The organism is Chryseobacterium sp. YR221, from assembly GCF_900176315.1.
In the GTDB taxonomy this organism is placed as follows: Bacteria; Bacteroidota; Bacteroidia; order Flavobacteriales; family Weeksellaceae; genus Chryseobacterium; species Chryseobacterium rhizosphaerae.
Window position 1 is genome coordinate 692057 of the sequence record NZ_FWXM01000003.1, and the last position, 43295, is coordinate 735351.

The 43295-nt window shown below is 36.8% G+C and carries 29 protein-coding genes (1 of these 29 cut by a window edge); 10 read left to right on the forward strand and 19 right to left on the reverse strand.

Translation table 11 applies throughout. From position 1 onward, the window contains the following. The 3 genes from B8967_RS12225 to B8967_RS12235 form a co-directional block, all read right to left on the reverse strand. A protein-coding gene (locus B8967_RS12225) for a GNAT family N-acetyltransferase (protein WP_047487267.1) crosses the window boundary here: on the reverse strand, positions 1 to 115 show its beginning. Its footprint begins 344 nt before the window's first position; 115 of the gene's 459 nt are visible here — the first part of the coding sequence; it begins with the start codon at positions 113 to 115; its stop codon lies beyond the left edge, outside the window. Next, positions 115 to 1119: an AAA family ATPase gene (locus B8967_RS12230; protein ID WP_047487886.1), complete on the reverse strand. Its 1005-nt coding sequence runs from the start codon at positions 1117 to 1119 to the stop codon at positions 115 to 117. The genes B8967_RS12225 and B8967_RS12230 overlap by 1 nt, the downstream gene beginning before the upstream one ends. Positions 1120 to 1418: 299 nt before the next feature. Beyond that, a complete protein-coding gene (locus tag B8967_RS12235; RefSeq protein WP_143330511.1) occupies positions 1419 to 2738 on the reverse strand; it encodes a hypothetical protein in 1320 nt (439 codons plus the stop codon). Between the two features lie 210 nt (positions 2739 to 2948). Between B8967_RS12235 and B8967_RS12240 the strand changes: the two genes are divergently transcribed. The 7 genes from B8967_RS12240 (at position 2949) to B8967_RS12270 (ending at position 11366) form a co-directional block, all read left to right on the forward strand. Then, positions 2949 to 4286, forward strand: a complete 1338-nt coding sequence (locus tag B8967_RS12240) for a peptide-N-glycosidase F-related protein (protein ID WP_084086278.1) — start codon at positions 2949 to 2951, stop codon at positions 4284 to 4286. 292 nt (positions 4287 to 4578) lie between these two features. Further along, positions 4579 to 5049, forward strand: coding sequence for a DinB family protein (locus B8967_RS12245; RefSeq protein WP_047487264.1), 471 nt, complete (start codon positions 4579 to 4581; stop codon positions 5047 to 5049). A gap of 210 nt (positions 5050 to 5259) precedes the next feature. Then, the gene (gene rlmB / locus B8967_RS12250; protein WP_081988957.1) at positions 5260 to 6012 is read left to right on the forward strand and encodes a 23S rRNA (guanosine(2251)-2'-O)-methyltransferase RlmB; all 753 of its coding nucleotides are present in this window, start codon (positions 5260 to 5262) and stop codon (positions 6010 to 6012) included. 36 nt (positions 6013 to 6048) lie between these two features. Further along, positions 6049 to 7098, forward strand: coding sequence for a DUF6263 family protein (locus B8967_RS12255; protein ID WP_047487259.1), 1050 nt, complete (start codon positions 6049 to 6051; stop codon positions 7096 to 7098). A 116-nt stretch (positions 7099 to 7214) separates the two neighbouring features. Beyond that, positions 7215 to 7448 carry a hypothetical protein gene (locus B8967_RS12260; RefSeq protein ID WP_047487258.1) on the forward strand — a complete coding sequence of 78 codons (234 nt, stop codon included), beginning with the start codon at positions 7215 to 7217 and terminating at the stop codon, positions 7446 to 7448. A gap of 30 nt (positions 7449 to 7478) precedes the next feature. Then, entirely contained in the window at positions 7479 to 10019 is a 2541-nt protein-coding gene (locus B8967_RS12265) for a YfhO family protein (protein ID WP_084086279.1), read from the forward strand. 60 nt (positions 10020 to 10079) lie between these two features. Next, the gene (locus B8967_RS12270) at positions 10080 to 11366 is read left to right on the forward strand and encodes a glycosyltransferase family protein (RefSeq protein ID WP_084086280.1); all 1287 of its coding nucleotides are present in this window, start codon (positions 10080 to 10082) and stop codon (positions 11364 to 11366) included. A 67-nt stretch (positions 11367 to 11433) separates the two neighbouring features. Here B8967_RS12270 and B8967_RS12275 read toward each other — a convergent pair whose 3' ends face one another. Further along, on the reverse strand, positions 11434 to 12075 hold the full coding sequence (locus B8967_RS12275; RefSeq protein ID WP_047487248.1) for a hypothetical protein: 642 nt from the start codon (positions 12073 to 12075) through the stop codon (positions 11434 to 11436). Positions 12076 to 12495: 420 nt separating this feature from the next. Between B8967_RS12275 and B8967_RS12280 the strand changes: the two genes are divergently transcribed. Beyond that, complete coding sequence (locus tag B8967_RS12280) at positions 12496 to 13470, forward strand: YpdA family putative bacillithiol disulfide reductase (RefSeq protein ID WP_084086281.1); 975 nt, start codon at positions 12496 to 12498, stop codon at positions 13468 to 13470. A gap of 87 nt (positions 13471 to 13557) precedes the next feature. Here B8967_RS12280 and B8967_RS12285 read toward each other — a convergent pair whose 3' ends face one another. The 7 genes from B8967_RS12285 to B8967_RS12315 form a co-directional block, all read right to left on the reverse strand. Beyond that, positions 13558 to 14739 carry an MFS transporter gene (locus B8967_RS12285; RefSeq protein WP_084086282.1) on the reverse strand — a complete coding sequence of 394 codons (1182 nt, stop codon included), beginning with the start codon at positions 14737 to 14739 and terminating at the stop codon, positions 13558 to 13560. Positions 14740 to 15047: 308 nt separating this feature from the next. Further along, complete coding sequence (locus B8967_RS12290; protein WP_084086283.1) at positions 15048 to 15761, reverse strand: 3-ketoacyl-ACP reductase; 714 nt, start codon at positions 15759 to 15761, stop codon at positions 15048 to 15050. Between the two features lie 221 nt (positions 15762 to 15982). After that, positions 15983 to 17548 carry a calcineurin-like phosphoesterase C-terminal domain-containing protein gene (locus B8967_RS12295; protein WP_143330516.1) on the reverse strand — a complete coding sequence of 522 codons (1566 nt, stop codon included), beginning with the start codon at positions 17546 to 17548 and terminating at the stop codon, positions 15983 to 15985. 75 nt (positions 17549 to 17623) lie between these two features. Beyond that, on the reverse strand, positions 17624 to 19069 hold the full coding sequence (locus B8967_RS12300; protein WP_084086314.1) for a SusD/RagB family nutrient-binding outer membrane lipoprotein: 1446 nt from the start codon (positions 19067 to 19069) through the stop codon (positions 17624 to 17626). A 10-nt stretch (positions 19070 to 19079) separates the two neighbouring features. Further along, positions 19080 to 22052: a SusC/RagA family TonB-linked outer membrane protein gene (locus B8967_RS12305; RefSeq protein WP_084086284.1), complete on the reverse strand. Its 2973-nt coding sequence runs from the start codon at positions 22050 to 22052 to the stop codon at positions 19080 to 19082. A 458-nt stretch (positions 22053 to 22510) separates the two neighbouring features. After that, complete coding sequence (locus B8967_RS12310; RefSeq protein ID WP_047487230.1) at positions 22511 to 23257, reverse strand: glycerophosphodiester phosphodiesterase family protein; 747 nt, start codon at positions 23255 to 23257, stop codon at positions 22511 to 22513. Between the two features lie 152 nt (positions 23258 to 23409). Further along, positions 23410 to 26502, reverse strand: a complete 3093-nt coding sequence (locus B8967_RS12315; protein WP_084086285.1) for a TonB-dependent receptor — start codon at positions 26500 to 26502, stop codon at positions 23410 to 23412. 240 nt (positions 26503 to 26742) lie between these two features. Here B8967_RS12315 and ligA point away from each other — a divergent pair, with 240 nt between their 5' ends. Together ligA and B8967_RS12325 are read left to right on the forward strand one after the other, a co-directional pair. Beyond that, entirely contained in the window at positions 26743 to 28749 is a 2007-nt protein-coding gene (gene ligA / locus B8967_RS12320) for an NAD-dependent DNA ligase LigA (protein WP_084086286.1), read from the forward strand. A 202-nt stretch (positions 28750 to 28951) separates the two neighbouring features. Next, complete coding sequence (locus tag B8967_RS12325) at positions 28952 to 31429, forward strand: DUF7619 domain-containing protein (protein ID WP_084086287.1); 2478 nt, start codon at positions 28952 to 28954, stop codon at positions 31427 to 31429. A gap of 71 nt (positions 31430 to 31500) precedes the next feature. On the opposite strand, the gene B8967_RS12330 is transcribed toward B8967_RS12325, so the two are convergent. The 8 genes from B8967_RS12330 to B8967_RS12365 form a co-directional block, all read right to left on the reverse strand. Beyond that, complete coding sequence (locus tag B8967_RS12330) at positions 31501 to 31965, reverse strand: hypothetical protein (RefSeq protein ID WP_084086288.1); 465 nt, start codon at positions 31963 to 31965, stop codon at positions 31501 to 31503. Between the two features lie 178 nt (positions 31966 to 32143). Then, the gene (locus B8967_RS12335) at positions 32144 to 33859 is read right to left on the reverse strand and encodes a HAMP domain-containing sensor histidine kinase (RefSeq protein ID WP_084086289.1); all 1716 of its coding nucleotides are present in this window, start codon (positions 33857 to 33859) and stop codon (positions 32144 to 32146) included. Between the two features lie 7 nt (positions 33860 to 33866). Then, a complete protein-coding gene (locus B8967_RS12340) occupies positions 33867 to 34976 on the reverse strand; it encodes a histidine kinase (RefSeq protein ID WP_084086290.1) in 1110 nt (369 codons plus the stop codon). 293 nt (positions 34977 to 35269) lie between these two features. After that, a complete protein-coding gene (locus B8967_RS12345; protein ID WP_084086291.1) occupies positions 35270 to 36331 on the reverse strand; it encodes a porin in 1062 nt (353 codons plus the stop codon). 36 nt (positions 36332 to 36367) lie between these two features. Beyond that, positions 36368 to 36925: a potassium-transporting ATPase subunit KdpC gene (gene kdpC / locus B8967_RS12350; protein WP_084086292.1), complete on the reverse strand. Its 558-nt coding sequence runs from the start codon at positions 36923 to 36925 to the stop codon at positions 36368 to 36370. Positions 36926 to 36935: 10 nt separating this feature from the next. Beyond that, positions 36936 to 38975 (reverse strand): potassium-transporting ATPase subunit KdpB, encoded by a 2040-nt coding sequence (gene kdpB, locus B8967_RS12355; RefSeq protein WP_084086293.1) that lies wholly within the window; start codon positions 38973 to 38975, stop codon positions 36936 to 36938. Between the two features lie 182 nt (positions 38976 to 39157). Beyond that, positions 39158 to 40852: a potassium-transporting ATPase subunit KdpA gene (gene kdpA / locus B8967_RS12360; protein ID WP_084086294.1), complete on the reverse strand. Its 1695-nt coding sequence runs from the start codon at positions 40850 to 40852 to the stop codon at positions 39158 to 39160. A gap of 440 nt (positions 40853 to 41292) precedes the next feature. Further along, positions 41293 to 42618, reverse strand: coding sequence for a sigma-54-dependent transcriptional regulator (locus B8967_RS12365; protein ID WP_084086295.1), 1326 nt, complete (start codon positions 42616 to 42618; stop codon positions 41293 to 41295). Between the last annotated feature and the right edge of the window lie 677 nt (positions 42619 to 43295).

The window sequence follows — 43295 nt, forward strand, 5'->3', positions numbered from 1 at the left end:
CTAGCGTTACCGTTACTTCATGTAATGCTTTTTCGTATTCAGCAAGCTCCTTAATCAGGGCAAGCATTGATTTACAGTCTTCTTGAACTGCTTTTCTGATTACAACATCACTCATTATGGCGCCTGGATTTTTGCTAAAATTCTGTTGATGATCTCTTCTGTTGAAATTTCTTCTGCCTCCGCTTCAAAAGTTAAGCCCATTCTGTGTCTCAGCACATCTTTGGCCAATGCTTTTACATCTTCAGGAATAACAAAAGCTCTACCTTTTAAGAATGCATAAGCTCGTGAAGCAATCGCAAGGTTAATGGATGCTCTTGGAGAAGCTCCGAAGCTGATATAATTTTTAAGTTCGGAAAGTCCGTAATTTTCCGGATAACGTGTCGCAAACACCATATCCAGGATATATTTTTCAATTTTCTCATCCAGATAAATCTGGTTGATCAATTCTTTAGCATCTACGATATCCTGAAGAGAAATTACCGGATTTACAGTAGGCTGATGCGAAGTGGAAACCATCCTCATTACTTTCCTTTCATCTTCAAAAGACGGGTAATCTATGGTACACTTCAGCATAAAACGGTCACTCTGTGCTTCCGGCAACAGGTAAGTTCCTTCCTGATCAATCGGGTTTTGAGTAGCCAATACCAAAAATGGTTTAGGAAGCTTCATGGTTTCATCACCAATAGTGACCTGCTTTTCCTGCATCACTTCCAGCAGGGCAGACTGCACCTTTGCCGGTGCACGGTTGATCTCATCCGCTAGTACAAAATTCGCGAATACAGGACCTCTTTTTATTGAAAAATCATTGTCTTTGATATTATAGATCATTGTTCCTACCACATCTGCAGGAAGCAGATCCGGAGTAAACTGAATCCTTGAGAACTCGCCATGAACAGCATCCGCCAACGTTTTTATCGCTAAAGTTTTGGCCAGTCCCGGAACTCCTTCAAGAAGTACGTGACCATTTCCCAAAAGCCCTACCAAAAGGCGGTCTATCATGTATTCCTGCCCAATAATAACTTTGTTGATTTCCTGTCTCAGAAGAGAAAATAAATAGTTTTTTTCTTTTACTTTTTCCGTCAACTGACGGATATCTTCTGCTTGAAATGTATCTGACATAGCTTGATTTAAAATAGGTGGTAAATTTCTGATAAATACTTGCATTAATCAACACAATCAATGCCATTATTGAGTTAAAGTTTGTTAAATATTCCGGGCTTGACAAGGGATTCAAGATAATACAAACTGAGTTTCTTATACATACAGCCCATTCACATAGAAGCTTCTCCGGATGTATCTGGGATTTTTCTGCTATGAAAACAGCATTTTGTCAGTATCCTATAAAAAATGTTGTGATATTTTTACCACAACATTTTTATTATATCAAATTACAAATCTGTTACAAATTTTTCATCGTATCAAAGCTTTGTAATGGTAATGGTAAATACATCTTCGGGCTTATCCTCAGAATCTTCGTAAGATCCCACATTTATATAATATTCTGTTCCTGCCGTGGTAGTAATGGTAATAGTTTCCGAACTACCGCCACCGCCGTTATCTTTTGTACCCACACAAGTCAAGCTGTTACACGATCCTTTATATACTCCTATTTTGGGATCGAAAGAAATGGTTGCAGGAGCCACTTTAATGGTATACTGGCCACCCTCTCCCGTAAATTTAAACCAGAGTCCATCATTCATTCCATCGTTGGGGCATGCCATTATAAATCCGGCATTATTGGTAGAAGACATTCCGTCATTCTGTGTATATGAATAAGGAAAAACAGATGCCAGCAAAGCTCCGAAACAGGCATCATTTACCGGTATTGGAGGAATGGTTTTAAAAACATTATCCGTACAGCCGGAAGATTCACCATTGGCAGAAACAGCTGTTACTTTTAAATAATAACTGGTATCTCTCGTAAGAACAATTGATGGTGAAAGATTAAAGTTAGCAGCAGTCACAGCCTGCTGGTTAATAATATCTGTACCTCCGGGACTCGTCCCTAAAGAAACTTTATAAGAAGTAGCTCCTATAACAGGCTGCCAGCTAATAGTAGGAGATAAAGAAATAAACTGAGCATTGTTTGCCGGATAAAGCACGAAAGGGCAGCCGGGAGTAGACTTAGCCGTTAATCCTGAAATTGTTATTGCTGACTTATAATTAACTCTTATCCCACCAGGTGGAGAAGCCGGATCAACAACTGCCCGATCTCCTTTATAATAAAGGGTAGAATTTGGAATATATGGATACACACGAAAAACTTCGTCAAAATTATTAATATCAATGCTTGGAGCATTTTCTCTTGCTGCCACCACTAAATTATCTGTATTATTATAGGCAAATGGTGTAGTAAAAGCAATCTCCACTTTACTATTATTCTTCGTTACCGTACCTGCAAATACCTGAGTAAGTTGTGAAGAGGGAATCCAGTCTGTACCGGAAGTAAATGCTGTTTTCGGAGTATGCCCAAGATAAACGGTCCAGTCTGAAGAATCAGCAATACTGGATGATGGGTCTAAATAAAAGGTAAGACCTGTAATAGTTCCTGCTGCAGTCGCATTTATTTCATGTTTAAGATAAATCTGCTGCACATAGGAATAGGAAAAAAAGCTACTGACAGGCGCCGTGCCTACATTGGTGCTTCCGATATTTAAATTGATCTGAGCTTTAAACATCAAGACTGTCAATAATAAAAATAAAAGTAAATTTTTCTTCATCATTAATAAAATTACCATTGAATACGATGCTAATTTAATAATAAAATTTCAACATTAATGATAAATATAATTATTTAATAAAATTCATTTACACCTTTCATTGAAAACACCTTTTATTACTTATTTTTTACACTATTAACAACAAAAAGCTATTTAATTTAAAAATCAATCTAACCAAATGTGTTTTTAAGTACATATTTTAATACATTTGTAACAAATACCAATCACATGTATAAAAAGCTATTTTTTGTCAGTCTTTTGTTTGCAAGTTTTTTTAAATCACAAACCACTACAGTAACCAATGTGATTTCTCAGGCAGTGTTTTATGACGGCTATGCCGCTACAGTATCCGCTCCTGTTCCCAACGGGTTGATCAGACTGAACAATGCCAGATATACAAGAAAGCTTACAGATGCCGAAATGGACTCTTTTAAAGCAAAGATTGCAATGAGAGTCACCATAGGCGCATTATGTGATAACTATGACCGTCTGGGTGAGGTCTTTTTAGCATTAGTACCCAAAAACCAAGCTACTTACACGATAAACGATGCTAATGTAAAAAGGATTGAAGCAGGGAGATACATCACCCCTTTTATGAATATGAATCGTTCCCCTATGGAAGTTCCCTACACTTACGATGTAAGCAATCTGTACAGTATATTTCATGACGCCACCCTACGCAGCACCTATGATATATATATGGAACTGGATGTTTTTGGTGTGCCTTACGCAGCAAACAATGAAGTTCCGGGATGCTCCGGCAGGAATGATGTATTTACAGGAACTCTTACTTTCTTTTCAACCGATACAGGGGCTACTGCGACGGACTACAACACCATTGCTCCTATCCTGAGCTATAATAGACTTAATAATTACAACAGTACAGATACTGCCGGTGAAACGGTTAGAATTGTAAATTTTAATTTACCTGATCCGGTTACCAACGCCCGTTTCTTTGTGATCTCTACCCCACATGGTGCCAACAGCGGCGGTGAAGAATATATAAGAAGACAAAATTACACCTATGTAGACGATGTACAGGTACTCACCTATACCCCCGGAGGAATTTCGTGTGAACCCTACAGAGTATACAACACTCAAGGTAACGGAATCTATGGTGCTACTCCAAAAACACTTGCAGAATGGACTTCCTGGAACAACTGGTGTCCGGGCAACGCCGTTCCTATACGTGGATTCAGCTTAGCTAATATGACCGCAGGAAATCACACCCTTAAACATACCATCCCTACGGCTGTTTTCAATCAACAGCAGGGAGATGTATACCTATCTGTCTATATGCAGGGTAAGAGCAATGCTACATTGAATGTTAAGGACATTAAAACAATCGATGTCAGCATATACCCCAATCCCACTTCTGATTTTGTAACCATCAAATCAGAGACTGCTGTGGCCTCTGTTACAGTCTTCAGTATGGATGGAAAAAAATTATCTGAAACCTACAGAGAAAACAAGGTAGATCTTTCCGGATACAGCACAGGAGTTTACTTTTTGAATATTGTACTGAAAGACGGAACAGCTTTTAAACATAAGATCATTAAGAAATAAAATGAATAGTATCCCTTCAAGGTATTTAAATTCAACCCTACAAAAGCCTCTTTGGAAAATATCCTGAAGAGGTTTTTTATGACTATCTGGTTTTACATTTCAAAAAGCCCTGTGATTTAAAAAAGGAAAATTAAAAGGCTTAAAACGCTGTTATTATAGAAAAAAGCGCAAGAATATATTGATAATTAGCTCTTTTTTTGAATAGTTAAAAAACTTTAACTCTAATCCCTTATTTAAAAAATTGTCATTTCCAGTTTATTAAACTATTTTTGGAGATTAAAAAAACTGCAAAATGAACTATCATTTTCAAGCACACAGACAGGTAAGAAGAAACCTTCTGGACATCCTGCAGAATACTTCTCATGAGGATCTTCTGTTGATTCCGGATGGCTTCAACAACAATATATATTGGAATATTGCACATACAGTTGCCACACAGCAGCTGCTGCATTATTATCTGAGTGGAAACCCTTTCCGTATTGATAAGTACTGGATTGAAACTTATAAAAAGGGGACTTTGCCTAATCTCAATGTTCAGAAATCAGAAGTGGAAGATTTGGAATTCCTGCTTACTGAAACTTCAAAGATCTTAATGAAAGATTATGACAGTGATTTCTTTTCAGATTACACGCCCTATACAACCAGTTTCGGAATGGATTTAAAAAGTATTCAGGATGCCATTATCTTTAATAACATGCATGAAAGCTTACATTACGGATATGCAATGGCTCAGAAAAGAGCTATTTTGGGCGAAAAATATTAAACAATTACCCTCTGATGAATAAGAGCCGTCACAGCTCTTATTTTAGGCAAAAAAATAAAACTGATGAGCCTTCAGAAGGGTTAATGAGTAAAAATCAGGGAATTCATCCGGAGGAAAATAAAATTCATGTAAGCCCGGATGTTGTTTTACTACAAAACTGTAGAAGAGCCTCCCTACCTTGATTAGATTTAACAATAGAAAAAATAAATTTTGACAAACGACAACAAAAAAGACGATTTTATTTTCGGACTTCGTCCTGTAATAGAAGCTATTGAAGCAGGAAAAACCATTGACAAGATCTTTGTGCAGAATGCACTTCAGGGTCCTATTTATGCTGAATTGAAAGCTGCTTTAGCAAAAAATAAAATCCGTCCCAATTATGTTCCGGTTGAAAAACTGAACCGCTTTACGAGAAAAAACCACCAGGGTGTGGTTGCTTTTATTTCGGATGTTCCGTTTTATAAAGTAGAAGATATTGTCCCTCAATTATTTGAAGAAGGAAAAACACCTTTCTTATTGATTCTGGACAGACTTACCGATGTAAGAAACTTTGGTGCCATCTGCAGAACTGCAGAATGTGTGGGTATCGATGCGATCATTATTCCGGAAAAAGGAGCTGCCCCAATCAATTCTGATGCGATAAAAACTTCTGCAGGAGCCATTTATAATATTAAAATTTGTAAAGAAAATAATCTTGCCCATGCCGTAGACTTTTTACAGCAAAGCGGGATCACGGTATTTGCGGCGAGTGAAAAAGCGCAAAAGTTAATTTATGATGTTAACTTCTCAGAACCTTGTGCTATTGTAATGGGAAATGAGGAAACCGGAATTTCTAAAGAAGTACTTCATCATTCGGATGAAAAAATAAAACTTCCTATTGAAGGAAAAACACAATCTCTAAATGTTTCTGTCGCATGTGGTGCTATTCTGTATGAAGCGGTAAGACAGAAAATTTTGAAATAATTCAGTTCAATAACACAACATTAAAAAAATTAGAAAATGAAAAATATAGCAGCATTAGCGCTTATCTCATCTATAGCTCTTGTATCGTGTAAAAAAGAAACAGCCACTGTAACGAAAGTAGATCCTAAAACAGGGAAAACAGTTACTGTAGAAGTTCCTGCTGATTCTGTAGCTAAAGTAGCGGAGAACCCGGCGATCAGAGATTCTGCAGGGATCATCAAGCAAACTTTTAAGCTTGAAAAAGGAAAAACATATCCTCTTACAACCTATCAGAGAGATGTAAAGACCATGACAGATCCTACTGGAAAATCTATTACGGCAACCAGCGAATCTACGGATGAAATGAACTTTACAGTCAATGATATCAAAGGAAATGTGTATGATATGACCCTTAATCTTGTTGCTAAAAGAAGTTCTCAATCTGCACAGGGAAAAACTATTGTTGTAGATACCAAGCTTCCGATTCCTAAAGAAGATGATCTTAAGATGATCTGGAATATCAACAGAGCGCTTACCGGAAACAAGCTTGCTATGAAAATGGATACAAAAGGTAATGTGATATCCATCACAGGTTTTGATGCTGTATACAACAAAGTATCTACTTCTGTAGGAACTCTTATCAAAGATGCGAATCAGAAAGCAAGCGTTGTAGCAAGTCTTAAAGAAACTTTCAATGAAAAAGTACTGAAAGAACAGTTCAATAAAAACCTGACCATTATTCCTAAAAAAGGAGTGAAGATCGGTGAAAAATGGACCACTTCTGAAAATGCTGATGCAAGCGGAACAGTTAAAGTAACTTCAAACTATGTTTTAAAAAGCTTAGGAAACGGAAGTGCTGAAATTGGTGTTACCGGAGGTATTCCTAAGAAAACAGAAAAGAAAGCTCAGGGACCCATTACTCATAGTTTAAGCAGCGAACTGGTACAGACGGGTACTATTAAATTTGATGAAAGTACTGGATGGATTACCAACCAGAACATCAATGTGGAAACTACACAGATAGAATCTATTACAGACGGGAAACAGACTCAATCTATGAAAAGTGTTTCAAAATCTTCTGTAATGGTAAACCCTTCAGCAAAATAATTGAAGTAAAAGAGTTTGAGAGTTGAAGAGTCTGAGAATTTGAAAATTTTATTTTGATCATTAAAATAAGTATCGACAAACAACTTTGAACTTTAGAATCTTAAATACATTTTATTATGAAGTACATTCTTGAGCTGGTACTCTCTGCTATTATTATTTTCTTTGTCTGGAATATTCTGAAAAGGATATTTTTTAAGACGTTTTACGGTTATAGATTCAACAATAACAGTAATCAGAATAACAGGCAGCAGGATATCCATGGCTCTAACAAAGAGAATAAGCAAAACCTTAAGTGGGATGCGGAAACCGTAGACTACGAAGAGGTGAAACAGAATAATGATAAAAGGTAAAAATTCCAAGAAAAAAAGATAATAACCAGCATGGCGAAAAATAAAAACTTAATTTATATTGCTATTTCATTAGTTGTATTTATAGTTTTAGCATTTTTATATTCCACTCCTGTCTTTACGGGAAAACAGCTTTTCCAGCATGACATCGTACAGTACAGAGGAGGAGCAAAAGAACTGCTCGACTATAGAGCCAACACAGGAAATGAAACCTACTGGAGTGACTCCATGTTTGGAGGAATGCCCACTTATCAGATGGGTAGCCAGTTTAAAGGTGACATCATCAAGAAAATTGACAGCAATCTGAATTTCCTGCCAAGGCCGGTTAATTATCTGTTTCTGCTTTTTGCAGGCTTTTTCCTTCTGGGAATGGTAGTGGTCAGAAACTGGAAATATGCTCTGCTAGGGGCTACTTTCTTTGGCCTTTCTACCTATTTTTATATTATCATTGCTGCAGGGCATAATGGTAAAGTAAATACCATTGAATATTTCGCACCACTTTTAGCTGGAATCCTATTGGTTTATATCCGGAAACAATACATCTGGGGATTCATTGTAACAACCCTTTTTATGGGACTTCAGATTGCAGCGAACCACCCACAGATGACATATTATCTGTTCATTGCGTTAGGATTTTTATTCCTTTCTGAACTGATCAGAGTGATCCTGAAGAAAACACAGATGAAGCATTTTCTTATTTCTTCGGGAATTATTGCTGTATCATGTATCATTGGAGTTGGAATGAATTCTCAAAGAATCCTTGCCAATTCTGAATATGTAAAAGAAACGGTTCGTGGAAAGCAGATTTTAACGAATGACAGCCATACTTCAGGAAAATCCGGAATGGATAAGGAAAGCATGCTGATGTGGAGCTACGGTAAACTGGAAACGTTAAATCTTTTCATTCCAAGGTTGATGGGTGGTGGAAGCCAGGAACCGGAAGCTAAGGAAATGATGAGCAAAGTTCAGGAGCTTGTTCAGGAAAATGTAAGCTCACAAGCTGAAATGGACAGAATATCGAAAGGTTTCAGTGGAATGACATACTGGGGTGACCAACCGGGAACTTCGGGACCGGCATATCAGGGAGCTATTGTATGTTTTCTTGCTCTTTTAGGATTTTTCATTGCCCGAAAAAAATACCGTTACTGGATTTTAGGAGCTTCCATACTTACCGTTTTACTGGCTTGGGGAAGTAACTTTATGCCATTATCGGATTTCTTTATTGACTATGTTCCGTTTTACAATAAATTCAGAGCACCTTCTTCAATCCTTGTTGTTGTAGAATTGTTATTCCCACTGATTGCCATCCTTGGACTGTACAGATTCTTCACCGATGAAAAGCTTACTGAAGAATATAAGCAAAAAACACTTCTTTATGTAAGTGGAGGAACATTAGGATTCGTATTAATTCTTTTAGTCTTCGGAAAATCATTATTAGGATTCGCGACAGAAGGTGAGAAAACGTATTTCCCTCCTTTCCTACTCGATTATCTTGTGGATGAAAGATATAAACTGTTCAGAACAGATGCTATCAAAGCGTTTATCTATGTAGCTATTACTGCAGCTGTTTTATTTTTCAGTTTAAAGAAAAAGCTGAATCAGAATATTGCTTTGGTGGTAATTGGACTGGTAAGTTTATTCGACTTATGGACTGTGAACAAGCGTTATCTGAATGATGAAAATTATGTAGACAAAGTCTTTGCTGAAAACCCTTTCCAGACGGAAACTTCAGACCTATTGGCTGAAAAAGTTCAGGCAAACCCGAGCTTATCCTCTATTCTGGATAATGTAAATATCAACAAGACGCTGGAAACAATTGCTGAAAAAGATAAAAGCCATTATAGAATTTATAACCAGACTTTAGGTGTAACAAGTGAGACAAATACTTCTTATTTTAAAGCATCTATTGGGGGTTATCATGCAGTAAAATTAAGAAGGTATGACGATATTCTGAATGAATACCTGTCAAATATAGACAGTGTAAAGACTCCTAAAATTCTGAATATGCTTAATGCTAAGTATATGATTTTTGGAGGTCCTACAGAACCTCAGGCGGTACCTAATCCAAATGCCAACGGAAATGCATGGTTTGTCAGTGACCTGAAATTTGCAGATACTCCTAATGAAGAAATCAAATCTATTGGGGATATTGACAATAAAAAAACAGCTGTTATTGCCACTTCAGACAAATCTTATTTCGACAATAAACCTGTTCAGCCAGATTCTACAGCATTTATCAATCTTACAAAATACCAGCCTAATGAACTGGAGTTTAAATCTCAATCCAGGACACCACAATTGGCTGTGTTCTCTGAAGTTTACTATCCCCACGGCTGGAAAGTTCTGGTTGATGAAAAAGAAGTTCCTTATATCAAAGCAGATTATTTACTTCGTGCCGTACACGTTCCGGCAGGAAACCATCATATCAGAATGGTGTTTGAGCCTGAAGTAATTGAAAAAGGAAAATGGATTTCCCTTATTTGTTTCGGACTATTTATAGCCCTGACAGCTTTTGGAATTTTCTGGATGAATAAAAATAAGAAAAAGGAAACATTAACTGAACCACAAGCTTAATTCAATATTTCGGCATACGTTCTGAATAAACAAGCCGTCATAAAGAATCATAAAATCAAAATGGAACAGAAGAAAATATTGATTATCACCTATTACTGGCCTCCTGCGGGAGGTCCTGGTGTTCAAAGATGGCTTAAGTTCGCAAAATATCTACCCGATTTTGGCTGGAAACCTGTGATCTACACTCCGGAAAATCCCAATTATCCGTTGATAGATGAAACGTTGATGAAGGATATTCCGAACGATATTGAAATGGTCAGAACAAAGATCTGGGAACCTTATCAGCTGGCAGAAAAGCTTAATAAAAGCAATAAAAAATTCAAAGCCGGGCAATTTGATGTAGGTGAAAACCAAAGCTGGAAATCCAGACTCTCCATTTGGGTAAGGGGGAATTTTTTTATTCCGGATGCCCGAGTTTTTTGGGTAAAGCCTTCTATTCAATTTTTAGAAAAGTATTTAAAAGAAAATAAAATAGATGTGGTAGTCACTTCCGGCCCACCCCATTCATTACATCTCATCGGGCTAGGCCTTAAACATAAGCTTCCCCATATCAAATGGATTGCCGATTTTCGTGACCCGTGGACGGAAATCTCGTACTATAAGCATTTAAAACTGACCAAGAGTTCAGATAAGAAGCACCGCCAGTTAGAAAGTACTGTATTTAAAAATGCAGATATTACCCTTGCCACAAGCTATACGGATGCCGAGAACTTTCGGAAAGCAGGAGCTAATGCTGTTTGCATCACTAATGGTTTTGATGAGACTGATACCCATGAAACTCCAAAAGGTCAAAAGAGTAAAACATTTACGTTGAGCTATATTGGGGTTTTGGAGCAATTGCGGAATCCCGAAAATCTTTGGAAAGCATTAGATGAACTGGTGAAAGAAAACATAGAGTTTTCAAAGAATTTCTCACTGAAATTGGTGGGAAGAATTGATGATAAGATCTTAGCTTCTCTTGAAAATTCCAGTTTGAAAAACCATATTTTGAATCTGGGTTATCTTTCCCATGGCAAAGCTGTTGAAGAAATGCAGAATTCTGACCTGCTTCTTATCACCAATTTTCCTAACGAATCTTCAAAAGGAATTATTCCCGGAAAGATATTTGAATATCTGGCATCGGGAAAACAGATACTATCATTTGGTCCAGATAAAGCCGATGTAGAAAAAATTTTAGAAGACACCCATGCCGGGAAGCATTTTAGCTATACCCATTCTGAAACAGTGAAGCAGTTTGTCCTGGAAAAATTTGAGCTTTGGAAAAGCGGAGATCATAGTGAAAACACTCAGCAGATTGAACAGTTTTCCAGAAAAAATCTTACTCAACAACTGGCTGAAATTTTATAAAAAAAGCTGGAGGCTGTAAGAGAGAAGATCATTAACTTTTCCTTCCTGCATCCAGCTTTTCTCTATCTTATATTGTCCACTGATCATTGATCACTGCTATCAGATAATATTTTCCCTGAAATTCTTCAAATACAAAACGAACGGTTTTCCAGTCCATTTCACTATTCTTTTCTGTTCCTTTGATATAATTTTCTGTAAAATTAGCTGTAGGATAGCTTTCTTTAAGGTTGTTCAGAGAGTTCCCTCCACCGATGAATTTATCTACAGAATATTGGGAAGCTGTAAAATCTTTAGAAAAAACCCATTTACCCAAATAATCATTAATAGTTGCCTTGTATGGGTCTCCTGAACCATCCTGTGCTCCCCATGTAAACAATGTTTTTGTAGGCTGAAACTGTTCGAAATCAGCTTTGGAGAAATGTTTATCCCCTTTCAGATCAACATGAGCGTACATTGAAAACCGGATTCCTTTTTGAGGATGAATTAATGAAGCAAATGTTTTATAGTCTTTAGCTTTTAAAGCCTGCAGCACCTCATCATTTACTTTCTTCAAAGAAGCTTCTCTTTCTTCTTTTGTAGGAAGTTTTCCAATACTGTCTGCTTTTGCCTGTGCAATAGAATCAACAACATTCGGAACCGGTTTTCCGGCTTCTTTTTTACAGGCGATTACTACAGTCAGTACCAATAGAGAAATGAGTAGTTTTTTCATATTTTTAATTTTAGTGATGGTTAAAAACACCAAAACTGATGCCATAACCGGGAAGGAATTGGGTATGGAGTACAGGAGTGGTAAAATGATGTATAGTGTGGGATGTATAATGTATAATGTCGGATGTATAATGTATAATGTATAATGTATAATGTATAATGTATAATGTATAATGTATGACGTCTTAACTCTTAACTCTTAACTCTTTTCTATTAAGTTTGGGCTAAAGCCAATAGATTGTTTTGTATTCTTATAAAGAACGGGCTAAAGCCCGTCCCTATTGAATATCCATATCACGGGTAAATTGACTTTACAACCAGAAGACAATCATTGACCGTTCACTCTCAACTCATAACTCCTCTCATATCTTTGTTCTAAAAACATCCATACAATCTGCTAATTACATCGTACCTTTGTACTATGGAAATTTTGGACATTCTTATCATCGGAGCGGGCCCTATCGGTTTAAACTGTGCTATTGAAGCTCAAAAAAATAACCTCAGCTACCTGATTATTGAAAAAGGAACAATTGTTAATTCACTGTATCATTATCCTTTGTATATGCGTTTTTTTTCAACCGCTGAAAAACTTGAAATTGACGGAACTCCTTTTATCTCTCCTGCTCCCAAACCCGGAAGACAGGAAGCATTGGAATATTATCAGGGAATTGCCCGACAGAAGGATCTGAATATTCACCTCTATGAAAAAGTAGTAAAAGTGTTCAAAATTGATGATGTCTTTGAAATTGAAACTACAAAAGGAAACTACTTTGCTAAAAATGTGGTAATTGCCACAGGGTTCTATGACATTCCGAATCTGATGAACATTCCAGGGGAAAACCTGCCGAAAGTTAAACACTATTACACCGAGCCCTATCCTTACGCCAGACAAAAAGTAGTGATAATAGGTTCCAGTAATTCTGCAGTAGATGCAGCTCTTGAAACGTATAGAAAAGGAGCTGAAGTAACGATGATTATCCGGCATTCTGAAATTTCCAAAAGTGTAAAATATTGGGTAAAACCGGATATTGAAAATAGAATTTCAGAAGGCAGTATCACAGCCCATTTCAATGCAGAGATCCTTGAAGTTAAAGAACAGTCTGTTATTTTCAAAGATCATGACCATCAGATTCATGAGATTGAGAATGATTTTGTTCTGGCTATGACAGGCTATCTTCCGGACTTTGAATTTTTAAGAAATTCTGGCATAGAGCTGAATGGAGACTGTCTGAACCCCCAATATAATATGGAGACCATGGAAACCAATATCTCTAATCTGTACCTTGCAGGTGTGGTTTGCGGAGGGAAAGACACCCACCTCTGGTTCATTGAAAATTCAAGAGTACATGCTGAAATGATTTTGAATAACATTATCTCCAAACTTGAAAACAGATAAATTATTGATCTTACATAGAGTAAATTAACCCCCGGTTGAATAGTTTTCAGCCGGGGGTTAATCATTAAAGGAAGATAAGATCAGATTTTAAACTAAATCTTTTTCTGTTTTCCTGTTATCTTTTAGCATCCATGGAACAATATAATAAAAACCTATGGCAATCAGTATAGCCAATACACCGGTTCCGATCCACAGGGTATTAAAACCCAGTTTATCCGCAATCAATGTTCCTATATAAGGTGTAATAATAAAAGCTATTGAAAAAGACATTCCGTTCAGTCCCATATAAGCGCCTTTGTTGTTTTCACCTGAACGAAGTGCCGTAATGGTCGACATAAAAGGCAGGGTCCATATTTCCCCTATACAAAGCAAGGTCATGGAAACCAGCAATGCCACCATACTATAGTCGAAGGCCAGCATAGCATAGGAAAATCCACATAAGAAAGTTCCTATCAGCATTGTAAATCCTAACGTAAAATATTTCTCAGCCAGCTGTACAAAACCCATTTCAAGCAATACGATCAGGAAGCCACTGTAGCCCAGAATAAATCCTATATTCTGCTGGCTCAAATGAGCTGTATCCTTATAGAAAATAGTCAATGTACTGAATAACTGGAAAAAGCAGATAGAAAACAGCATACAGAATATACAATACACCATAAATTTACGGTCTCTATACGGAGAATTTTCTTTTTTAATGATTATAGCTTCTTTCACATTTCTTGCTTTCTTCTTTGCTAATCTTGTACGTTTTCTAAAGAACCAGATATACATTAATCCGGCCAGTAAAGCAGCTAAAGCATTACTGAAAAATAAAAACTCATAAGATATAGCAGATAGAATACCTCCTAATGCAGGGCCTATAGAGAATCCTAGATTAACAGCCATTCTGTTTAATGAGAAAGCTCTGGTAATATTTTCCGGCTTAGCGTATTTTGTAATAGCCACCGAGTTGGCAGGCCGGAAAGTTTCGCTTACAATACTCTGCATTAAAATAATTCCTGCTAACCCTTCTTCTGTAGTAAAAAGAGGGATTAAACAAAATAAAGGTACACTCAAAAGTAAGCTTAAGCTCTGCACCTTGTATTCACCAATTTTATCGGTGATCATTCCACCAAACCATGAACCTATCACTGAACCTATTCCAAAAAAGCTAAGGACAATTCCGGAGTTTTCAATGCTAAAATGTAAATGGTTTGTCATATAAACTCCTAAAAAAGGAAGTACCATAGAACCCGCCCTGTTGATTAGCATTACCAACGCCAGCATCCAACTCTCTTGCGAGAGTCCTTTGAAAGAACTCGTGTATAAGTTAATTAATTTCACAATAATATTTGGGGAAAAATTTAAAATGCAAAGTTAGAGAAAATAGCCCAAATCCCTCTGTTGGGAAAGAATAAATTTCAGCTTTCCACCTGTTTTTAAAGACTTTAGAATAAGTCATCAAAAAGATAGTAAAATAAAAAAGCCGGAAGAAAACTCTTCCGACTCTGACAAGTAAAACCTGTATTTATTTCGAATTCAATAATTTAAAAGCTGCATAAAGCCTGTTATGCTGACTTTAAATTTTGAATCTGTTATGGATTTGTAGAGAAAATGGAACCATTCGCAATTAATGCACGTCTGTTCATTTTTAGAATATCTCTTACCCATTCTGCAAAATCTTCAGGCTGTAAAACCGTTTCCGGGTTACCGTCTGTAAGCCCACCCTGAATACTCATATCAGAAGCAATAGTACTTGGAGTCAATGTAATCACACGGATATTCTGTTTTCTCCATTCTGCCATCATTGATTGGGATAGGGAAACTACTGCTGCTTTGGAAGCTGCATAGGCAGACATATTAGGTCCTCCTTTTAAACCTGCTGTAGAGGCTACGTTTACAATATCACCTTCTCCTTTAGCTTTCATAAACGGGTGAACGGCTTTAGCCGCATAGTATACCCCGAATAGATTGGTTTTGATCACCTGCTCCCAGGTTTCAGAAGACATATCTTCAATACTTCCGAAATCCCCGATTCCCGCATTATTGATCAATATATCTACTCCACCAAGTGTTTCAGCTAAAGTTTCGATTCCTGCTTTTACAGAGGCTTCATCATCAATATTAAATACGGCATAGGCTGCATGCACTCCCAGTTTTTTGATTTCGTCAACTGTATTTTTTAAATTTTCCTCGTTTCTTCCTGTAATGGCAACGTTTACTCCTTCATGAGCTAAAGCCAGCGCTACAGCCTTTCCTAATCCTCTTCCACCACCGGTTACGATGGCATTTTTTCCGTTTATGTTCATTGTAATAATACTTTTCGTTGTACAAAGTTACAAAAGAACATTTTTACGGGATGGGAAGAATATAGATTTAATGTTTTTTTAACGGCCCCTATTTTTTCCATATGAGTTCTCATTCCGGGGGATCTTAACAAATAACTTTAAAACAAAGGGACAAACTTGGTAAAACAAAGCCGGTTCATGACAAACCGGCTTCAAAATCTAAAAAAAGTAAAATAATAAGCTTAAGGAATCTGAATTGAGTTCTGTACTTCAAATTCTTCTGAAGCGGAGAATTGATTTCCATACATATCAACAGCTCTTACCTCAACTTTGTGTTTTCCCAAAGCTAATTTTTTAGGAAAACCTGCTTCCCATATATGTTTTGACATTTCAGGGTTAGAAGGTCTTCTTCCCGGAAGGATTTTCTCTGTAGTATCCCATTTAAAAACCGAAAGAGCAAAATTCGGATCTATTGTTTCATCATACTCCATGGCTTCCCAGGATCCGTTGTCTATTCTGTACTCTACTTTATCTTTTTTACCTCCCATGAAAAAGTTGGCCAGAACTTTTGCAGAGGTTTTGGAAGGATAAGGAATGACCTTTGGAACATATAGTTTTATTTGATAATCTTCCGGTTTTCCAGCCGTTTTGTACTTAACTTTATATTGATTGTCCGTAAAGCTGATGAAAGAATACCCTTTAGCTGTTCCATCTCTCATTGTTGAAGTTGGAAGACCCGCTTCGTCAGCCGTACCCGAATACCAGTCACCACAAGTGGTTCCCACGTTATATTCATGCAGTTCTTTTATCCCGTTCCAGCCTGCTTTTTTACCATAGAAAATTTGTTGCTGAATATGGGTATGTGCCGATAAAAGCAATACATTCTGAAAAGGATTTAAAAAATCAAATAATTTCTGGCGGTCAGCATTTCTAAAGTTATCTTCATTTGTATGCTCCAACGGAATATGGAAAGATACCACCACAAGTTTATTCTTATCAACCCACTTCAAATCATTTTCGATAAACTGAAGCTGATCTTCACGGAATCCTCCCCAATATCCTTTTCCATCTCTCGGGTCCGGATAAAGAATATCATCCAAAATAATAAAATGAACATTACCATAGTTGAATGAATAGTTGGCAGGACCAAAATTGGATTCGAATGTTTCATCCGATAAGTGGTCTTCTTTTGCATCATAATTCATATCATGATTTCCCATGACATTGTACCAGGGCAATCCTACTTCTTTCATTACATCTGCATAAGGTTTTTGAAGGCTTAAATTATCTCCTACCAAATCTCCCAGGCTAATCCCCAGCACTGCATTTTTCTTGGTGTTTTTAACTTCATTTACAATTCCTCTTTTAAAATAATCAAGCTCCTTTTCCGTATAAGGTTGTGGATCTCCAAAAACAAGAATATCAAAGTTTTTATCTTCATTCTGCCTGTACAGTGGAAAATTCAGTTCTTTAGGAAGATCTCCGGTAGGAGCTACTCCTTTATATTTAAAATCAGCAGGGGAACCTTGGGGCTTATGATGGTAATAAAACTGAGGCAGATTATTGCTGTTTAAAGCAGTTTGATACCCTGAAGGTTTGATGACAAAAATAGTCTGCCCTTCCTGAACAGGTAAGCTATATCTCCCGTTTTTATCCGTAAGGGCTACCTGTACTCCATTGGATACAGCTACTCCCTCTACTCCTTTTTCACGATTTTCTTTCTTTTGATTTTTATTGCTGTCCTCGTATATATAACCGGAGACAGAAGTCTGGGAAAACGCCATTGCCGAAATCAGCATACATGGCATTATAAATTTCATCTTAGCACTCATTTCTTTATTCTTTATTCTTTATTCTTTATTCTTTATTCTTTATTAATCTTTTTATTTATTCCACCACATTTTCACATTGATATGATCTCCTCCCATCTGCTGAACAGCAGCCAAATAATTAGCAGGATTCAATACTTTAGGATTGGGCGGATACATTAATCTTTGGGGTAAATCTCCATTATTTAACAGACCTCCATTGTTGGGAAGTACCGGAAATCCTGTTCTTCTTTTTTCAAACCATTGCTGCTGATCTACAAAGAAAAGAGCGATATACTTCTGAAGTATAATTTTTTTCAGGTCTGCTTCATAAGCTACATTTTGATTATCAAAATAGTTGGCCGGTACTACAGCGCCCCACTGTTCAATAGAAGCTTTCACTCCGTTTTCGTAAAAAGTTTTAGCACTTCCCTGAATGATTCCTTTTAGGGCAAGCTCTGCCAAGGTAAACTGAAGTTCTGCATAAGGATAAACAAAAATCTTCAGCGGAGCTTTTGCCAGGTTTTGATTAAGATTTGACGGCTGAAAAGTAAAAACCGTTCCGAAAGGATATCCTGAAGGAGCACCCACATATCCTATATTATTGTTTTTCAAATCTTTTGCCTGGGTAAAGAACATCGGTATACGTGGGTCATTATTTTTCTGTAAAGCCTGTACAAAGAAATCTGACGCTGCTCTTCCTGTGGTAAAATCCTGAGGCCTTGCAATAGGTGGCAATAATGGAGAGATTCCTGAAATATCAAGCTTAGTAGCATCTGCATTATTTTGAAAAATGGGATATACCGTTGGATTGTTTACAATTTCCTGAATTCTTTCTTTCACATTTACTTCTCCATCTCTGCTTAGTATTCTTAATAAAAGTCTTAGAGAAAGCGAGTTACATAGCTTTTTCCAATTGGCTATTCCACTATTATCAGTATCTGCTTTATAAAACAGATCTGCCCCGGTAAGAGGTTTAGTGGTGATAAATAAAGCATTAGCTGCTTTCAGATCATCCAAAAGACGGACATAAATATCTTTCTGTCTATCAAATTTAGGTTGAGAAATACCATTATCCAGTTGTGAAGCTTCGGAAAAAGGAACATCACCATAGGTATCGGTAAGATTGGAATAAATCCATGCATTGAGTACCATAGAAATAGCCTGGTAATTTTTATCTCCTTCAGAAATGGCTGCTTTTTTAAGGTCATCAACCTGTTTCAGCCATCTGTATGAATTGTTCCAGAATCCTGTTCCTGTATTTTCTGTAATATAATAACGGCTTAATGAATTGCCTTCGTTGGGGAAATCCAGAGAAACCTGCATGATATCAAAATTAAAATCATTAGCCCTGTTATATCCTACGGAAGCCATATTATACTGTATGGGAGCCAGCAGGGTGTTTGCAACAGGTACATTGATTCTACTTGTATCTTTATTAATTTCATCCAGGCTTCTGTCACATGACACGGCACATCCTACAAGGCTAAGAAATGAACATATATAGAGTATCTTTTTCATTTTAAAAATTTTAGAATTTAACATTTAACTGAATTCCGACTGTTCTGGCTGAAGGCAGCTGCCCCATTTCAACTCCCGGTGTAATGGTAGAATCGTCAAGGGTAGCTGCTTCCGGATCAAATAATGGAAATTTCGTCCACATCCAAAGATTTCTTCCAAATAAAGCAAGGCTAATATCTGTGACTTTTAATGGTTCTGTAATAGATTTGGGAAAAGAATAAGAAATTCTGGCATCTCTTAGCTTAATGAATGAAGTGTCAAATGAATTGGTTTCCACGTTGGCCCTTCTATAATAATCTCCATAATAAGAAGAAACAGGAACTCCTTTTGTATTCGGAGAAAAGCTTCCGTCCGGATTTTGAACAACTCCATCCCCTACAATCAGCCCACCCGGATTATCTCTTCCTACAAGAGTATGGGTAAGTTTCCCCTGTTCGGACATTTTATGATGTGATTGTGAGTAAGCGATCCCTTTATACTGTCCGTCAAAAGAGAAACTAACGGTAATATTTTTATATTTAAATTCGTTCTGAAGTCCGGCTCTCCACTTTGGATAAGCATTTCCTATTTTCTTCATTTCCGTTGGCTTTGCCGTTAACCCATCTGTACCGTAAATCACTTGTCCATCCGGAGAATACATCAGACCGTAACCATACATATCACCTAGTGAACCTCCCACTACAGCATTATAATACACAACTCCTCCAACGCTTGCCATCGTGTAAGGTACTCCGTTGAACTCTTCCGGAAGAGAAAGAATCTTGTTGCGGTTCATTGACCAGTTGGCATTTACATTCCAGGAGAAGTTTTTATTTTTAATAGGTGAAGTGCTTAATGACATTTCAATTCCTCTGTTTCTCAGTTCTCCGGAATTGATAATTCTTTTATTATATCCGGTTTCATACAGTACAGGAATAATAATGGTCTGATCTTTAGAATTATTCTGATAGGCTGTAAAATTAAAAGTCAGTCTGTTTTTCAAAATTGTAAAATCCATCCCTCCTTCTATATTCGTAATCATTTCCGGTCTCAAATCAGGATTCGGATACAATAAGGGAGATTCTACAGATCCAGTGAATACACTATTTTCATAGTATTTTTCAAGCATATAATTGTAGGTATCATTTCCTACTTTTGACCATGACAGTCTAAGTTTCCAGAAATTTAAATTATCAGATTTCAGTTTAAAAATATCAGATAGGATAAAAGAGGATGACAATGACGGATAAAAATAAGATCTGTTATGATCCGGAAGGGTACTGCTCCAGTCGTTTCTGGCTGTTACATCCAGGAAAATCATATCCTTATAACTGAAATTTGCCAATGCATATAAACTGTTTACCTGATTATCATTAGGTTTTGGAAGTCTGCTTTCTAAAGATGTCGCATTGGATAGCTGGTACAATCCTGCTTTATTAAGTCCATTAGCCCGGTAATCATTCATGGTATATTCATGATATTTAATGTTACCTCCGGCAGAAGCTGTCACACCTACATCTCCAAATTTGTTTTTATAGGTAAAGAGAATATCATTGTTAAGATCCAAATACCTGATGTATTGCTCCCTGTAATACCCTTTCAGATAATTGGCAGAACTCCAGGGTCTTCTTTGGGTACGGAGTTCATTACTCCATTCCAATCCTGTTTTATAGGCAATATCAAAGTTTTTGGCCAGCTGATAATTTAGATTAACGTTACCTGTAATAATCTTTTTATTTGTACTGTTTAGATTTTCATAGGCAATCAGATAAGGGTTATCAATATAGGAACTGAAAGGGTGAATCTGATCTACCTGCTCCTGGCCTTTTTTCCAGATAGGTCTATACCACTCGAGATCTACATTGGGATTTTGGAAAATCATAAAATAAGAAATCGACTGGTTATTATATCCGGTAGCAGGAAGGTTATCACTTTTAGTCTGGCTGAAGTTGATTTTAGTTCCTATTTTCAGCCTGCTGCTCAATTTATGATCTAAGGATACAGCAGCATTCAATCTGTTGAAGCCTGTATTAGGCATCATCCATTCATTTTTCAGATAAGAAAGTGAAGTTCTGAAGGATGTGGATTCATTGGAATGTTCTACTGACAAGCTGTTTGAGTAAGTAGACCCTACCTGCCAGAAATTTTTAATATTGTCTTTATAAGGTCTCCATAGTTTTCTTTCCAAGCTTTGCCCTTCTACCGTGGGATCGTACTGAAAGTAATATTGTCCGTCAAATTTCGGTCCGAAGGCACTACTGGTAGAACCTGTATTTATTCCGTCAGCAGAAGCTCCATAAGAATAATAATAATTTCCATTTTTATCTTTTTGCTGAGTTCCCTGTCCGTATTCATATTGATAATCCGGCCATTTAAGAACAGTATCATAGCTTGAATATGAATTTAAGGTAATCTGAACTTTTCCTTTTTTAGTTTTTCCAGATTTTGTGGTAATCATAATAGCTCCTCTTGAGCCCCTTGAACCATAGAGTGCAGAAGCAGTAGGTCCCTTCAGAATTGATACAGATTCAATATCATCAGGATTAATACTGTTGAAACTGTCCCCATAGTCAATAGGTAAATCTCCTCCTGAGCCGGCTCCATAGGCAGAAGTTCCGGTTCCGGTCTTTCTCCCGCTCAGGGGAACCCCGTCAACAACAATCAGTGCGTCGTTATTTCCCATATTCATGGAAATGTCTCCACGAAGGGTAATACGGGCTGTTCCAAGAGGTCCTGCTCCAGCGGTCTGAACTTTCAAGCCTGCTACTTTACCTTCCAGAGCTTCTGCCCAGTTGTTGTTTTGAGTTTGTAATATTTCTTCAGATTTAACAGTCTGGGTAGAATACCCTAATGACTTGTCGTGCCTTTTGATTCCCAAAGCAGTTACCACTACCTCATCAAGTCCTTTAATAGTGTCTTTTTTAGATTTCTGCTGAGCTGCCAGGTTCACACTGATTAGTCCTAACAGCGACAAAACCAACAGCTTTTGTGTCTCTTTACGCATATCCTTTTTGTTTGTGCAAAATTAAAAGGACATTATGATTAAGATTTTAACAACACTTTAACATTTATTAAAAAAATATTGAATGAAATGTTAAATTTCTATTAACAGATTCACACAATAGACTAACTAACAGTATATTAAGTAATTAATTATTTTTAATATCATTTACCGATATCATTTGTGTATCTTTATTGTCTTTCTTTGAGAAAATAAAACACCATATACAACTGTATACCAATTGGTTAAATTCAAAACCAGAGTACTTTATTTTGAACACCGTGTTCTTCATTCTGTGAACCCATCTCTCAGACTAGAATAATATATATTACCGGATATGCGCCTGCTTTATTTGTAACAAAAAAGACTGCCTCTTTTGGAAGAGACAGTCTTTACACATTGGCAATATTTATTTTGCTCTCAATCATTACAGAAATGAATGATGATAAGCCCGATAATAATTATTTATTTTTCAGTTGTTCAGGGATATTAGTGGTAACAAATCCAATTCCCTGTTTTTTCAATTCTTCATAAACAGCCGCATCGTTTACCGTCCAGGAATTTGTAATAAGACCTAATGTCTTAGCTTCAGAAATCCATGTAGGGTTTTTCTGGAAAACACTGTAATGATAATCCATACCGTCAAGTCCTTCTTTCTTGATCTGCTCCGGTGACAATTCTCCATTCAGATACTGCACTTTAAATGTCGGCTCAAGTTTTTTAATTTCCTTACAGATATTCAAACTGAAAGAAATAAATTCACTTTGAGATTCCAGTTTCATATCCTTGATCATTTTGATCGTCTTTTGGGTGATCTCATTCTCTATTTCTGGAGTTTTATCCGGTTTGATCTCTACAATTAACTTTACAGACGGATCCTTTTTACCCTGCTTCAGATAGTCTTTTAAGGTAGGGAATTTTTCTCCATTAGATAGTTTTACTTTTTCCAATTCCTTGAAAGAAGTCTCGGAGATTTCCATTTTATCGTGGTGCTCGTCATGGTTGATCACCAACACTCCATCTTTTGTCATTCTCACATCAAATTCCGATCCATACACTTTAAGCTTTTGAGCATTCTCTAAAGATTTAATTGAGTTTTCCGTTGTAGGAGGTTGTGCCTGGAAATACCCTCTGTGTGCTATAATCTGAGTTTGTGCTTTCATCAATACTGTACTTAAAACTGCTAACCCTAAGATAAAATTTTTCATAATATAAATTGATAATTAAAACCAAGTCCGAAGACTTTTGGATAAAGATAATTATTTTAAAAAGCTTTAAACCACAAAAGACATAGAAGTTTTCGTTTGTTTCTGATCACTTATCTATTTTTAAGCCTTTTGTGGTTCATATTATTTTCTTGTTAGAAACTATATTTTGCTCCAATCTGAATCTGATACGGATTTCCTGATAAAGGAGCTAACCCACTGGTATTTTTAGCATATTCAAACTGTTTGGTAGTCTGGTTGAATCCGGTAATTCTATACAGAGACATATTTCCGTAAGACTTATTAACCCCCCATTCTTTATTAAGCAAGTTTGCGACATTGAAAATATCTACAGAAAGCTCAAATGCTCCCACTTTTTCAAATTTTATTTTCTTCGCAATACGTACGTCCCAAACTCCATAGAATCCATTTTTACCTCCGTTACGTTCTGCAATGTTATTATTATAATCAGTAATATAATCTTTTAATGCCTTGCCTACTTCAGGATCACTCAAAAGAGGCTGGGTAAGATTCGGGAAGATATAAGCCAGATCATTGGAATCTACAAAGTCTCCATTGATATTTCCTCCTGCTGTTACAGAGAAACGCGTCCCTCCGATTCCTGAATATCTGATTCCTAACGTAAATCCTGCAATGGTAGGTGAGTTTCCATAAATAACTACTTTATTACGGAATTGGTTGTCTGAATATGTCATTCTCAAATCTCTCGGATCTCCTTGAACCATCGTAGACAATGTTGCAGAGTTCGCTACGTTTCCGTTGTATGATGTATTATCTTTGATATCAGACCAGGTATAACTTGCTGTAATTTCCCCATCTTTCCAATAACGGTAGCTGGTATCTACCACAAATGAGAACTGATTCACTTTACCGTCACTCACCAATTCCAATACTCTTCCGAAATTATTATTGATTCTTCCGGCCTTCCAGTCTATTTTTGCTCCGTCTATTGCTGAAGTAGGAACAAACACACCTCTTCCCCCTTCATTAGCCAATGTAAAATATGGGTTCGTTACCATATTTCTATCATAATAGTAGTAATTATTTCTACCTAACGCCATGTAAGCGGCCAATCCTGCTCTGAATCTTTCATTAAAGAAGTGGGTATAGGAGATATTGGCTTTATAAACGATTGGAATTTTGGCATCTTTTCCTGTATAATTGATGGTTGGAATCTGATACTGCGCCAGGGAAGGAACACTAGCGTAGTCTGATCTGTAGCTGTTAAAGTCTGGAGTAAGACCAATTGCTGAAGGATTTACATCTACCGTTGCCAGGTGCTTTCCGTCAAACACAAGGTTGTTGATGATCATATAATTATTGATGTCTGAAGAGAATATCCCGGCTCCGAATTTTAAGAAGTCTTTATTCTGCTCATTGATATTCCAGTCAAACTGGAATCTTGGCTGGATCACAAATGATTTGATTTTATTATCCGTTCTGATCCCCATTTCATCAAATAATTTTTGGTTGAATTCCGCTTTCGGATAACCACTGTAATCTAACCTCAAACCAGCCATCAAATCAAGACCTTTGGCTATTTTGGTCTGAAACTGCCCATAAACTCCGATATTCCAGATATTGGATCTTACAGAAGGGTCATCCATTAAAGGTACTTCCCTGTAGAATCTGTATGCATTAAGGGTTTCAAAATTGTAAAGGTTACTTGGGTTTTTAACATTATCTTCTCTGAAGTGGAATCTTCCGTTCACCTCACTTCCATATACAGATTTTGAAGTGGTATACATCAAATCTGCACCGAAGGTATATTTTACTTTATCGGTGTTGTAATACAAGTTATCAACAACCTGAAATACATTATTTCTAAAGCTTTCCTGAGCAAAACGGTGACCTCCGATCTGAATATTGGTAGCCCCTATTCCCGGGGAAACGATATTTTCAACAATAGCTCTTGGAACCGGCTTCCCTAATTCCGTATTCTGGTAACTGTCCTGGAACGTGTAGAGATATTGAGCTTTCAACTCATTCGTTAAATTAGGCTTCAGATTTGATCTTAAGGTTAATAATAAACTGTTGTCAAGGTTTTTATCATTTCCGTAAGATTCAAAGAAGTTGATATTGGTATTATCACCAAGTCCGTTTTTATTAAGGTCATAGGTGAAGTTGTTTCTTAACGTCAATAAGTGCTTTTCATTGATCTGCCAGTCTAAACGCAAAAATGCAGCATCTGAATTTCTCACTTTATCAAAGCTTCCAAACTGAGGAGTATTCCCTACCCCATATTTTGCTCTTGAAATATCCAGAAACTTATTCAGCGTTTCTGTAGTGGTATTGAATCTTTTCTCATCTTCCTGAGATCTGATATCTGCAATAATCAACGGTCTGGAATCCAGCTGGTGATCCCAGGCTACGAAGAAATGTAATTTATTTTTAATGACCGGTCCACCCAATGAAAAACCAAACTGAGAAGTAGAGAAATCATTCTGTCTCTTATTTCCTCTGATATCATAAGGGCTGGAAAGCCAATTGGTTCTTAAGTATTCCCAGGCACTTCCTGAAAATTTGTTGGTTCCTGATTTCGTAACAGCACTTACTGTTCCACCACCACTCCTTCCCAACGTTACATCATATTGGTTGGTAGTAATTTTAAATTCACGTACCGCTTCAATAGAAATGGAAAAAGGGGCACCACTTCGGCTGGTCGTAGAACCTGCAGAGGTCGGGTTTTTAGCTGTCATCCCATCAATAGTGAAATTGGTGGAAGAACCCAGCTGCCCGGATAAATTTCCTCCCTTTCCACTTAAAGGTGATAGTTCTGTAAGGTTCGTGAAGTTTCTCCCGTTTACCGGAAGCATGCTCATATTCTTGGCAGAAATTGCTGTAGCTGCACCAAGGTTTCCTATTTTATTTTTAAGGTTTCCGGTAATCACTACTTCTTCTATACGCTTCTCTCCGCCCATATCCATGTTTACAGTAACCTGATCTCCAAAGTTGACATTATAGCCTTCCTTTTTATCCTCGTTTACAATAACGGTGTATGGACCACCAAGAGGAATCTCTTTAAAGATATATTCTCCTTTTGAATTGGTTTCTGTTTCCGTTCTGAATCCTGTAGATTCATTAACGATCGTTACTTTCACTTTTTCCTGAACCGTACTTCCCGGCCCGGTTACTTTCCCTACAATAGAAGCCTGTGTAGTCTGTGCATACGCCAGTGTCCCAAACCCTAAAAACAATAATCCCAGTACAATCTTTACTTTTTTCATTACCTCAAATTAGATGTGCAAAGGTATTTTGACTTTGAGAGCCTTCTGTTTAAGAGAGTTTTAACATTTTTTTAATTAAATAGAAACGTTATGTTAATTTATTATAAACAACCAATTTATTCCGTAGATAACCAGCCTATTAAAAGGCATTACGTAATATTAACTTTCCTGTAATATTTAATTGTGTTATTTTCTAAATGGAATTAGTTTAGTTATTTTTGCTCAAAAGATAGAAACGCAATGTCCGAAAACATTCAACAAAAAATAGAACAGCTCCGCAAAGAGCTTCATCAGCATAATGAAAACTATTATCTTCTGGATACCCCTACCATTTCAGATTATGACTTTGATATGCTTCTTCAGCAGCTCCAGGAGCTGGAAGCAAAGCACCCTGAGTTTTATGATGAAAACTCCCCTTCTGTAAGAGTAGGTGGTGGAGTTACAAAGGTTTTTCCAACGATCCAGCATAAATTCAGAATGTATTCTCTGGATAATTCTTATGATTTTGATGATCTTGAAGATTGGGAGAAAAGAATTATTAAGACCATTAATGATCCTGTGGAGTTTGTTGCTGAATTAAAATATGACGGAGCCTCTATTTCCATTCTTTATGAAAACGGAAAACTGATGCAGGCAGTAACCCGCGGTGACGGTTTCCAGGGAGATGAAATTACCCCGAATGTCCGTACCATTTCAGATATTCCACTGACGTTGAAAGGCGATTTCCCTCCTCACTTCTTTATGCGTGGAGAAATTTACCTGACCAGAAAGAATTTCGATAAACTCAATAAACTGCGTGATGAGGAAGGACTTGATCCGTTTATGAACCCTAGAAATACAGCCAGCGGAAGTTTAAAAATGCAGGACAGTGCCGAAGTAAGAAAGCGTGGTTTATCTTCTGTACTCTATCAGTTCATCGCTGAAGATATTCCGGCAGAAACCCATTGGGAACTGCTTCAAAAAGCCCAGGGCTGGGGATTCAAAACATCTCAGCAGGCTAAATTATGCACCACTCTTGATGAGGTAAAAGATTTTATCACTTTCTGGGATACGGAGCGCCATAACCTGCCTTTTGAAATTGACGGTATTGTTTTAAAAGTAAATTCTCTGCAGCAGCAAAGACAGCTTGGATATACTGCAAAATCTCCCCGTTGGGCCATGGCCTATAAATTCAAGGCTGAAAAAGTGGAAACTGAGCTTCAAAGCGTTTCATACCAGGTAGGAAGAACGGGTGCTATTACGCCGGTTGCCAATCTTAAACCTGTTTTACTGGCAGGAACTATTGTAAAGAGAGCTTCTCTTCACAATGAAGATATTATCAAAAAACTGGACCTTCATGAGCATGACTTTGTGTATGTAGAAAAAGGCGGTGAAATCATTCCGAAGATCGTTGCGGTAAATACTGAGAAAAGAACTGAAGAAAGTAAAGAAATAGAATATATCAAACATTGTCCGGAATGTGGTACTGAATTGGTAAAAATTGAAGATCAGGCGATCCATTTCTGCCCGAATGAACTTCACTGCCCTCCGCAGGTGGTAGGAAGAATGATCCACTATGTTTCCCGAAAAGCTTTAAATATTGAAAACCTGGGAAGTGAGACCATTGAACAGCTTTACAGAGAAAAGTTAATTGAAAACCCGGCTGATTTCTATGTTTTAACGAAAGAACAGCTTCTTCCCTTGGAAAGAATGGCAGAAAAATCAGCGCAGAATATCATCACAGGTGTTGAAAAATCCAAAGAAATACCTTTTGAAAAAGTATTATACGGAATAGGAATCAAACACGTAGGAGAAACAGTAGCCAAGAAACTGGTGAAGAATTTCACTACTATAGAAGATTTGAAAAATGCCACCGTAGAAGAGCTTTGTCAGGTAGAAGATATTGGAGCTAAAATTGCTGTAAGCATTGTAGAGTTTTTCAAAAATTCCGAAAACATCCTGATGATAGAACGTTTAAAATCTTATGGTGTACAGCTTGAAAAAGGGGAAAGTACCAATGAGGTTCTGTCCAATGTGTTAGAAGGAAAAGCTTTCCTTTTCACCGGAAAACTATCTTTGTTTACCAGAGAACAGGCCGAAGAAATGGTGGAAAAACATGGTGGAAAAAATATTTCTGCCGTTTCTAAAAACCTAAACTTCCTGGTGGTAGGTGAAAAAGCAGGAAGCAAACTGAAAAAAGCACAGGATATAGGAACAATTACCATTCTGGATGAACAGGAGTTCCTTGATTTGATTGAGAAACAGTAAAAAATAATAGCATAAAAAATAGTTAAAGCCGTGAATTTTCACGGCTTTTTTGCATCACACTCAAAGAATAAAATAACATATAAATCAATAATAAAAGTAAAAATTAAACTTTAAAACAATTAAATGTAATTAATTTAACAATATTTGCATTTAATAGTAAATATTTTTCATACATTTATAAAAACTAAAACATCACTAAACCATGAAAAACATTTACGTATTTGTGCTGTTCCTGGCACACTTATCTGTGAGTGCACAGATTGTCAATATTCCGGATCCTTATTTTAAAGCAAAACTTCTCTCCGCAAGCCCTTCCAATCAGATTGCCCAGGGTACCGGTAGTGGAAATGTTTCTATTGATACCAACAACGATGGAGAGATTCAGCTTTCCGAAGCAGCGGCTATCACTTCAATATCCATTTACAGCCCTAATGGAGGCTCTTTTCAGATTCAGTCTATAGAAGGGGTGAAATCCTTTGTCAATCTGAAATATCTTACCGTTTCTGATTCCCCAGGTCTTCTTTCGGTAGATGTAAGCGGTATGCCAAAACTGGCGCTGGTCTCTTTTGATAACAATACATCAATGTCTGCTACTAATTTTTCAAACTGTAATCTTCTCAATAACATCAGTGTCAGAAATGCCAATATTGTAAATCTTGATATTTCTAACCTGCCTAATTTTGGTACTTTAGACTGTAAAGATGGAAAAGTGGAAACTATTAATTTCACAGGAAGTACCACGATACACACGCTTCTATGTTCCAATAATAACATCAGTTCTATTGATGTAAGTCCATTGGTTAATCTTGCAAGTTTACATATTTATGAAAATCTACTCACTACTCTTAATCTGAACAACCTTACGAAACTTCAGACGCTCAACTGTAATGGTAACAATCTCACTTCATTGTCTTTACAGAACACTCCAAAACTTAAGTATATTGAAGCGATGAATAATAATCTATCCACTATAGATTTAAGCCAGGCTCCTGTCCTGGGCACCCTTTATCTTTCTTCCAATCAACTCACCAGTATTGATCTTTCTACCTCCCCGCAACTCCATATTCTTTCTTTGGGTAATAATCTTCTGACGACGATCGATATTTCACACAACCCTCTTTTGTCTTCTCCATCTCTCAACAATAACAATCTACAGACCATGTTTTTAAAAAACGGATTAAACGGTGGTGGTGGATACTATCCTAACAATCCCAATTTAAGTTATATCTGCTGCGATGAAGGGGAAATAACTTCTGTTCTCAATGCTAATACCCAATTTGGATACAACAATGTAGTCGTGAATTCTTACTGTTCTTTCACCCCGGGTGGTACCGTATATACCGTTAAAGGAAATACCAAATATGATATCAATGGCAATGGTTGTGACCCTACTGATCTTAATAAAGCATTCCAGAAATTCACGGTAACAGGAATCAGCAATGCAGGAAGTCTTATCTCTGATCACTCAGGAAACTACTCTATCCCACTAAATTCCGGTCCGAAAACCATCACTCCAATCGTAGAAAATCCTACCTATTTCACTATTTCACCAGCAAGCTTAGCGGTTAATTTCCCTCTTCAGACCAGTCCATTGACTCAGAACTTCTGTATGTCAGCCAACGGCACTCATCCTGATCTTGAGGTGGTGATTGTTCCAGTACAGGCTGCAGTACCAGGATTTGATGCAGGATATAAAATTGTTTTTAAAAATAAAGGTACAACAGCACAATCAGGAACAATGGTTTTCAATTTTGATGATAACCTGATGAATTTCCTGAACGCGACCGTTACTCCTAATTCACAATCTACAGGAACCCTGACCTGGAATTTCACCAATCTGCTTCCATTTGAAACGAAAGAAATTAAAGCGGTATTCACCTTAAATACACCTACACAAACGCCACCATTAAATAATGGAGATGTTATTCATTACACAGTACAGATCAACGGTGCTCCGGATGATACTCCTGCAGATAATAGTTTTACGCTGAACCAAAACGTAGTCAATTCATTTGACCCTAATGACAAAACATGTCTTGAAGGACCTTCAATTGCTCAAACTCAGGTAGGTGATTATGTACATTATCTGATCAGGTTTGAAAATATGGGAACAGCAAATGCCAGAAATATTGTAGTAAAAGATATCATTGATACTTCAAAATTTGATATCTCCAGCCTGATTCCGATTACAGGAAGCCACAACTTTACCACAAGAATAACCCAACCTAATATTGTTGAATTTATCTTTGAAAATATCCAGCTACCTTTTGACGATCTGAACAATGACGGATATGTTTCATTCAAAATTAAAACAAAATCTACATTGACCGCAGGGGAAAATTTCAGTAATACAGCCAATATTTATTTTGATTATAATCATCCGATTATTACCAATACCTACACAACAGCTGTTGAAAATAAGAATACGCTGGCAACAAACGAAATAAAAGGGAAGAATACAACCTTAAACATCTACCCAAATCCGGTAAAAGAAGTCTTATCTATTCAGTCCAAAGATGAAGTTATTAAAGCTGAAATCTATGATACAGCCGGAAGAATTATGCTTTCTATGGGAGTGAAAGGAAATTCAGTAAATCTCTCAGAGCTTCCTAAAGGAAACTATATGATTAAAATATATACCAAAGAGCAAACATTCGTTCAGAAATTAATCAAAGACTAACGAAGACTTACCTCTATAAAAATAAAGGCTGCGAAATCACTTTCGCAGCCTTTGTATTTTAATATATCATTTTATTTGAAAACAAGAACGCTGTAAGGGCCATTCTGATTTTCTTTAGGCAAAATAAACCTGATGTGCTGTTTACCTTTCTGATAATCAACATAAGGCTCTTTGGTAATAATTTTTCCTTTTCCAGTCTCTTTATAACCAGCATTTAATACAGCTGAAAGGTATTTATGATAATCTCTCTGTTCCGGAAATTCACATTCTATCCTGTCCTGAGATTTGTCTTTAGTATATACAAATTTCCCGATTTTAAATGTATGGTCAGGACTTTCATATTCATTCAGGGTGAAATCTGAACTTTCGGTTTTGTCATTAAAGCTGAAATTGATCTTCTTCATTTCATTTTTAAATTCAGGCATACCAAGCTTATTGAATTCTGCAATTTTTTCTAATGTGAAAGCCTGAGCAGATACCTGAATACCTAGTACGATAAAAAACAGCAATGTTAATAGAGATAGAGTTTTTTTCATTGTATGATAAAAGTTTATAAGTTTAAAAGAATAGTCTTCAAGTTTTTGATAAAGTTATGAATTTTTCTTTAATACGTTTTGGAAAAGTATAATTTGTTCCTGATTGAGATTCTTCAAATAAATTTTACGTTCCTTTATTGAGATTCAAAACGTAAAGCAGAATATTATATTGTATATTTTAAGAAACAGGCAGTCTGAAATAAAATGTACTTCCATTATTCGGGGAGCTGTTTACTCCAATTTCTCCATTCTGTTTTTCAATAAAATTCTTTGAAATGGCCAATCCAAGTCCTGTTCCGTTCTGATGTTCACCCGGAACCTGAAAATAACGGTCAAAGATCTGACGGTGGTATTTTTCATCAATACCACTTCCCGTATCAGTAATACTGAACTGAATAAAAGAATCCACTTTTTCTACCAAAATCTTTATATTTTCATCCTGAAACGAGTGTTTCACAGCATTGGTAAGGAAGTTATTCATTACCCAAACCGTTTTATCAAAATCCGCAGCAACAAAATCTGTGTCTTCCAGAAGATATTCCGTATTCACTGAAATATTTTTCTGTTCTGCCAGTTTTTCTACATTTTTCACCGCCGACTGTACAATCTCTTTAGGAGAGCATTTTTCAACAGTCAAACGGATATTTCCGGATTCAACCTGCGAAAGATTAAGCAGTTCACTGGTGATATCAAGTAAGCGTTGCCCATCTTCATTGATACTTTTCAGCAATTCTTTCTGCTGGTCATTCAGCTCTCCGAATTTCTGATTTCCAAGCAACTGTACGCCCATTTTTATAGCAGAAATAGGAGTTTTCAGTTCATGAGAAATGGTAGCTATAAAATTCGTTTTGGCAAAATCAAGTTCTTTAAAAGGGGTAATATTTCTCAGCAAAATAACCTTTCCAATATATTTTTTTTCCTTTTCTCCAGTTTTTACAATGTTGATAGGGACAATATCCTGTTCAAAATAATTCTCTTTATTATCACGAACGATCTTCATCGGTTCTTTTACCGGATGGTCAATATTTTTTAATAATTCACGGATCAAATCATTGTTTACAGCAACTTCATGAGCTGTTTTTCCTATAATCTCGTCTTTATTGAGATTGGTAATTTTCAACGCTTCGTCATTAATCATGTAGATAAAATGGTTTTCATCCAGCCCGATAACAGCATCATGCATGTTGTTCACCAGTGTTTCAATCCTCTTCTTATCCATCAGCTGCTTGGAGAGTGTACTGCTTTCATATTCCTGAAGCTTTTCAGCCATGATGTTAAATGATTCCGCCAGGCTGTTGAACTCTTCACTTCCTTTGAAATGCACCCTTTCATTATAATTTTTATCAGCAATCTGTCTGATACTGAATGTCAGCTGATTAATGGGTTCAGCAATCGTTTGTGGTAAATTAAAAAGCAAAATAAAGGCAATCAGGAAGCATACCGTTCCTAAACTAACAATCCAGAAAGTAGCATTACCGGCAGTAATGATGGCAATATCGCTTTTCCTTTCAATGCCTTTCATATTTAAAGACATAATCTTAGCGAGATCTTCACGGATCAGTTTTTCTTTACTGTATGAAGGTTCTTTCAGATAACTGTTAAAATGCAAATTCAGGTTCTGAGTAGCTTCTTTTTCTCCGAATTCCGTGAGGTTTTTTTCCTGTAACTGGTTATTTTTCTGAAAATCGGCAATAGCAACAGCACTGTCAATGCTTATGTGATCCAAAGCCAGGAGCATATTTTTCGAAAACTCCAGACTGTTATAATTGGCTGTAAGGATTTTCTCCGTATCAGATTTCAGTTTATTGATATATACAGACCCTATCACTGAAAGCAGAACGATCAGGAAAAATAAAAGGCCTACGCCTAAGGTAAGTTTAGTTTTAAGTTTCATTACTTTTTTAAGATAAAATAATAATATCTATCTGCCTTTCATTCAATCTGTTCATCAGAGTATAGATCCAGCTATATCCCAACAGGCGCTGCCAAAATCTGGCATGAGGCTTTCCGATACAGACAGTTGTTATATTATGGGCAATTACATACTCCAGAATTCCATTATGTACACTACCTTCTTTGATCCGGACCACTTTTGCTCCTAATTCCTGTGCTAAATTAAAATTATTAATCAAATACCGCTGTTTATCCAGGGCTATTTTTTCAGGATTTTCTGAGGGCTTCTGAATATATATGACAGTCCACGGACTATTATAATAGCTCGCCAATCTGGCTGTTTTTCTAATGATCGTTTTAGCAATCTTTTCATTACTGCTGATACAGGCCAGAAATTTTATAGGTTTAAAGTTTTCAGTCTTTATTTCAGTCTCTACTTTTCTTTCAACGTGAGTGGCCACTTCTTTTAAAGCCAGTTCACGAAGCTGTAAAATATGCCCGCTCTGAAAGAAATTATTCAAGGCAGTCTGAATTTTTTCCTTTTTATAGATCTTACCTTCTTTCAGCCGGGTCAGTAATTCATCAGCGGTAAGGTCTATGTTTACCACTTCATCTGCAATAGCAAGAATTTTATCCGGTACACGTTCCGTAACTTCTATTCCTGTAATTACTTTTACTTCCTCATTCAGACTTTCAATATGCTGAATATTCATGGCACTGATCACATTGATCCCGTTATCCAAAATCTCAAGGACATCCTGCCATCTCTTTTTATTTTTGGACCCTTCTACATTGGTATGCGCCAATTCGTCTACCAAAACAACTTCAGGATGTTCGTTGATAATAGCCTGAACATCCATTTCTTCCAGGTTTTTACCTTTATAAAAAACTGATTTTCTGGCAATTTCCGGGAGCCCTTCCACCAAAGCCACTGTTTCTTCCCGATCATGCGTTTCTATATAGCCGATCTTTACATCAATGCCGTTCCGTAAAAGGGACTGAGCTTCCTGAAGCATCCGGAAAGTTTTTCCTACGCCTGCGCTCATTCCGATATAGATCTTGAATTTTCCTTTTCGGGATTTCTGGATCAGTTCTAAAAAATGTTTTGCTGATGACATTGATTCCTGCTTTTACAGTATTAAGTTATTATAATTTTTATTAAACCACAAAAGAGATAAAAGCTTTTCTTATCTCTCTCTTATCGTAAGCTTATGGCTTAAGAGATTCTCTGAATGTTTAAAACAATTTGTCATTCCGAAGAGATTCACCCTCTTAATTTCAAAGGATACAAGGTCATATTATGATTGATTTTATGTGCCTTGTCAGGATTCCTATAGAATGACAAATTGAATAGATAAAATTTTCAAAAATGCTCTTCTTTTGTAGTGAGTTCATTTTTAATCTATACCTTCTAAAACCAGGCTGCCAGGCTCGTTGTCACAAAGAAATTCCCTTGTTTCATTTCACCGTTTTTCACAAAAACAGCATCTTTAGAGGTAAAGCCTCTGGCTTCAGTACGGAAAATCACATTCTTTAAGATTGCATAGTCTAGATTCAGGGAGTATCCAAAAGTCTGAAATCCATTGGGAGTTCCTGAATTAATAATCACTCCTTTTTTATCATTATAATATTCAAATCTTCCGGCTAAGGCCCATTTTTGATCTAATTGATATTTCATCTGTACATTAGGGCTGTACCAGATATTATATTGCTCACTTCCTTTGGTTTTCTGCTCTGCCCCGATATCGAACCCCAGTAATGCTGAAAACTGATCCGTGAGTTGAAAGCTTCCAAACAAATCATGAAAATAACGCATTTTTTTATCCTCTTTTGCCTTATCATTTCCAATGAACGAACTGCTGTTCAAAGTAATTTTGTCATTAGGTTTATAGGTCACCTGATGTCCAAAAGAAATACTCTGATTTCCCTCTGCTTTTGCAATGCGTTGCCATCCATTCAGTACCAATCCGCTTAAAAACCATTTTCCGTTATCTGAAGTATAGGAAAGTTTGGCTCCGGTTTCAAAATAAGGAGAATTCTCTGCGGCAAGGCTTCTTGTCAAATTGATATTATCTTTTCCTATTGCACTTTCCCAACCGATATGGGAAGGCATAATTCCGGCATCAATCCATAGGTTTTTATTCTTTGATATTTTGATCCCGATATTCGCTTCATTCACATAGCGTAGCGCGTCCTGTTCAGCAGCCATATTATCCTGGGCATAAGTTCCTGCCATTAGCGCTACATTAGCACGAAGATTCTCACTTTGATAATTTGCTTTTATGAGTCCCAGATTCAGATTTACTTCATTATGTCTGTTGTATGAGTACAAAAAGTTTTGGCGAAGATGATTACCAGGTTCATTAGTATCGTAGGTGTAGAAAAGCTCTGCATAAGCAGAAAAGGTAACCTTATTTCCTATTTTTAGTGAATCCGAAGATTGTGCTTTTGGGAAGAAAATGCCCAACAACATTCCTATAGCAATATATTTTTTCACGTTATTGTCTAATTATTTTAATTGATCTAAAGCCATATTCAGCTTTAATACATTTACTTTTGATGGTCCGAAAAGTCCTAAGAGAGGCTTTTCAGTTTGAGTTTTAATTAAATCAGTGATCTTCCCTTCTGGAAGATTTCTTAGTTTAGCAATTCTTTTCACCTGGTATAAGGCCCCTTCCGGAGAGATATCAGGATCCAATCCGCTTCCGCTTGCTGTAGCCAGCTCTACAGGAACTTTAGTATTCTTCATTGCCGGATTATCAAGCTTTAAAGTATCCATTCTCTTCTGTACAGTTTCCAGATATTCTTCATTGCTGGGACCTTTATTGCTTCCTCCACTTCCTGCTGCATTATAGTTCACGCTGGAAGGGCGTCCCTGAAAGTATTGATCAGATTTAAATTCCTGGCCAATATTTGCATAGAATTTCTGTCCTTTATAGGTAATAATCTCCGCATTTCCCTGGGTAGGTAATATTTTTGAACCTCCGTACACAATTACTAAATAGATTCCCACCACAGCCAGCATTACAAGAGTCAGTCTGAATGCTGAAATAATATGATTTTTCATTTTTTAAATTTTAATAGAATAAACTGATCAGTACATCAATGATTTTGATTCCAATAAACGGAACAATGACACCGCCTAACCCATAGATCAAAAGATTTCTTCTTAATAAGGCACTTGCTCCAATAGGTTTGTAAGCTACCCCTTTTAAAGCTAATGGAATAAGGAAAGGAATGATCACAGCATTGAAAATAACGGCTGATAAAATGGCTGTTTCCGGGCTATGAAGGTTCATGATATTCAATTTCTGCAATGAAGGGATAAACGTGATAAACAGGGCCGGAATAATGGCAAAATATTTCGCAACATCGTTAGCAATACTGAAGGTTGTCAGTGTTCCACGGGTCATCAAAAGCTGTTTTCCAATCTCTACAATTTCAATCAGTTTTGTGGGGTCATTATCGAGGTCTACCATATTACCGGCTTCTTTTGCGGCTTGGGTTCCACTGTTCATTGCCACCCCTACATCTGCCTGAGCTAATGCCGGAGCGTCATTTGTTCCATCCCCCATCATGGCTACCAGTTTGCCTTCCTGCTGTTCTTTTTTGATGTAGTTCATCTTATCTTCAGGCTTGGCTTCGGCAATAAAATCATCCACACCGGCTTTTTCTGCAATAAATTTTGCGGTTAAAGGGTTATCTCCGGTTACCATCACCGTTTTTACTCCCATTTTTCGCAGCCTTTGAAAACGCTCCTGAATTCCGGTTTTAATAATATCCTGAAGTTCAATTACTCCCCATACTTTTTCATTGATTGCTACCACTAATGGAGTTCCTCCGTTTTCAGCAATTTTGGTAACAGCATCCTGTGTTTCCTGCGGGAAGATATTCCCGGCTTTTTCAGTCAGTTTTTTTATAGTGTCGTAAGCTCCTTTTCTGATCCTTGTGTCTTCAAAATCGATTCCTGAAGTTCGTGTTTCAGCCGTAAAATCAATATAAGTAGGATTGGGAACTAATAAATCTTCTGATTTTAGCTGGCTTAATTCAATAATAGACTTTCCTTCCGGTGTTTCATCTGCTACAGAGCTCAATGCCGAAGCTTTAATAAAGTCTTCCTCCTTAATTCCGTTTGACGGATGGAAATGAGTGGCTTTTCTGTTTCCAATCGTGATTGTTCCTGTTTTATCAAGCAACAGAACGTCAATATCACCTGCTGTTTCTACCGCTTTACCACTCTTGGTGATAACATTGGCCCTCAATGCTCTGTCCATTCCGGCAATACCAATGGCAGAAAGTAGTCCTCCGATGGTTGTCGGAATAAGGCAAACGAAAAGAGAGATGAATGCTGCTATTGTTATCGGCGTCTTCGCATAATCAGCAAAAGGTTTTAAAGTAAGGGTAACAATAATAAATGTAAGGGTAAACCCGGCTAAAAGTATGGTTAATGCGATTTCGTTAGGTGTTTTTTGTCTTGAAGCCCCTTCTACAAGAGCAATCATCTTATCCAAAAATGATTCTCCCGGTTTTGTGGTTACTTTTACCTTTATTCTGTCTGATAATACTTTTGTTCCTCCTGTTACAGAGCTTTTATCTCCACCGGCTTCACGGATTACTGGAGCACTTTCTCCGGTAATTGCAGATTCGTCAATGGTTGCCAATCCTTCAATGATCTCTCCGTCCATAGGGATCTGATCTCCTGTTTCACAAAGGAAAATATCACCTAATTTCATTTCAGCAGACATTTTCAATGTAGTTTCCACCTGAAATCCAGGTTTATTGTCAACCACTAATTTGGCAGGTGTTTCCTCACGGGTTTTTCTAAGTGTATCAGCCTGTGCCTTTCCCCTTGCTTCTGCAATTGCTTCTGCAAAATTGGCGAACAGAACTGTAAAAAATAATATAATAAAAACTAAAAAGTTATAAGAGAAGCTTCCCTGTGATGTATCACCAGTCAGGCTAAACATGCTTACGATAAACATGACAACGGTTCCGATCTCCACCAGAAACATGACCGGATTTTTAAACATAATTTTCGGATTCAGCTTTACGAAAGACTGCTTAATCGCCTCGTTAACCAAATCTCTTTGAAACAATGTTTGTGATTGATTTTTCATTTTTTTGAAAGAGTTTATATCATTATAAATCAATACTAACCATCAAGGGCAGCTAAAACTATAAGGAAGAAAATGGATAATATTATGTGATGAACGTTTCAGTAAGTTTTTAGACTAACTTCCTCAGACTCTTCAGCTTCCTTAATGGCAGAATATTGATTTTAATTTTTAATGTTCATATTTTATTTAGAGAAATACTGAATCTGCTCTGCAATAGGACCTAATGTCAATGCAGGGAAGAAAGATAATGCTGCAATAAGCAGGATAACAGCCAGAGTCATAAAACCGAAAGTAGCGGTATCCGTTTTCAGTGTTCCTGAACTTTCAGGGATGAATTTTTTCTGAGCCAATAATCCGGCTATGGCTATCGGTCCTATGATTGGAATAAACCTTGATAGCAGCAGAACAATTCCTGTGGAAATATTCCACCATGGGGTATTGTCTCCCAGCCCTTCAAATCCGGATCCGTTGTTAGCAGAAGACGAGGTAAATTCATAAAGCATTTCGCTGAATCCATGAAAGCCCGGGTTATTCAATGTTTTTGCTCCAAATTCAGGCAGGTAAGCCGTTAAAGCCGTTCCCACAAGAATTAAGAATGGGTGAAATAAAGCTACGATCATTGCAATCTTCATTTCTTTAGCTTCAATCTTTTTCCCCATAAACTCCGGTGTTCGTCCTACCATCAGACCACTGATAAATACTGCAAGGATGATAAAGATGAAATAATTCAGAATACCAACTCCACAACCTCCATAGAAACAGTTGATCATCATGGCAAGCAATTCATTCATTCCCGAAAGAGGCATGGTGCTGTCATGCATAGAGTTTACAGAACCTGTTGAAATAACAGTGGTAGCAATACTCCAATATCCTGACGCAGCGCTCCCAAAGCGGATTTCCTTACCTTCCATGGCTCCCCGACTACTGTTTGCACCCATCTCTGTAATCAGCGGATTTCCACCTGTTTCATTAATCACATTTGGAATGGTTAGCGCAAGAAATCCAACAGTCATTACGGTAAAGATCACCCATGAAAGTTTTCTTTTTTTCAAGTAAAAGCCTAATGCAAAAACCAAAGCAAACGGAATGATCATTTGAGTAACCATTTCTGTCATATTGGTTATATAATTAGGATTTTCCAGAGGATGAGCTGAATTGGCTCCAAAAAAGCCACCTCCATTGGTTCCCAAATGCTTAATAGCAACAAAAGCAGCTACAGGACCTCTTGAGACATCAATTTTTTGACCTTCTAAAGTTGTAATATGGTCTTTCCCCTCAAAAGTCATTGGACTTCCGTTAATGGAAAGTATTAAAGCAACAATTACACTTATGGGAACCAGGATCCTGATCATCGATTTGGTAAAATAATCATAGAAATTTCCCAGTTCGGTAGCTGTTTTATCTTTAAAAGCTTTAAAAAGGACCGCCATTGCTGCCATTCCCGTTGCTGCTGTTACAAACTGTAAAAACATAAGATAGAGCTGGCTTAAATAGCTTACTCCCGTTTCCCCCGAATAATGCTGCAGATTACAATTAACTAAAAATGAAATAGCTGTATTAAAAGCCAGATCTGCAGTCATATTGGGATTCCCATCCGGGTTTAAAGGAAGCCAGGACTGATTCAGAAGGATTAAAAATCCAATGATGAACCAAATCAGATTAATCGTCAGCATGGCATACATATTCTGTTTCCAGCTCATCTGACGAGTCGGGTTAATTCCCGATATTTTATAAATTAACTTTTCGATCGGCTGAAAAACAGGATCTAAAAAAGTTTTCTTATATCCATAGACATTAGCTATATATTTACCCAAAAATATTCCGATAACTAATGTAATAGCAAACATTGCTATAATGCCTAAAATTTCTGTATTCATGACCATTTAAAATTTTTCAGGTTTCACTAAAACATAACAGATGTACACAAAGGCAAGTATTGAAAGGAAAAATAAACTCCACATAATTTTATATTCTATCAAAAAATTCAACTGATTTATATAAAAGCCAAAACAGGACTGCACAAAGCAGGACCAAACTTATCAACATCATATCTTTATTATTAAGGTTAAAATAGTCAGCAATACGTACGATACAATCAGCAGACTAAAAGTAGAGTGCTCCCGTTTTTTAAACGTTTTTCTTGAAATTGTCATTTTTTAAATATTTTATTCATAGACTATATGCCAAAAGGAATTCCATTCTAAAAAACAAAGAATTAACTATTTGTATTACAACACAATACACCAATTCAACAACCGGTATAAAAACAAAAAAGCCTATCAAAATGATAGGCTCTTTATTAAAATGATAAAATAATTTATTTTAATCCGTACTCTTCCAGTTTACGGTATAAGGTGGCAATACCAATCTCCAGTAACCTGGCAGCTTCAGCTTTATTTCCTTTCGTATACTGCAGTACTTTCTGTATATGTATTTTTTCCAGGGATCTTATGCTCAGGGAGTCACTTTCAGCCACTGCTTTCTCTGAATAGTGAGGAAGGCTTTCGGCATCAAGAATATTATTATCCATAAGAATCAGGCTCCGCTCTACAGCATTTCTCAATTCACGGATGTTCCCCTTCCAGTCATTTTTTTCCAGTGCTTTGTAGTAATCCGGATTCACCTGAATAGATGATAAATGCAGCTTATCTGAAAATAAATTAATAAAATATTTAGCCAGCATTTTTAAGTCTTCTTTCCGCTCTCTTAAAGCTGGAAGAGTAATTTCAAAAACATTCAGCCTAAAATAGAGGTCTTCTCTGAAGTTGCCTTGCTTTATTTCTTCTTCAAGGTTTCTGTTAGTTGCTGCTACAAGCCTAAAATCAGATCTTGAGAGTTTAGTTTCCCCCATTTTTATGAATTCTTTGGTTTCCAGTACCCTAAGCAGTTTTGCCTGAAGCTCAATGGGCATTTCCCCAATTTCATCCAGAAACAAAGTTCCTCCGTTGGCTTCTTCAATTAATCCTTTTTTATCCCTTAAAGCCCCTGTAAAAGCGCCTTGTTTATGTCCAAAAAGTTCACTTTCCAAGATATCCTTACTGAATGCGGAGCAATTGATCGCCACAAAATTATTTTTCTTTCTGTCGCTTCCTTCATGAATGGCATTGGCAAAAACCTCTTTCCCAGTTCCGGTTTCCCCTGTTAAAAGTACGGCAGCATCGGTTAAAGCAACTTTTTCAGCCAGCTTCTTAGCCTGCAAAATGATAGGAGAATGCCCAATAATTTGTTCAAACCCCTTTATGGTACCAGTCTGCTGAACAACTTTCGATCTGTTATCTTTTACTTTTTCCAGCGCCTTATATACCAATGGAATAATCTTCTCATTATCATCCCCTTTTACCAGGTAATCATAAGCGCCATTCTTCATAGCCTGTACAGCATCTGTAATATTTCCAAATGCTGTCATTAAAATAATTTCAAGGTTGGGATATTTTGTCTTTATTGATTTTATAAGCTCAACCCCAAAGGCATCAGGAAGGCGGACATCGCTTAAAACGACATCAAAATCATACTGCTCCAACATTGTCATCGCTGACCGTGCCGTAGAAGCTTCTTTTACGTTAAAATTTTCTTGGGAAAGGATCATACCTAATAACTTAAGGAGTTTGATCTCATCATCGATAATCAGAATATTTCCTGACATTATAATTGTATTTGGAAAACTGATACAAACTTATTGATTTTATTCGAGTAAAATCCACTTATATCGGGAAATTTCTTTCTATAAATGGTCATTAGGGGAATCTTAGTACATTCGTTGAGAGTTAGGAGTTGAGAGTGAAGAGTGATGAATAATGAATGGTCAATGATTGACTTCTGATTGTAAAATCAGTTTATCCAGGATATGGATATTCAATAGGGACGGGCTTTAGCCCGTTCTTATAAAAATACCAAACCATCCATTGGCTTTAGCCTAAACATAAGCCAGTATAATTATCTTACGTACATCGTCATTCTTAAGTTTGGGCTAAAGCCCTATTAAAAAATCGTTTTTTGTAGATGGGCTAAAGCCCATTTCTATTGAATAATAAAATGAGTCCCAGAAATAATAAATAAGGAGTGATGAGTTATAAGTATAAATAGCAAATGGTCAATGATTGACTCTTGATTGAAAAAGTTAGTTTATCCGGGATATGGATATTCAATAGGGACGGGCTTTAGCCCGTTCTGTAAAAATACAAAACCATCCATCGGCTTTAGCCCAAACATAAGCCAGCATAATTATCTTGCGTACGTTGCCATTCTTAAGTTTGGGCTAAAGCCCTATTAAAAAATCGTTTTTAGTAAATGGGCTAAAGCCCATTTCTATTGAATAATGAA

Excerpts from the sequence above, each read along its gene's own strand:
- B8967_RS12230 (WP_047487886.1), bottom strand. The coding sequence starts at position 1,119 with ATGTCAGATACATTTCAAGCAGAAGATATCCGTCAGTTGACGGAAAAA.
- B8967_RS12235 (WP_143330511.1), bottom strand. The coding sequence starts at position 2,738 with ATGGTAATTTTATTAATGATGAAGAAAAATTTACTTTTATTTTTATTA.
- B8967_RS12240 (WP_084086278.1), top strand. The coding sequence starts at position 2,949 with ATGTATAAAAAGCTATTTTTTGTCAGTCTTTTGTTTGCAAGTTTTTTT.
- B8967_RS12245 (WP_047487264.1), top strand. The coding sequence starts at position 4,579 with ATGAACTATCATTTTCAAGCACACAGACAGGTAAGAAGAAACCTTCTG.
- B8967_RS12255 (WP_047487259.1), top strand. The coding sequence starts at position 6,049 with ATGAAAAATATAGCAGCATTAGCGCTTATCTCATCTATAGCTCTTGTA.
- B8967_RS12260 (WP_047487258.1), top strand. The coding sequence starts at position 7,215 with ATGAAGTACATTCTTGAGCTGGTACTCTCTGCTATTATTATTTTCTTT.
- B8967_RS12265 (WP_084086279.1), top strand. The coding sequence starts at position 7,479 with ATGGCGAAAAATAAAAACTTAATTTATATTGCTATTTCATTAGTTGTA.
- B8967_RS12270 (WP_084086280.1), top strand. The coding sequence starts at position 10,080 with ATGGAACAGAAGAAAATATTGATTATCACCTATTACTGGCCTCCTGCG.
- B8967_RS12275 (WP_047487248.1), bottom strand. The coding sequence starts at position 12,075 with ATGAAAAAACTACTCATTTCTCTATTGGTACTGACTGTAGTAATCGCC.
- B8967_RS12280 (WP_084086281.1), top strand. The coding sequence starts at position 12,496 with ATGGAAATTTTGGACATTCTTATCATCGGAGCGGGCCCTATCGGTTTA.
- B8967_RS12285 (WP_084086282.1), bottom strand. The coding sequence starts at position 14,739 with ATGCTGGCGTTGGTAATGCTAATCAACAGGGCGGGTTCTATGGTACTT.
- B8967_RS12290 (WP_084086283.1), bottom strand. The coding sequence starts at position 15,761 with ATGAACATAAACGGAAAAAATGCCATCGTAACCGGTGGTGGAAGAGGA.
- B8967_RS12295 (WP_143330516.1), bottom strand. The coding sequence starts at position 17,548 with ATGCCATGTATGCTGATTTCGGCAATGGCGTTTTCCCAGACTTCTGTC.
- B8967_RS12300 (WP_084086314.1), bottom strand. The coding sequence starts at position 19,069 with ATGAAAAAGATACTCTATATATGTTCATTTCTTAGCCTTGTAGGATGT.
- B8967_RS12305 (WP_084086284.1), bottom strand. The coding sequence starts at position 22,052 with ATGCGTAAAGAGACACAAAAGCTGTTGGTTTTGTCGCTGTTAGGACTA.
- B8967_RS12310 (WP_047487230.1), bottom strand. The coding sequence starts at position 23,257 with ATGAAAAATTTTATCTTAGGGTTAGCAGTTTTAAGTACAGTATTGATG.
- B8967_RS12315 (WP_084086285.1), bottom strand. The coding sequence starts at position 26,502 with ATGAAAAAAGTAAAGATTGTACTGGGATTATTGTTTTTAGGGTTTGGG.
- ligA (WP_084086286.1), top strand. The coding sequence starts at position 26,743 with ATGTCCGAAAACATTCAACAAAAAATAGAACAGCTCCGCAAAGAGCTT.
- B8967_RS12325 (WP_084086287.1), top strand. The coding sequence starts at position 28,952 with ATGAAAAACATTTACGTATTTGTGCTGTTCCTGGCACACTTATCTGTG.
- B8967_RS12330 (WP_084086288.1), bottom strand. The coding sequence starts at position 31,965 with ATGAAAAAAACTCTATCTCTATTAACATTGCTGTTTTTTATCGTACTA.
- B8967_RS12335 (WP_084086289.1), bottom strand. The coding sequence starts at position 33,859 with ATGAAACTTAAAACTAAACTTACCTTAGGCGTAGGCCTTTTATTTTTC.
- B8967_RS12340 (WP_084086290.1), bottom strand. The coding sequence starts at position 34,976 with ATGTCATCAGCAAAACATTTTTTAGAACTGATCCAGAAATCCCGAAAA.
- B8967_RS12345 (WP_084086291.1), bottom strand. The coding sequence starts at position 36,331 with ATGTTGTTGGGCATTTTCTTCCCAAAAGCACAATCTTCGGATTCACTA.
- kdpC (WP_084086292.1), bottom strand. The coding sequence starts at position 36,925 with ATGAAAAATCATATTATTTCAGCATTCAGACTGACTCTTGTAATGCTG.
- kdpB (WP_084086293.1), bottom strand. The coding sequence starts at position 38,975 with ATGAAAAATCAATCACAAACATTGTTTCAAAGAGATTTGGTTAACGAG.
- kdpA (WP_084086294.1), bottom strand. The coding sequence starts at position 40,852 with ATGAATACAGAAATTTTAGGCATTATAGCAATGTTTGCTATTACATTA.
- B8967_RS12365 (WP_084086295.1), bottom strand. The coding sequence starts at position 42,618 with ATGTCAGGAAATATTCTGATTATCGATGATGAGATCAAACTCCTTAAG.